62 protein-coding genes and 1 other annotated feature (2 of these 63 running past the window's edge) are annotated in these 55,476 nt (G+C 43.2%); of the genes, 44 read left to right on the plus strand and 18 right to left on the minus strand.

Annotated elements, in window-relative coordinates; all coding sequences use genetic code 11:
• From ilvB to IGJ15_RS04940, 7 genes are all read left to right on the plus strand, one after another.
• Nucleotides 1–178, plus strand: partial view of a biosynthetic-type acetolactate synthase large subunit gene (ilvB, locus tag IGJ15_RS04910; protein ID WP_430599319.1) — the end only. 1,523 nt of this gene lie to the left of the window's left edge; only the last 178 of its 1,701 coding nucleotides appear in the window; its start codon lies beyond the left edge, outside the window; its stop codon occupies nt 176–178.
• A 4-nt stretch (nt 179–182) separates the two neighbouring features.
• Nucleotides 183–659, plus strand: a complete 477-nt coding sequence (gene ilvN / locus IGJ15_RS04915) for an acetolactate synthase small subunit (protein ID WP_005229349.1) — start codon at nt 183–185, stop codon at nt 657–659.
• Nucleotides 660–709: 50 nt separating this feature from the next.
• Nucleotides 710–1,699, plus strand: a complete 990-nt coding sequence (gene ilvC / locus IGJ15_RS04920; protein WP_005229350.1) for a ketol-acid reductoisomerase — start codon at nt 710–712, stop codon at nt 1,697–1,699.
• An 11-nt stretch (nt 1,700–1,710) separates the two neighbouring features.
• Complete coding sequence (gene ilvA, locus IGJ15_RS04925) at nt 1,711–2,964, plus strand: threonine ammonia-lyase IlvA (protein WP_231473486.1); 1,254 nt, start codon at nt 1,711–1,713, stop codon at nt 2,962–2,964.
• Nucleotides 2,965–3,127: 163 nt separating this feature from the next.
• Nucleotides 3,128–4,177 carry a hypothetical protein gene (locus IGJ15_RS04930; protein ID WP_005229354.1) on the plus strand — a complete coding sequence of 350 codons (1,050 nt, stop codon included), beginning with the start codon at nt 3,128–3,130 and terminating at the stop codon, nt 4,175–4,177.
• On the plus strand, nt 4,178–5,437 hold the full coding sequence (locus tag IGJ15_RS04935; RefSeq protein ID WP_060792286.1) for a tetratricopeptide repeat protein: 1,260 nt from the start codon (nt 4,178–4,180) through the stop codon (nt 5,435–5,437).
• A 9-nt stretch (nt 5,438–5,446) separates the two neighbouring features.
• A complete protein-coding gene (locus tag IGJ15_RS04940) occupies nt 5,447–6,004 on the plus strand; it encodes a YpiB family protein (protein ID WP_005229358.1) in 558 nt (185 codons plus the stop codon).
• Nucleotides 6,005–6,048: 44 nt separating this feature from the next.
• Here the strand turns inward: IGJ15_RS04940 and IGJ15_RS04945 are convergent, their stop codons facing one another.
• The gene (locus tag IGJ15_RS04945; protein WP_060792285.1) at nt 6,049–6,954 is read right to left on the minus strand and encodes a YitT family protein; all 906 of its coding nucleotides are present in this window, start codon (nt 6,952–6,954) and stop codon (nt 6,049–6,051) included.
• Nucleotides 6,955–7,091: 137 nt separating this feature from the next.
• Between IGJ15_RS04945 and IGJ15_RS04950 the strand changes: the two genes are divergently transcribed.
• The 4 genes from IGJ15_RS04950 to IGJ15_RS04965 all read left to right on the plus strand — a co-directional run bounded on the left by IGJ15_RS04950 (nt 7,092) and on the right by IGJ15_RS04965 (nt 9,545).
• A complete protein-coding gene (locus IGJ15_RS04950) occupies nt 7,092–7,442 on the plus strand; it encodes a nucleotide pyrophosphohydrolase (protein ID WP_005231912.1) in 351 nt (116 codons plus the stop codon).
• Nucleotides 7,429–8,643 (plus strand): CCA tRNA nucleotidyltransferase, encoded by a 1,215-nt coding sequence (locus IGJ15_RS04955; RefSeq protein ID WP_005229364.1) that lies wholly within the window; start codon nt 7,429–7,431, stop codon nt 8,641–8,643. Before IGJ15_RS04950 ends, IGJ15_RS04955 begins: the two co-directional genes overlap by 14 nt.
• 7 nt (nt 8,644–8,650) lie before the next feature.
• Nucleotides 8,651–9,019 carry a thioesterase family protein gene (locus IGJ15_RS04960; protein ID WP_005229366.1) on the plus strand — a complete coding sequence of 123 codons (369 nt, stop codon included), beginning with the start codon at nt 8,651–8,653 and terminating at the stop codon, nt 9,017–9,019.
• Nucleotides 9,020–9,086: 67 nt separating this feature from the next.
• Complete coding sequence (locus IGJ15_RS04965) at nt 9,087–9,545, plus strand: hypothetical protein (RefSeq protein WP_005229368.1); 459 nt, start codon at nt 9,087–9,089, stop codon at nt 9,543–9,545.
• A 35-nt stretch (nt 9,546–9,580) separates the two neighbouring features.
• On the opposite strand, the gene IGJ15_RS04970 is transcribed toward IGJ15_RS04965, so the two are convergent.
• The 8 genes from IGJ15_RS04970 to IGJ15_RS05005 all read right to left on the minus strand — a co-directional run bounded on the left by IGJ15_RS04970 (nt 9,581) and on the right by IGJ15_RS05005 (nt 14,874).
• Nucleotides 9,581–9,856 carry a hypothetical protein gene (locus IGJ15_RS04970; RefSeq protein WP_005229370.1) on the minus strand — a complete coding sequence of 92 codons (276 nt, stop codon included), beginning with the start codon at nt 9,854–9,856 and terminating at the stop codon, nt 9,581–9,583.
• A gap of 143 nt (nt 9,857–9,999) precedes the next feature.
• A complete protein-coding gene (locus IGJ15_RS04975; RefSeq protein WP_060792284.1) occupies nt 10,000–11,394 on the minus strand; it encodes a Y-family DNA polymerase in 1,395 nt (464 codons plus the stop codon).
• 254 nt (nt 11,395–11,648) lie between these two features.
• The gene (locus IGJ15_RS04980; protein WP_086338038.1) at nt 11,649–12,035 is read right to left on the minus strand and encodes a VOC family protein; all 387 of its coding nucleotides are present in this window, start codon (nt 12,033–12,035) and stop codon (nt 11,649–11,651) included.
• A 64-nt stretch (nt 12,036–12,099) separates the two neighbouring features.
• The gene (fosX, locus tag IGJ15_RS04985) at nt 12,100–12,510 is read right to left on the minus strand and encodes a FosX/FosE/FosI family fosfomycin resistance hydrolase (protein ID WP_060792282.1); all 411 of its coding nucleotides are present in this window, start codon (nt 12,508–12,510) and stop codon (nt 12,100–12,102) included.
• Nucleotides 12,511–12,580: 70 nt separating this feature from the next.
• Nucleotides 12,581–12,832: a hypothetical protein gene (locus tag IGJ15_RS04990; RefSeq protein WP_005229381.1), complete on the minus strand. Its 252-nt coding sequence runs from the start codon at nt 12,830–12,832 to the stop codon at nt 12,581–12,583.
• A gap of 320 nt (nt 12,833–13,152) precedes the next feature.
• Nucleotides 13,153–13,356, minus strand: a complete 204-nt coding sequence (locus tag IGJ15_RS04995; RefSeq protein WP_060792281.1) for a hypothetical protein — start codon at nt 13,354–13,356, stop codon at nt 13,153–13,155.
• 271 nt (nt 13,357–13,627) lie between these two features.
• Nucleotides 13,628–13,777 carry a 50S ribosomal protein L33 gene (gene rpmG / locus IGJ15_RS05000; protein ID WP_005229384.1) on the minus strand — a complete coding sequence of 50 codons (150 nt, stop codon included), beginning with the start codon at nt 13,775–13,777 and terminating at the stop codon, nt 13,628–13,630.
• 137 nt (nt 13,778–13,914) lie between these two features.
• The gene (locus IGJ15_RS05005) at nt 13,915–14,874 is read right to left on the minus strand and encodes an ABC transporter substrate-binding protein (protein ID WP_060792280.1); all 960 of its coding nucleotides are present in this window, start codon (nt 14,872–14,874) and stop codon (nt 13,915–13,917) included.
• A gap of 202 nt (nt 14,875–15,076) precedes the next feature.
• Here IGJ15_RS05005 and IGJ15_RS05010 point away from each other — a divergent pair, with 202 nt between their 5' ends.
• The 9 genes from IGJ15_RS05010 to IGJ15_RS05050 all read left to right on the plus strand — a co-directional run bounded on the left by IGJ15_RS05010 (nt 15,077) and on the right by IGJ15_RS05050 (nt 21,334).
• Complete coding sequence (locus IGJ15_RS05010; RefSeq protein ID WP_060792279.1) at nt 15,077–15,868, plus strand: ABC transporter ATP-binding protein; 792 nt, start codon at nt 15,077–15,079, stop codon at nt 15,866–15,868.
• Nucleotides 15,865–16,845: a FecCD family ABC transporter permease gene (locus tag IGJ15_RS05015; RefSeq protein ID WP_060792278.1), complete on the plus strand. Its 981-nt coding sequence runs from the start codon at nt 15,865–15,867 to the stop codon at nt 16,843–16,845. The genes IGJ15_RS05010 and IGJ15_RS05015 overlap by 4 nt, the downstream gene beginning before the upstream one ends.
• Nucleotides 16,845–17,822 (plus strand): FecCD family ABC transporter permease, encoded by a 978-nt coding sequence (locus IGJ15_RS05020; RefSeq protein WP_060792277.1) that lies wholly within the window; start codon nt 16,845–16,847, stop codon nt 17,820–17,822. Before IGJ15_RS05015 ends, IGJ15_RS05020 begins: the two co-directional genes overlap by 1 nt.
• A 90-nt stretch (nt 17,823–17,912) precedes the next feature.
• Entirely contained in the window at nt 17,913–18,452 is a 540-nt protein-coding gene (locus IGJ15_RS05025) for a 5-formyltetrahydrofolate cyclo-ligase (protein ID WP_231435243.1), read from the plus strand.
• Between the two features lie 12 nt (nt 18,453–18,464).
• Nucleotides 18,465–19,133, plus strand: coding sequence for a rhomboid family intramembrane serine protease (locus tag IGJ15_RS05030; RefSeq protein WP_096742436.1), 669 nt, complete (start codon nt 18,465–18,467; stop codon nt 19,131–19,133).
• Nucleotides 19,134–19,163: 30 nt separating this feature from the next.
• A complete protein-coding gene (locus tag IGJ15_RS05035) occupies nt 19,164–19,373 on the plus strand; it encodes a YqgQ family protein (RefSeq protein WP_005229394.1) in 210 nt (69 codons plus the stop codon).
• The gene (locus IGJ15_RS05040) at nt 19,373–20,344 is read left to right on the plus strand and encodes an ROK family glucokinase (RefSeq protein WP_005229395.1); all 972 of its coding nucleotides are present in this window, start codon (nt 19,373–19,375) and stop codon (nt 20,342–20,344) included. The genes IGJ15_RS05035 and IGJ15_RS05040 overlap by 1 nt, the downstream gene beginning before the upstream one ends.
• 83 nt (nt 20,345–20,427) lie before the next feature.
• Nucleotides 20,428–20,829, plus strand: a complete 402-nt coding sequence (locus tag IGJ15_RS05045) for a rhodanese-like domain-containing protein (RefSeq protein ID WP_005229396.1) — start codon at nt 20,428–20,430, stop codon at nt 20,827–20,829.
• Nucleotides 20,830–20,977: 148 nt separating this feature from the next.
• Nucleotides 20,978–21,334, plus strand: a complete 357-nt coding sequence (locus IGJ15_RS05050; protein WP_016610725.1) for a DUF488 domain-containing protein — start codon at nt 20,978–20,980, stop codon at nt 21,332–21,334.
• Nucleotides 21,335–21,390: 56 nt separating this feature from the next.
• On the opposite strand, the gene IGJ15_RS05055 is transcribed toward IGJ15_RS05050, so the two are convergent.
• Nucleotides 21,391–21,558 carry a DUF3042 family protein gene (locus IGJ15_RS05055; RefSeq protein ID WP_017144401.1) on the minus strand — a complete coding sequence of 56 codons (168 nt, stop codon included), beginning with the start codon at nt 21,556–21,558 and terminating at the stop codon, nt 21,391–21,393.
• 150 nt (nt 21,559–21,708) lie between these two features.
• Here IGJ15_RS05055 and IGJ15_RS05060 point away from each other — a divergent pair, with 150 nt between their 5' ends.
• The 10 genes from IGJ15_RS05060 to argS all read left to right on the plus strand — a co-directional run bounded on the left by IGJ15_RS05060 (nt 21,709) and on the right by argS (nt 32,644).
• The gene (locus IGJ15_RS05060) at nt 21,709–22,866 is read left to right on the plus strand and encodes a galactokinase (protein ID WP_231435242.1); all 1,158 of its coding nucleotides are present in this window, start codon (nt 21,709–21,711) and stop codon (nt 22,864–22,866) included.
• A gap of 41 nt (nt 22,867–22,907) precedes the next feature.
• Nucleotides 22,908–23,906, plus strand: a complete 999-nt coding sequence (gene galE / locus IGJ15_RS05065; protein ID WP_231435241.1) for a UDP-glucose 4-epimerase GalE — start codon at nt 22,908–22,910, stop codon at nt 23,904–23,906.
• 3 nt (nt 23,907–23,909) lie between these two features.
• Entirely contained in the window at nt 23,910–25,394 is a 1,485-nt protein-coding gene (gene galT, locus IGJ15_RS05070) for a UDP-glucose--hexose-1-phosphate uridylyltransferase (protein WP_231435240.1), read from the plus strand.
• Between the two features lie 32 nt (nt 25,395–25,426).
• Nucleotides 25,427–26,407 (plus strand): LacI family DNA-binding transcriptional regulator, encoded by a 981-nt coding sequence (locus IGJ15_RS05075; RefSeq protein WP_005229404.1) that lies wholly within the window; start codon nt 25,427–25,429, stop codon nt 26,405–26,407.
• Between the two features lie 263 nt (nt 26,408–26,670).
• Nucleotides 26,671–27,396 carry a tRNA (adenosine(37)-N6)-threonylcarbamoyltransferase complex dimerization subunit type 1 TsaB gene (gene tsaB / locus IGJ15_RS05080; RefSeq protein ID WP_010749312.1) on the plus strand — a complete coding sequence of 242 codons (726 nt, stop codon included), beginning with the start codon at nt 26,671–26,673 and terminating at the stop codon, nt 27,394–27,396.
• The gene (gene rimI, locus IGJ15_RS05085; protein ID WP_430599322.1) at nt 27,380–27,922 is read left to right on the plus strand and encodes a ribosomal protein S18-alanine N-acetyltransferase; all 543 of its coding nucleotides are present in this window, start codon (nt 27,380–27,382) and stop codon (nt 27,920–27,922) included. The genes tsaB and rimI (IGJ15_RS05085) overlap by 17 nt, the downstream gene beginning before the upstream one ends.
• A complete protein-coding gene (rimI, locus tag IGJ15_RS05090; RefSeq protein WP_430599323.1) occupies nt 27,915–28,388 on the plus strand; it encodes a ribosomal protein S18-alanine N-acetyltransferase in 474 nt (157 codons plus the stop codon). Before rimI (IGJ15_RS05085) ends, rimI (IGJ15_RS05090) begins: the two co-directional genes overlap by 8 nt.
• Nucleotides 28,381–29,400 carry a tRNA (adenosine(37)-N6)-threonylcarbamoyltransferase complex transferase subunit TsaD gene (tsaD, locus tag IGJ15_RS05095; RefSeq protein WP_015510054.1) on the plus strand — a complete coding sequence of 340 codons (1,020 nt, stop codon included), beginning with the start codon at nt 28,381–28,383 and terminating at the stop codon, nt 29,398–29,400. Before rimI (IGJ15_RS05090) ends, tsaD begins: the two co-directional genes overlap by 8 nt.
• 137 nt (nt 29,401–29,537) lie before the next feature.
• Nucleotides 29,538–30,551 (plus strand): ornithine carbamoyltransferase, encoded by a 1,014-nt coding sequence (gene argF, locus IGJ15_RS05100; protein WP_231435238.1) that lies wholly within the window; start codon nt 29,538–29,540, stop codon nt 30,549–30,551.
• Between the two features lie 80 nt (nt 30,552–30,631).
• Nucleotides 30,632–30,825, plus strand: a binding site (T-box leader).
• A gap of 127 nt (nt 30,826–30,952) precedes the next feature.
• Complete coding sequence (gene argS, locus IGJ15_RS05105) at nt 30,953–32,644, plus strand: arginine--tRNA ligase (RefSeq protein ID WP_086338047.1); 1,692 nt, start codon at nt 30,953–30,955, stop codon at nt 32,642–32,644.
• A gap of 82 nt (nt 32,645–32,726) precedes the next feature.
• Here the strand turns inward: argS and IGJ15_RS05110 are convergent, their stop codons facing one another.
• Nucleotides 32,727–33,197, minus strand: a complete 471-nt coding sequence (locus IGJ15_RS05110; RefSeq protein ID WP_005229424.1) for an arginine repressor — start codon at nt 33,195–33,197, stop codon at nt 32,727–32,729.
• Nucleotides 33,198–33,499: 302 nt separating this feature from the next.
• On the opposite strand from IGJ15_RS05110, the gene rpsB reads away from it, so the two are divergent.
• From rpsB to IGJ15_RS05155, 9 genes are all read left to right on the plus strand, one after another.
• Nucleotides 33,500–34,288: a 30S ribosomal protein S2 gene (gene rpsB / locus IGJ15_RS05115; protein WP_005229426.1), complete on the plus strand. Its 789-nt coding sequence runs from the start codon at nt 33,500–33,502 to the stop codon at nt 34,286–34,288.
• 110 nt (nt 34,289–34,398) lie between these two features.
• Complete coding sequence (gene tsf, locus IGJ15_RS05120) at nt 34,399–35,280, plus strand: translation elongation factor Ts (protein WP_005229432.1); 882 nt, start codon at nt 34,399–34,401, stop codon at nt 35,278–35,280.
• A 147-nt stretch (nt 35,281–35,427) separates the two neighbouring features.
• Nucleotides 35,428–36,150 carry a UMP kinase gene (pyrH, locus tag IGJ15_RS05125; RefSeq protein WP_005229433.1) on the plus strand — a complete coding sequence of 241 codons (723 nt, stop codon included), beginning with the start codon at nt 35,428–35,430 and terminating at the stop codon, nt 36,148–36,150.
• 1 nt (nt 36,151) lies between these two features.
• Nucleotides 36,152–36,709 (plus strand): ribosome recycling factor, encoded by a 558-nt coding sequence (gene frr, locus IGJ15_RS05130; RefSeq protein ID WP_005229434.1) that lies wholly within the window; start codon nt 36,152–36,154, stop codon nt 36,707–36,709.
• Between the two features lie 191 nt (nt 36,710–36,900).
• Complete coding sequence (locus IGJ15_RS05135; protein ID WP_015510051.1) at nt 36,901–37,701, plus strand: isoprenyl transferase; 801 nt, start codon at nt 36,901–36,903, stop codon at nt 37,699–37,701.
• Nucleotides 37,698–38,504 carry a phosphatidate cytidylyltransferase gene (locus IGJ15_RS05140; RefSeq protein ID WP_010749318.1) on the plus strand — a complete coding sequence of 269 codons (807 nt, stop codon included), beginning with the start codon at nt 37,698–37,700 and terminating at the stop codon, nt 38,502–38,504. Before IGJ15_RS05135 ends, IGJ15_RS05140 begins: the two co-directional genes overlap by 4 nt.
• A gap of 149 nt (nt 38,505–38,653) precedes the next feature.
• Nucleotides 38,654–39,922, plus strand: a complete 1,269-nt coding sequence (gene rseP / locus IGJ15_RS05145) for an RIP metalloprotease RseP (RefSeq protein WP_231435236.1) — start codon at nt 38,654–38,656, stop codon at nt 39,920–39,922.
• Nucleotides 39,923–39,991: 69 nt separating this feature from the next.
• Nucleotides 39,992–41,701 (plus strand): proline--tRNA ligase, encoded by a 1,710-nt coding sequence (locus IGJ15_RS05150; RefSeq protein ID WP_430599325.1) that lies wholly within the window; start codon nt 39,992–39,994, stop codon nt 41,699–41,701.
• Between the two features lie 118 nt (nt 41,702–41,819).
• Nucleotides 41,820–46,169, plus strand: a complete 4,350-nt coding sequence (locus IGJ15_RS05155) for a PolC-type DNA polymerase III (RefSeq protein ID WP_231435235.1) — start codon at nt 41,820–41,822, stop codon at nt 46,167–46,169.
• 126 nt (nt 46,170–46,295) lie between these two features.
• On the opposite strand, the gene IGJ15_RS05160 is transcribed toward IGJ15_RS05155, so the two are convergent.
• Nucleotides 46,296–47,183 (minus strand): IS3 family transposase, encoded by an 888-nt coding sequence (locus tag IGJ15_RS05160; RefSeq protein WP_430599457.1) that lies wholly within the window; start codon nt 47,181–47,183, stop codon nt 46,296–46,298.
• Complete coding sequence (locus IGJ15_RS05165) at nt 47,141–47,707, minus strand: IS3 family transposase (RefSeq protein WP_016609770.1); 567 nt, start codon at nt 47,705–47,707, stop codon at nt 47,141–47,143. The genes IGJ15_RS05160 and IGJ15_RS05165 overlap by 43 nt, the downstream gene beginning before the upstream one ends.
• A 298-nt stretch (nt 47,708–48,005) precedes the next feature.
• Here IGJ15_RS05165 and IGJ15_RS05170 point away from each other — a divergent pair, with 298 nt between their 5' ends.
• Both IGJ15_RS05170 and IGJ15_RS05175 read left to right on the plus strand, forming a co-directional pair.
• Nucleotides 48,006–48,206, plus strand: a complete 201-nt coding sequence (locus tag IGJ15_RS05170; protein ID WP_231435407.1) for a helix-turn-helix transcriptional regulator — start codon at nt 48,006–48,008, stop codon at nt 48,204–48,206.
• Between the two features lie 17 nt (nt 48,207–48,223).
• The gene (locus tag IGJ15_RS05175) at nt 48,224–48,583 is read left to right on the plus strand and encodes a hypothetical protein (protein ID WP_333719338.1); all 360 of its coding nucleotides are present in this window, start codon (nt 48,224–48,226) and stop codon (nt 48,581–48,583) included.
• Nucleotides 48,584–48,709: 126 nt separating this feature from the next.
• On the opposite strand, the gene IGJ15_RS05180 is transcribed toward IGJ15_RS05175, so the two are convergent.
• From IGJ15_RS05180 to IGJ15_RS05190, 3 genes are all read right to left on the minus strand, one after another.
• Nucleotides 48,710–49,651, minus strand: a complete 942-nt coding sequence (locus IGJ15_RS05180; RefSeq protein WP_123834134.1) for an AEC family transporter — start codon at nt 49,649–49,651, stop codon at nt 48,710–48,712.
• Nucleotides 49,652–49,757: 106 nt separating this feature from the next.
• Nucleotides 49,758–50,687, minus strand: coding sequence for a membrane protein insertase YidC (yidC, locus tag IGJ15_RS05185; RefSeq protein WP_231435405.1), 930 nt, complete (start codon nt 50,685–50,687; stop codon nt 49,758–49,760).
• Nucleotides 50,688–50,811: 124 nt separating this feature from the next.
• Nucleotides 50,812–51,090, minus strand: coding sequence for an acylphosphatase (locus tag IGJ15_RS05190; protein WP_005236969.1), 279 nt, complete (start codon nt 51,088–51,090; stop codon nt 50,812–50,814).
• 95 nt (nt 51,091–51,185) lie between these two features.
• On the opposite strand from IGJ15_RS05190, the gene IGJ15_RS05195 reads away from it, so the two are divergent.
• The gene (locus IGJ15_RS05195) at nt 51,186–51,947 is read left to right on the plus strand and encodes a TrmH family RNA methyltransferase (protein ID WP_430599326.1); all 762 of its coding nucleotides are present in this window, start codon (nt 51,186–51,188) and stop codon (nt 51,945–51,947) included.
• Between the two features lie 123 nt (nt 51,948–52,070).
• Nucleotides 52,071–52,580 carry an HD domain-containing protein gene (locus tag IGJ15_RS05200; protein WP_005229452.1) on the plus strand — a complete coding sequence of 170 codons (510 nt, stop codon included), beginning with the start codon at nt 52,071–52,073 and terminating at the stop codon, nt 52,578–52,580.
• A 48-nt stretch (nt 52,581–52,628) separates the two neighbouring features.
• On the opposite strand, the gene IGJ15_RS05205 is transcribed toward IGJ15_RS05200, so the two are convergent.
• Complete coding sequence (locus tag IGJ15_RS05205) at nt 52,629–53,828, minus strand: YdcF family protein (RefSeq protein ID WP_016610745.1); 1,200 nt, start codon at nt 53,826–53,828, stop codon at nt 52,629–52,631.
• Between the two features lie 124 nt (nt 53,829–53,952).
• Here IGJ15_RS05205 and IGJ15_RS05210 point away from each other — a divergent pair, with 124 nt between their 5' ends.
• The gene (locus IGJ15_RS05210; protein ID WP_231435401.1) at nt 53,953–54,465 is read left to right on the plus strand and encodes a GyrI-like domain-containing protein; all 513 of its coding nucleotides are present in this window, start codon (nt 53,953–53,955) and stop codon (nt 54,463–54,465) included.
• 53 nt (nt 54,466–54,518) lie between these two features.
• Here the strand turns inward: IGJ15_RS05210 and IGJ15_RS05215 are convergent, their stop codons facing one another.
• Nucleotides 54,519–55,476: the 3' portion of a serine hydrolase gene (locus IGJ15_RS05215; protein WP_016610746.1), read on the minus strand. The gene runs 377 nt beyond the window's last position; only the last 958 of its 1,335 coding nucleotides appear in the window; the start codon falls outside the window, past its right edge; it ends in the stop codon at nt 54,519–54,521.

Genomic DNA, 55,476 nt, shown 5'->3' on the forward strand with positions numbered 1-55,476 from the left:
ACAGGCTTATGGCATTGAAGGCTGTCGGATCGATGCCCCAGAGCAACTGGCTGATCAATTGGCAGCAGCTTTTTCTCAAGCAGGGCCGCAGCTGATCGAAGTAATGGTCTCGCCATCTGAGCATGTGCTACCGATGATCCCACCGGGGAAAGCCAATCATGAAATGATGGGGGTCTAAGGGGATGAAACGGGTATTAGCAGCAATCGTCCATAATGAAGCAGGTGTTTTGAGCCGTATCACGAGTGTCTTAAACCGCCGGCAGGTCAATATCGAGAGTATCTCTGTCGGCACAACGGAACGGCCAGAATTTTCACGAATGACGATCATTGTCAACGTGAACGATTTGGCAGAAACAGAACAAGTGACTAAGCATTTGAACAAGCAGATCGATGTCTTGAAGGTTTCTGATATTACAGAAGTTCCTCATATCGAACGGGAGCTGGTGCTGATCAAAGTCAATGCGCCAACCACAAGCCGTTCGGAGATCCAAGCAGTGATCGATCCATTTCGAGCACACATTGTCGATGTGGCACTGAAAACGATCGTTGTGCAAGTTGCCGGCGATACGAAAAAGGTAGAAGCATGCATCGAAGTTTTACGTCCATACGGCATCAAACAATTGGCACGGACGGGTGTCACTGGCTTTACAAGAGGGTAAGTGCAATTTTGAATTGCTTAAAATAAAGAAAGAATTCGGAGGAAACAAGTATGGTAAAAGTATATTACAACGAGGAAGTTACAGATAATCTAGGAGACAAGAAGATTGCGATCGTCGGCTACGGCTCTCAAGGGCACGCTCATGCGCAAAATTTACGGGACACAGGTCATGAAGTCTTTATCGGCATTCGTGAAGGAAAATCAGCGGAAGCCGCAAGAAACGATGGATTTGAGGTTTTCCCAGTAGCCGAAGCCGTTCAAAAAGCGGATGTAGTCATGATCTTGGCACCCGATGAGATCCAAGGATCGTTGTATAAAAATGAGATCGAACCGAATCTTTCTGCGGGCAATGCATTAGCATTTGCTCATGGTTTCAATATTCATTTTGATGTGATCGCGCCACCAAAAGAGGTGGATGTTTTTCTAGTTGCGCCAAAAGGACCAGGTCATTTGGTGCGTCGAACCTTTACCGAAGGGTTTGCGGTACCAGCCTTGTTTGCAGTTTATCAAGATGCGACTGGTAACGCACAAGCAACGGCTTTATCCTATGCAAAAGGCATTGGTGCCACAAGGGTCGGCGTTTTGGAAACGACCTTTAAAGAAGAGACCGAAACCGATCTTTTCGGTGAGCAAGCCGTACTTTGTGGCGGTTTGACCAGTATGATCGAAGCGGGCTTTGAAACATTGGTAGAAGCGGGGTACCAACCGGAATTGGCTTATTTTGAAGTTTGTCATGAATTGAAACTGATCGTTGACTTGATTTATGAAGGAGGCTTCAAAAAAATGCGCCATTCGATCTCGAATACGGCTGAGTATGGTGACTACGTTTCTGGTGCTCGGGTGATCACTGCACAAGCCAAAGAAAACATGAAAGCCGTATTGACAGACATCCAAAACGGCCAATTTGCGAAAGGATTCATTGAAGACAATCAAAACGGCTTCCCTGAATTCCATAAAATGCGTGAGGAAAACGGCAATCATCAAATTGAAAAAGTCGGCAGCGAGTTACGGAAAATGATGCCGTTTGTTGCGAAAGATTAGGAGGGACGCGTTTGTTGGTGACAGTTTCTGCAATCGAACAAGCCTACGAGCGACTGCGGGGAGCAGTTAGTCATACGCCGCTGCAGTATGATCGCTTTTTATCTGAGAAGTATCAAGCGACGGTCTTGTTGAAGCGAGAGGACTTGCAAAAAGTCCGCTCCTTCAAATTACGCGGTGCCTACTATGCGATCACCCAGGCAGATCCTGAACTGACTCGTCGTGGCGTCGTCTGTGCCAGTGCCGGAAACCATGCGCAAGGTGTTGCTTATACCTGTCAAGAACAGCAGATCCGAGCGGTTATTTTCATGCCGACAACGACGCCACAGCAAAAAATCGCGCAAGTCCTCTTTTTCGGTGGAGATTATGTCAAAATCGAATTGGTGGGAGATACGTTTGATGCGGCAGCCCAAGCGGCTAAACACTTTGCAAAAGAACAGCAAATGGCCTTCATTGCTCCCTTTGACGATCCTAATATTATCGCAGGACAAGGAACCGTTGCTGTGGAGATGCTGGTGGATGCTGAAAAAAAACAAGTAACGATCGATCTGGTCGTGGCAGCGATTGGCGGGGGCGGCTTGATCAGCGGAACCGCAGCCTATTTGAAAGAAAAGCAACCGAAGATAAAAGTTGTTGGAGCAGAACCTGTAGGGGCCGCCTCGATGCAAGCCGCCTTTGATCATCAAGGACCAGTGGCGCTGGAGCATATTGAAACCTTTGTGGATGGTGCAGCGGTCAAACAAGTCGGAGCTCAAACCTATGCCCATGCCAAACGCTACGTGGATCAATTGGTAGCTGTGGAAGAAGGCGCAATCTGTCAAACGATTCTGGAATTGTACAGCAAGCAAGCGATCGTCGCTGAACCAGCTGGTGCCTTGAGTGTGGCAGCTTTGGATCTGATCAAAGAGCAAATCAAAGGCAAAACAGTCGTCTGTATTGTGAGTGGTGGTAACAATGATAGTTCCCGTATGGCAGAGATCGAAGAGAAATCACTGATCTATCAAGGATTGAAACATTATTTTATCGTCAATTTCCCACAACGTCCCGGTGCGTTGAAGGAATTTGTTAGCCATGTATTAGGTCCCGATGATGATATCACTAGGTTTGAATATACAAAAAAAATCAATCGTGGAACAGGACCAGTAATGCTGGGAATCTTGTTGAAACACAAAAAAGATCTCCCCGCATTACTGTCACGAATTGAACAGTTTGACCAAAACTATATCAACCTTCAGCAAAATCAATCACTCTACTCACTTTTGGTTTAAGAAAAAACATGATTTTCCTTTGGAAGAAGAGGAAATCATGTTTTTTGCTTTTTATCGGATCGTTCAACCAATCACAGGAAAATACTTCCTAATCATTAGCGATTTAGTAGGTGTTTAAGCGGCTTCTTGTTATAATAGAAAGTAGTAGCAAAGGAGTGAGCCGATGGAAGCTGTTTTTTTCCGAAATGAACAAGAAACCCAAATTTCTTATGGTGAAACACTAGCATCGGTCATGAGAGAACAGTCGATCGAGCCGCAGCAGGTGATCATTTTGACGAATCAGCGCTATTATGACCGCTTTTCAGAAAAATTGACCCGCCTGTTTTTGCCACGAGAGGTCAATTGGTATATTTGTACCAATCAAATGTATTGCAACAACTTTAGCGAGTTTAAAGCTGCAATGGATTTCTTCGGTCGCTTTTCAAAACAAGAGCCGCTGTTGATCGTCGGTTTTGGGAATGAAGGCGTGTTGGCATTGAGCAGTTTTATCCACGCGACGTCGGTTCTGACGACACAGCTTTGGCTGATTCCCGTTTCCTTGCGGGCCTTAGCTAAAAGTGTGAAAGAAACAGCGATCGTTGTGAAAAAGCCAGATATCCCGATGCTGGAAAATCCTAATACACCCGAATTTGTTATTTACGATCAGACGATCGCAGAAAAACAGATCGATGGGAAATTGGTCGATTTTTTGACTCTGATTCGTTGTGGCGTGCTTGCCGATAGTGAGTTTTTAAAAGAGCTTTATCGAACCTATCCCAGTCATCAGGCGTTGATGAGACATTCGTTGGCTGCGTATACCGATCGGTTGATCCAACTATACCAGCAATCAGGCAGCGAATTGGAAGAGTTTGGCCAACTCTTTGCCGATGCTGCTTATCGAACGGAAAATGGGCACTTGTTGTCTGATGCGATGAAATTATTCTTTGGCTTTTTGTTTCATTTTATGTGGACCGTCCAGCAGCAGCAATTGACTGTCGATCTGCCCGTGTTCTGCCAATGGCTTGCCCGATTGGGTTTTCCTATCGAATTGCCCGAGTCTTTTTCATTAAGCGAATATTTCAGTCATGTACTGGAATTGCAGCAAAAAGAAAAAAAACTGTTATTTTTGGCAAAAGTTGGTACAATAGGGGGCAGAACGAAAATCGAGGAAAAAGATCTCGTCCAGACGATGGAGACTTATCAGCGATTAATCAATGAGATTCGAGGGGTTTAAATGGAAACATATAGTGAAAAAATGTTAAAAGCATTAGCCGCGGAAGAACTGGCTGAAGCACAATTAAATTTTACCGAAGCTCTGCAAAAAGATGATGATGAGACATTAGGCGCTTTAGGTGATGAACTATTGCAGATCGGCTTTTTGGAAGAGGCGAAAACGTTGTTTGAAACCTTGCAGCAACGACATCCTGATAATGAAGCTTTGCTGCTTCCTTTAGCAGAAATTGCGATGGAAGAAGACCAGATCGAAACGGCTTTTGCCTATATTGATCAAATACCACCGACCAGTGAAGCGTATTTGCAAGCCTTGCTATTGAGTGCGGATCTTTACCAATTGATCGGTATCCCTGAAGTTAGTGAAGCCAAACTAAAAGAAGCGCAAAGCATTGTGCCAGATGAACCTTTGATACGGTTTGCCTTAGCTGAGTTAGCCTTTTCGACTGATCGCTATCAAGAAGCCGTTGACCTTTATCAAGGATTGCTGGAAGAAGAAATCACGGATATTTCGGGGATCTCGATCGTTGAACGGACTGGTACATCATTGAGTATGGCGGGCAAGTTTGAAGAGGCATTGGAATATTTTGAAGCAAGCCTAGAAGACGAACAGACCGATGAGCGTCTCTTTCAAACAGCTTTAGTCTATTTGCAGCTAAAAGAAAATGAACAAGCGATTCGCTACTTGCAGCAGTTGCGGGTCATGAATCCGCAATACCGTGCCTTGTATCTTTATCTTGCAGAAGCATTGCAAGAAGAAGAGCAGCTGGAAGAAGCGCAGCGTGTGATCGAAGAAGGGATTCATGAAGATCCATATCAAGTGGATTTCTATCATTTTGCTGCCGAGAATGCTTACCGACTTCATGACAGTGAAGCAGCAGAATCATTTTTACTGAAAGCACTGGAGACTGGTGACAAAGAAGATGATACGTTACTGACCTTAAGTAATTTATACTTGAATGAAGAGCGTTGGCAAGAAGCGATCTGGACCATCGAACGAATGGAAGACAATGAACAGCCGCATGCCCTTTGGAATTTGGCGCAAGCGTATAATGCGCTGGAAGATTTTGACAAAGCAGCAAACTATTACGAAGAAGCCAATGCTGATTTGCACCATGAGCCAGCATTTATGAAAGAATATGGCATTTTCTTACGTGAAGAAGGGCGTTTGCCTGAAGCACTTCATTTGCTGCAGCATTATTTGGCGCATGAGCCAGGTGATTTAGAAGTACAGTCGATCGTGGAGGACTTATTAGAAAGATAGGTGAGAGAAATGAACATCAATGTACAAGAAAAGAAAAAGTTTCTTAATTGGTTAGTTTCGACCGTTTCCTTCAGCCGCCGAGAAGTCTCTTGGGTGTTAAACTATCTGGCGAACCATGAAGCGATCTTGACCAATGTTCATTTTGTAGAAGGGGCAGCCGCAGCCAAACGGGGCTTGAGTGTCCGCAGTACAGAAATTGGGGGCGAACCGTTTGTCTTGAGCATCGAAGGGCAGACCTTTTATGACATTGATCAGATTTTTCATGAGATTCGCATGAATTGGAAACAACCTTTGTATCTTGAATGTCTCTTCCCAGATTCTTGGTCGCAATCCTTTTATTTAGCAGTTTTAGAAGACAATCCTTATGAACGTTGGAACGACCACTTGGATCAAGAAATGACCCAACATGTTACCCAGTATCTTGAAAAAGAAGAAACAAAAACCAAAATCGATACCTTGTATCGGCAAATCGATCTAGCCTTGGAAAATGGGGATCGTGATGCCTTCTTAGAACTTTCGGATGAAGTAAATAGACACTTGCTCCAGCAAAAAGAAGAAAGCCGTTAACAAGCAAAAAGCAGCCCTTTAACCGGGGCTGCTTTTTTCAGTCTCTATTTTGTTTTAGAAACAGCGGTTTTGCGCTGTAAGAACCGCGACTTAGGTCTTAAGTAGGTAAAGCCTTCACCTTCGACTTCATGGACATTAATGACAGAAACAAACGCTTGCGGATCAAAGTCATGAACGATGCGCTTGACTTCAGAAATCTCCCGCCCGCTGACCACCATATAAATGATTTGTTTCGACACTCTTGAGTAAGCCCCTTCGCCCTGTAAAAACGTGACGCCTCGTTCTAATTCATCCATTAAAACAGGAGCCATCTCTTCGCTGTGATTGCTGATCACTAAGATCCCTTTGGCTGAATAGCCGCCATCTAGGATCGAATCGATCACGCGCGTGAAGACATAAGAAAAAATCAAGGTATACATCATGCGGTTCAAATCTATATAAGTCAAAGAAAGCAACAGGACGAACACATCAAAGATCAAAAGGGAACGACCGATTGTCACCCCAAAGTTTTTCTCTAAAATACGTGCCAATACATCGACTCCACCAGTCGTTCCCCCGACTTTGTAGACGATCCCACTACCGATCCCTGCAATCAAACCAGCCAAGAGCGCAACGATCAGCAGATCGTGCTGCAGATCGATCAACAGGGGAACACTCTGCCAAAATGCCAACCAAAAAGACAAACCAAAAGTTCCTAAAATCGTATACACTAATGAGCGTCGACCAAGAATTTTGCCACCGATCAAAATGATCGGAATATTTAAGATCAGTGTACTGATGGCAGGATTGATTCCCCATAAGGCTCGCATGATCAAGGTGATCCCCGTCACACCGCCTTCTGCTAAGTCATTTGGGATATTTAGATAGACTAGACCGAAGCCATAGATACTTGTACCAAAAATAATCAAAACAATATCGCGAATCGTTCGCCATGAAAAAAATGCCCGCATCCTGTTTCCTCCGTTATTCAACTTCCACAAGTATCAATGTAGCACGAAATCATTGAATGCACAACAAATCCTGAAGGGGGATCTATCTAGGCAGGCAGCCATTCTTTTGGTAAGATAAACGAGAAAGGGTGGAGAAAATGACAGAAAAACGTTCTTTGGCATCGATGCAAGAAGAAGTCGATGCGTATATTCAGCAATTCAAAACTGGCTATTTCAGCCCCCTCGCCCAAATGGCTCGTTTGACCGAAGAAGTCGGCGAATTGGCGCGAGAAGTGAATCACTATTACGGGGAAAAAAATAAAAAAAGCGATGAAGTTGAAAAAACAGTGGCAGAAGAGCTCGGTGATGTACTCTTTGTGACGATGATCATGGCCAATTCACTAGACATCGACCTGACTGAAGTGTTTGAGGAAAATATGGCAAAATTCAATCAGCGGGATGCGTATCGTTTTGAAAGAAAAGATGGGAAAGTAAATGAAACTGACTAAACTACCAAAAGAATTTGCAGAAGCTGCACCGCTTTTAAAAAAAATCGAAGCCGCAGGCTATGAAGCATACTTTGTCGGCGGCAGCGTGCGAGACACGATCTTAGGCCAGCCGATTCATGATGTCGATATTGCTACCAGTGCATTTCCAGCCGAAATCAAGGCGCTTTTTCCTCGAACCATTGACATTGGCATCGAGCATGGAACGGTGTTGGTTTTGTGGGAGCAGGCGCAGTATGAGATCACTACGTTTCGAACGGAAGCAGCCTATCAAGATTACCGCAGACCCGACAAAGTGGATTTTGTCCGTTCCCTGAAAGAAGATCTAAAACGGCGGGACTTTACCATCAATGCGTTGGCACTTCAAGAAGATGGTGTCATCATTGATCTTTTCGATGGTCTGGCAGATATCGATAATCAAATCTTACGAGCAGTGGGTCACCCCCAGGAACGTTTCCATGAGGACGCCCTACGAATGATGCGGGGGCTGCGTTTTGTCAGTCAATTGGGCTTTGTTTTAGAAACAGAAACATTGGCTGCTATCCATGCGAATCATGCCTTGTTGGGAAAAATCTCTGTTGAACGGATCATGATTGAATTCGTGAAATTGCTGTTAGGCAATCATCGGAACCAAGCACTACGGGCGCTAGTAGAAACCGAATGCTATATCTATTGCCCAGGCTTGCGGGAATACGGTGAGGCGTTACTGCGGATGGCAGACCTGCCAGCGATCCCATTAGAAAACGAAACGGCGGCCTGGGTTTTGCTCATTGACCAAATGGGTTTAGCGCCAGAGGCAGTCCGCAGCTTTTTAAAAGCTTGGAAATGTTCCAATGACTGCATCCGCCAAGTACACACGGCTTATCAAGCACTGCTCGCGCGTCGAAATGGCGAATGGAATGACCTAGTGTTGTATCAGTTCGGTCTAGAAGCAACCTGTTTAGCCGAAGGATTATTGCGTTATGACAATCAGCCCAACGATCCAGCAAAAATCAGTCAGCGCTATCAGCAGCTGCCGATCCATTCACTGAAGGAGTTGGCGATCAATGGACGTGATTTACTACAAACGATCGATCGTTCTTCTGGTCCGTGGCTCAAAGAAGTCTTGACCGCTGCCGAAGCTGCAGTCATCACACGAAAAATCCCTAATGAAAAAGAAGCACTATTAGCGTTTGTCCAAGCGTATTTAGCAAAGGAGGGATAACTGAAAAATGGAAAGCAAAAAAGAATTTATCGTGGGACAGCAAGACACTGCGGCTGTTTTGGGTTCTGGGGGATTAGACGTTTTAGCAACCCCACGATTGGTAGCAATGGTGGAAAACACCTGTTGGGAAGCCCTTGAGCCTACTTTAGATAAAGGGTTTACTACCGTCGGTACAAAGTTTTCGATCAATCATTTGAAGCCTTCACCAGTTGGAGCGACAATCACAGTTCTTGTGCAGTGGGAAAAAGAACAGGGGCTCCAATTTCATTATCAGGTAATAGACGCGAAACAACAGATCATTGCCAATGGGACGCATCAACGAGCAGCAGTGGAAATCTCTCGGTTCATGAAAAAAGTCAACGAAAAACAAAGTTAATTTGTGTCCCGATGGCGACTATGTGTTAGAATTAAAGTGTATTACTAATAAAAAGGAGCGTTTTGTCATGGCTAGAGAAATGAAAGCTTTAAAATTTTATTTCCGTAATGGAGAAACATGGACGATTGAGCGCCGTTACATCGGTGACTTGTGGATCAAACAAATCACGACCAGTTTTGGCCGCATCCACGGAAGCGAATTTGTTGAGATTCATCCATGTGCTGGGTTCAAAATTGAAATCTTCCAAGAAGGCGATCATGTGGCAACGCATGACATCAACTTAGGTGGGCTTGAATTAGGGATGTTTGCCCGTGCGTTGAAATATGAAGATATCGAACGGATGGAAATTCTTTACCGTAACGGTACACCGGATCTTGTGTATTTCCCATATAAGGACAAAGATACGGAAGGATTGGATAACGTATACCAATCAACAAAAATCAGTGAGAAAACGAAGAGCCTTTATATCGTGATCGACCCGAACCAGACAGTCGATGATGTTTATAAAGAACATTTCGAAGAATAAGAAAAACGCAGAACCAGTTGGTTCTGCGTTTTTTTTTAGAATGATTCTTGGAACATATCCGTATACTTTTTTAATAAAAGATAATCTTCGGCATATTCATCTTTTAAAACGATCGTATCGCCAAAGAAACTCTTACGCGCATGTTGGATGATACGATGCTGAATATCTTTTTCTAAAAGGTAATCGATCTCAGACTGTTTCAGGTTTTGTGCAGCAGTCGCCCGATTCTTTTCTAAATATTGCAGCAAATCGTACTCAAGGTGTCCCGCACCGTTGATGACTCGTTTGTATTCGATTTTGTCAATTTTCATCTGCTCACACTCCTTGCTATTAAAGTACCTTAGAAAAGAACAAAGGGGGAGGTGGGCGAATCGAAATTACATAAATCTTTAAAAAATGGACCGTTTGTTAATGTTATCTTAAGATTTGTCAGCAAAAAGGAAAGAAAAACGAATCAAGTGCCAGTATTTTTCGAACCATCAGCAAACGGTTCTTTTTCCTTTTGCTGATGGACGGGTCCTATATTAGCGATCCCATCTAGACCACCGGCATGTCCGCCGACTAATTTGCTGCGAGCAATGGCGCGAGCGCCTTCCATTCGGCTTGTGGCATGAACGATCGAAGTGAAGCCATATTTCTCACGAATCTTATCGATGATCAAATCTAATTTACGCTGGCGCAACTGCGTTTCTGCTTGCTCAAAAAGATCCAACTGGACATTTTCTGTATAGAACAATTTTGAATAGGTAATACCAATGTGGCGAACGACTTGCCCCGTATAAAATTTTCGAAAGAGAAACAGGCAATGAGCCACAAGTTTGCGGGTATTGTCAGTTGGCGGGATCTTCATTTGTCGGGAAAAACCAGAGGCAGTTTCACCAAAGGCTACGCCGATGTAAACATTGATACAAGCGGTCTGACAATGATGACGGCGAATCCGAGCGGCAACTTGCTCCGCCATTTCCTTGATGACGATCTCGATTTCTTCTTGTAAATAATAATTGCGATGTAGGACTTGGCTATTGCCGTAGCTTTTTTCCATCACTTGTGGTGTCGGTTCAGATAAAATCGTGCGATCAATGCCATGGGCGTGATGATAGAGCTGCTCGCCAATGATCCCCATGCGACTGCGTAAAAGATCAGGACTGGCGTGAGCCAATTGCTCGATCGTTTCAATCCCCATCAAGTGAAGTCGTTTTTCTGTGCGCCGACCGATCCCCCAAAACTCTGTCATAGGGGCGATCTGCCAAACTTTTGTCGGTACATCGTCATAGGTCCATTCAGCGATCAAGGAACGATTGTGTTTGGATTCGTTATCTAAAGCTAGTTTTGCTAACAATGGATTGTCGCCAATGCCGATGGTGACATACAATTTCGTTGTTTCGTAAATGTCTTTTTGAATTTGCTGGGCAATCAACCAACGTTTTTCTTCGCGAGAGATCGTTTTATCGGGAATGAAAAGATCCAATGTACGGGTCAGATCCATCATCGTTTCGTCGATCGAATAGAGCAGCAAGTCGTCTTGTCCAACATATTTGCGAAAGACATTATTGACTTTGGTGTTTTCTTTGATATAAAAACTCATACGCGGCGATGCTTTGTACAAATCGGGATGTGTCGGCAGGTTGTCATTGCGAGTCACATTTGAAATCCCCAATACCGATTTTGCCTTTGGGGAAGCTGCTAAGACTAAGCCGTTACCAGTATTGTCAGAATGTGACATGACGACCAGCATCGCTTGGATAGGATCTAATCCACGAGAGATGCATTCGACAGAAGCATAAAAACTTTTGACATCAATAAATAAGATATCGCGTTTTGGCTCGAGCGCATAATTAAAACCACCCATTTTTATCACTCCTTACCGAAATTATACGAACGTTTGTTCTTTTTTGTCAAGCAAACAGGAGCGGATGAGGGGGATTTGTTTTTTTATAGAGAAGTTATTTTTGTTTTATAATGATGGGAAACGTTGGTTTATAAGGAATACATTCATTTCAGATTATCAGAATTCGATTGGACATAAATACGGGGTTTTGTCTTTTTACCCGAAAAACGGATAAAAAAACAGCCGCTCCATTGGACCGACTGTCGTAGCTTAAATCAATTTTCGGCAGGTAGGGTTGCAAACAAACTTAAGAGATTGCCGTCTATGTCTTTGACAATGGCATAGCGTTGCCCCCAAAAGGCAGACCAAGGTTCTTTGAAAGACTGATACCCAGCAGCAACGACTTTTGCATGAAGGGCATCAACTTCTTCAGGAGAATCACATAAAAAGGCTAATTCAATCGTATCACCCACAGTCATTGGTGCATGTCCGTAGATCCCAGCAACCATCTGGCGGCTATTCAAGGAGATACGAACCCCGTCGTTTGCTAATTCCATATAATCTTCTGAGTGCTGACCTAATGGCGTGAAGCCAAGTACTTGATAAAAAGCCAGTGCCTGTTCCATGTTTTTTGTGATAATACCGACCATATCTAGTTTCATTGTTTACTTCCTTTCATGTGGGCGTTCTTTACATAACAGTCAATGCAGCTGCTAGCAATGAAGATCACCTCGTTTCTGTCAGACGGTAATGGTGCAACCGTTCAGCCAACGTACCAGTATGCAATTCAAATAAATGGTTGTCATCGTCATAAAAATAAATAGAAGCACCTTCGCCTTTGATGCGGGAACGATCTTTTTCGATCTTCAATCCTAGTCCTTGGATGCGCGTAATCAAGGAATCGATTTGAGCTTGATCGATTTTAAAGGCAATATGGTTATACGTTTTCGGCAGCTTCTGGGAGGCATCCTCCATGACAGCAAGCCATAAGCCATCGATCAAAAAGAATTTTTCTGGGAAGTAAGAATGGGCCTGGTCTTGACTATCATAAACTTCCTCTGCATCAAACAATGTTTCCAGCATCGTTGTTGTCTTTGCTAAATTCTGTACGATCAACGTGATATGGGAAATCTCCATCGCATCAACACTCCTTTGTTATGACGAAATAGGGGAAAGAGAAACAATCAGTATCAAAAGAAGCATTATGTTAGTGATTGTGAAATACCAATAGGAAGAGCAGAACATAAAACAGTGCATCTGTTGCGCAAGGAATAAGTTTCTTCGTGTATTTTGTCCAAAAGAAGACATTTATTAAGAAGAGGACAATCACCGTCGGTAGGCTAAAGGTCCAAGCAGGGTGTTTGATGAAAATGAAAAGCATATTTCCAATAAGTGCAAAAAGAAAAGCGCCATAAAACAGACGATAGTTACTAGGTAGATACGCAAAATTGCCAAGCATGGGTTCACCTCCTATAGGCAGTATAGCATGAAAGGGTCGATCGGAGATCAAAGTATACAGAAAAGGTGGCAACGGGAGAGAGCGGCTTCATATTATGGTTATTGCCAAAATCATCTCGCGCATAATCGCGGGAGAGATACTGCAAAAAATTTCGGAAAATAAAGCTGCCGCTTAATCGCCCCTGAAATCTTTGTTGCTGCTCATGCGTTCTCCTGATGCTTATTCAAAAAAGCAGCAATACATTCACTAAGTGAATTTGGCTACTGCCTGCTCTTTTTTATGATGGACAAAGAGAGACAATAAAACGATGAAAAGAATAGTTACTCGAGGTGTTCCAGGAGAAGCTTTTCTGAGCAATTTAGGCAAAGGATCGGCGCGTTTATCAGTGCTAATTCTTTTCTGGGTTTTAGTTGGTAAGCAGAAGCTTTCGGCGGAAACGGCCATTTTGTCCAAACGACTTCCCCTGTGTCGATCACTTTTTTGCAATGGTTGCAACGAAACTCATTTCCTTCTTTGTTAAACATTTAATTTCTCCTTTTTTCTATACATTATACATTAAAATTTATTTTTGTGACTTTACAAAGAATTGGCTTAAAAGTCCAAAGAAGAGAAGTCAAGAAGCAGCTAAAACAAAGAGTAATCAAGGAGACGATGCAATTACTATCTAAGTTTGAAAGAACAAGGGCTAATAGAAGGGGAGTTCCATTCAAAACCATCACCTCAAAGCTAGTTTTTACAAAAAAAGAAGTTCGCAAACGCCTTGGTTATCAGCGTTTGCGAACTTCTTAAATAGCATTATTTTGTTTCGCGGTGTAAAGTAACTTTTCTTTCGCGTGGGCAATATTTTTTCTTTTCCAAACGATCAGGATTGTTACGTTTGTTTTTGTTTGATAAGTAGTTGCGTTCTTTACAAGAAGTGCACTCTAATGTGATGTTTACGCGCATGATTTTCCCCCCTAACGATACAAGAATCCTCTAAGAAATCTCTCAGACTAAAATATAATAGCATGTTTCGTGAGGGAATGCTAGCTTTTTCCTGAAATTTGTTAAGTAGTTTTACTTGACGAATTTCTTGAAACGCATTAGTCCAATTTGCTCTGGATATCTTCGATCATTTTGGTGTAGGCGATCGGACCGTTGTAGAGCCAGCTTGATTCAGGGCCGAATTCCCATAAATGATTGTTTTTGACTGCATCAAGATTTTGCCAGACTTGTTCACTGAAAAAATCAGCGCCTTTATCACTATTCACTAAAATCAGGTAATCGGCATCCAATTCTGCTAATTTTTCCAGAGAAACGGCAGACCAATCAGCAGTGGCACTTTCACTGATTTCCGAAACCAGTGCGGGAACTTCAAACCCGAGTTCGTGATACAGCAGCTGACCGCTTGATTTTGTTTCTGAAACCATGAAGACAGAGTTATTGACCACCCATAAAGCAGCGATCGACTTGCCTTGGATTTGATCAGCGTACGTTTCCTTGGTAGCAGCGACTAAGTCATCATAATCAGCTTCTACTTGGGCAGCTTGCTCTTCTTTGTGTAACACCTTTGCAATATCTGTCAGACGTTCCCGCCAGGTCACGTCTTCGCCATTTGTGACCACATAGGTCGGCGCGATTTTACTGTATTGATCATATTTGTCACCTTCCACCATGGAATTGCTATCCATCAGTAGCAGGTCTGGCTCAAAGCTCAAGACATCTTCAAAGGGCAGATCGTAGTTGATCCTTGGAACCTCCGCCAGTTTGTCTTGCAAGTATGCTTGATCACTGTCATTGCCGACGGTCCATTGAGCAACCGGTGTTACCTCTAAAGCGACCAAATAATCTTCCAAATAACTACCAATCACCCGCTGTGGGTTTTCGGGAACAGTGACTTCATTTCCCATCGCATCGGTAAAGGTTGTTGCTATTTCTGAAGAAGTAGTGGCTGATCCACTGCTATCCGTTGAGTCATTATTCGTGCTGCAAGCACCCAGTAGGGTAAGAGAGCAGGCAGCTAGCAGGGTAAGCCAAGTACTTCTTTTTGACCATTGTTTCATAAAAACACTTCCTCCTTTGTTACATGTTGAGCACTTATTGTTTTAATTGAGAATAGTTCTCATTTGCTGATAGCTATTATCACGAAGAAACGCTTCTTTGTCAATCTTATTTTTTTATTTCCTTTTTTTAGAACTATTGACGAATAGTAGGATTACATTCATAATTGATAAGCATTATCAATCATTTATTTTGGGGACGAATATGGCGAAATTACGAACAGTTGACTTGAGTGTCGGCTATCAAAAACAAAAAATTGTGCAAAATCTAACAATTGAGATGCCAGAAGGGAAAATCATCGGCTTGATTGGTCCGAACGGCAGTGGGAAATCGACGTTTTTAAAGGCACTTGCCCGAATTTTACAGCCATTGTCTGGTGAGGTCCTCTTAGATGCACAAAACCTGCAAAACATCAAAACCAAAGAAGTGGCGAAAAAGATTGCGCTGCTCTCACAAGTTAGCGATTCATCGATTGGCTTGACGATTCGCGAAATTGTTTCTTATGGTCGTTTTCCCTATCAAAAAGGACTAAATAGTTTATCGGAACAAGATCTTGCGGCGATCGAATGGTCTTTGCAGGCAACGGGTTTGACGGCACTAGCAGATGAAACGATCAGCACGCTGTCAGGGGGACAAAAACAGCGCGTTTGGATCGCCATGGCACTTGCGCAAGATACGGATATCGTGATTTTAGATGAACCAACGACCTTTTTAGATCCAGCGCATCAATTAGAAATTTTGCTCTTATTACAGCAAATCAATAAAACCTACGGAAAAACGATCATTATGTCGATTCATGACCTGAATCATGCCTCTCGTTTTTCTGATTATATTTATGCATTAAAAGGTGGAGAACTGTTGGTCTCTGGTACACCAGAAACAGTGCTGACCAAAGAGTGGCTACAGCGTTTGTTTGAGATCGACGCCATGTTAGGAACCTTTCCTAATAGCACAAAGCCATTGGTCTTGACCTATGAGTTAGGAGCCCAAGCATGAAAAAGTTTTCTTGGTTGCTGCTGCTTTTTAGCGGCTGCTTTATTATCTGTTTCTTTTTGGCGATCACCCAAGGCGCTGCAGACCTTTCCTTTGAAACGATCTGGAATGCTATCTTTGCTTTTGATTATGAGAATCAGCTGCATCAAGTCTTGCGCAATATTCGATTGCCCCGTGTGTTGGCTGCTTTTCTAGTAGGAAGTTGTTTTGCTGTTACGGGAGCTATCATGCAGGGAATTACGAAAAACGCTCTGGCAGATGGCGGTCTTTTAGGTGTCAACAGTGGGGCTGCGATGGGATTAGCGATCGCATTTATCCTATTTCCTAGTATTCAACCGAGTCAAGCGGCGCTATTTTCGTTTTTTGGTGCCTTTGCGGCAACTGCGCTGCTTTTTTTATTGACTCGCTATGCCAAATTGGGTATGTCACCTACAGGTTTGATTTTGGCTGGTGTGGCACTAAGTTCTTTTTTCTCAGCCATCAGTCAGACCCTGTCACTGCAATTTGATTTAAATCAAGAGTTAGCCTTTTGGTTTATCGGTGGTGCCGCAAATGTGACTTGGCAGCAACTGCGTTTTGTGGGCCCCATCTATCTGATTGCCATCGTTTTTGTGCTACGTCTAGGAAAAGCGTTGAATCTGTTAGCGCTAGGAGATGACACCGTCATTTCATTAGGCAAGCACCCGCATCTGATTCGGGCATCTGCCTTACTGTTAGTCGTAGTTTTGGCGGGAATGGCAGTTTCGCTTGTTGGACCGGTCAGTTTTGTCGGCTTAATGGTTCCTCATGTCGTGCGGGGAATGGTGGGCAAAAACTATCAACTGATTTTGCCTTTGACGATCCTTGGAGGGGGAACACTGGTGATGGCCGCTGATCTGGCTGGCCGCCTGATCAATCCGCCCTTTGAGACACCCTTTGGGATACTGATGGCATTGATTGGTGTGCCTTTTCTATTGATCAAGATACGGAGGGAAGGCTGATGAAAAAAACACTCTCTGTTTTTTTCCTACTGCTGATGGTCGCTTTTTTAGGAAGTGTCATGGTGGGAAAAACAATTTTATCCTTTCAGACATTAGGGGCAATCTTTCAAGGAACGGCATCTTCGAGTCAAGTACTGACTTTTACTGAGTTTCGACTACCACGGGCTTGTCTAGCGCTGATCGCTGGTGGTGCCTTTGGTTTTTCTGGGTTTGTCTTGCAAGGAGTAACGAGAAATGAGTTGGCTGATGCAAGTATCGTAGGAATCAACAATGGGGCAGGGCTCTTTGTGTTGATCTACTTAGGTTTTTATACCCAAGGATCGCAGCTTTTGCCTGTCGTTGGGATCATCGGTGGTTTATTAGCTGCTGTACTGGTCTATTTGATTGCCTATAAGCACCGCCAATTGTTATCGATGGAGCGAGTACTGCTGGCGGGAATCGCCGTCAATGCAGGGCTGGCGGCGGCTACCTTACTCTTTACGGTGGAATTATCAAAAGACCGCTATCGCTTTGTAACAGCGTGGCTTTCTGGTTCGATTTGGGGAACTTCTTGGCAGCAAATCACCAGTCTGCTTCCTTGGGTCATCGTATTGTCTGCCGCAGCTTTCTGGACCGTACCAAGGTTTAACTTACTTGGCTTTGGCGAGGAGCAGGCAATTAGCTTAGGGGTTTCTTTGACCCGTTTGCGGACGTGGTTTTTAGTGATCGCGGTTGGTTTGGCTGCCAGTACGGTTGGCTATACTGGTAATTTAGCCTTTGTGGGCTTATTGGCGCCTCATATCGCTAAGGGACTCATCGGCAGAGAATCTCGCAGTGCCTTTTTCTTAGCGGGAATGATCGGCAGTCTGCTAGTCTTAGTCAGTGATACGATCGGTCGTTTGCTATTGACAAGCGGCGAGATCCCAGCTGGTATCATCATTTCTATCGTGGGGGCACCGTACTTTGTCTTTTTGCTGATCCGACGTAAAGAAGAATGAGCAACTAGTCATGATCTTGCCAAGAAATCTGCGATTCTAGTTTGCTATTTGGACACAGTTTTTGGTACTATTTCTGAGAGGAGTGATCCAATGGAAAAACCAGTCATTAGAGAGCACATGATCCAAACATTAAAACAAATGCCAATCAAACAAAAGCAGCAGAAAGAAACGCTGATTTTGCAGTTGCTGTTTTCTTCTCAGATTTGGCAAACAGCTGAGTCAGTAGGTGTGATCCGTTCGTTGCCATTTGAATTTGATACAGCGGCTATTTTTGCTAAAGGATTTGAACAAAACAAACGAATCGCAGTGCCGAAAGCACAACAGAAAAAATTGCAGTTTTATCATGTGGAGCCGACAACACGTTATGAAGCGTCGGCATTTGGAGTTGAAGAGCCGATCTGTGAGCAAGAAGCCCATCACTTGGATTTGCTGATTGTTCCCGGTTTGGCGTTTTCTAAAAACGGCTATCGCATCGGCTTTGGCGGTGGCTATTATGATCGTTTCTTGTCAGCTTTCGATGGCAAGACCGTTTCTTTGGTCTTCGGAGAGCAATTCAACGATCAATGGACACCAGATGTATTCGACATCCCAATCGATAAAATCTATACGGATTCTCTTATTCGCACGTAAAGGAGCACGTCAATGAATTCTCAAATGAAAAGATGGCTGAATCAGCCGGTCTTCACGTATCTGTTTTTAGCTATCCAAACAATTGTGTTTATCTTAGGTTATTTTAGTCCCTCTATTCAATCAGGCGGGGTGATGTTTGGTCCGTTTGTCGTTTATTTAAATGAATATTGGCGTTTCGTTACCCCGATCTTTCTACATTTCGGTTTGGCTCATTTTGCGATCAATTCTGTGATTCTGTATTATATGGGGCAGCAAGTAGAAGCCATCTATGGTCATAGCCGTTTTTTTGCCTTGTATTTGCTAAGCGGCATCATGGGCAATACCATGAGTTTTGCCTTCAACCAAATAGGGATTCAATCAGCAGGCGCTAGTACTTCTTTATTCGGACTTTTCGGGGCATTTTTGATTTTAGGTTGGCATTTTAGAAATGATTACCGCATCCAAGCAATGGTACGGCAATTTGCCCTATTCGTTGGATTGAACCTGGTTTTTGGTGTGTTTGATCAAACGATCGATATGTGGGGACACATTGGGGGGATCCTCGGTGGGTTATTACTAGGGAATCTTTTGGCATTGCCAAAGAACTACGGAAAATATTCGATCCACACCAGAATCCTCTCTGGCGTACTCTTTGTTTTCTTATTGGCTATTTTTGTGATATATGGTTTTAAAAAATATTAATTACTTGTATAATAAGCAGGAAGTGGTTAAATGGAAACGTTATATGACGTACAACAATTACTGAAACAATTTGGTGTTTACGTATATGTCGGCAAGCGGATCTACGATATAGAACTGATGCAAATCGAGCTGAAAAACTTTTATGACAGTCGCTTGATAGATCGGGATGTATATCTGACTGCCCGGCGAATTCTTACGCGGGAGCATCGAATTGAAGAAAGCCGGGAGGAAAACAAGTGATGGACAAAAAAATCATCGGAATTGATTTAGGCGGAACAACGGTGAAATTCGCTATTTTAACGAGCGAAGGCGAGATTCAGCAAAAATGGAGTATTGACACCAATATTCTTGATGAAGGCTCACATATTGTGCCAGAAATCGTGGCATCGATCAATCATCGCCTAGAATTATATGGCTTACAGCCAGAAGCATTTATCGGTATTGGTATGGGGACACCAGGAAGTGTCGATCGTGACAAAGGAACCGTCATCGGTGCCTACAATCTGAACTGGAAAACACTTCAGCCAGTCAAAGAACTGATTGAAAAAGGCACAAAAATCCCCTTTGCCATCGATAACGATGCCAATGTAGCAGCTTTAGGTGAGCGCTGGAAAGGGGCAGGGGATAACAATCCTGATGTCATCTTTATCACACTAGGTACAGGTGTTGGCGGCGGTATCATCATGGAAGGGCAATTGCTTCATGGGGTTGCTGGTTGTGCTGGAGAAATCGGTCATATCACTGTTGATCCTGAAGGGTTTGAATGTACTTGCGGCAAACGTGGTTGTTTAGAAACGGTTTCTAGTGCGACGGGTGTTGTGCGAGTTGCTCGACAGTTGGCAGAAGAATATGCTGGCGATTCGGCATTGAAACAGCAGCTGGACAATGGGGAAGATGTTTCAAGTAAAGATATTTTTGAAGCGGCTCAAGCAAACGATCCATTTGGCTTGATGGTCGTTGATAAAGTGTGCTTCTACCTTGGGTTGGCATGCGGAAACTTAGGAAACACATTAAATCCATCGAGTATCGTTTTAGGTGGAGGCGTATCAGCAGCCGGTGAATTTTTACGTGAACGGGTTGCTGCCTACTTTGCTCAGTTTACCTTCCCACAGGTAACGGAAAGTACCGAAATCAAATTGGCAGAACTTGGGAATGATGCCGGTGTGATCGGGGCAGCATCATTAGCTTTGCAATTTGCAGCAAAAGCTTAGATGCCAAGCTGCTAGGCAATGATACATTCAAGCAGCATAAATCAAAAAAAGAATGATTGTTACAATAGAGAGGAATAGAAGAAATGACACCAATTATGTGGCTAAACTTGGTTTTGGGATTAATCATCTTAGCAATCGCTTTGAACTGGGCGTATTTTCAAATCATGGGACGCCGTTCAGCAACGATCATCTCAGAAGATGAATTCAAAGCAGGAATGAAGAAAGCCCAAGTGATCGATGTTCGGGAAAAAAATGAGTTTGACAGTGGACATATTTTAGGGGCGCGTAATATTCCTTTTACTGTTTTAACCAATTCCTTCAGCGCATTTCGTAAAGATCAACCGATCTACTTATATGACACGCGTAAATCGTTGAGTATTCGCGCAGCGAATAAATTACGTAAAGAAGGCTTTACCAATGTCTATATCCTAAAAGAAGGATATGAAGGCTGGAGCGGCAAGACGAAAAAGAAAAATAGTTTATAAAACAGAGAACTCAAGGCAAAAGAACACAAGCAAATTTGAATGAGTGACGAAACACCAAACGGAGTGTTTCAAGTAAGTCATTGTTCAATTTACATTGTGGGCTTTTGCCTTTATTTGAACTTAGGTCTATCAATAAGGAGAGTGTGCGTTGATCAAGCGAAAAAGAATTTATGAAGCGGCGGAAACGACAGATGGCTATCGGGTATTGGTGGATCGCATCTGGCCTAGAGGGATGAAAAAGGAAACAGCTCAGATCGATCTATGGCTCAAAGCAGTCGCACCAAGTACTGAATTGCGCAAATGGTTTGGGCATGATCCTGAACGTTTTGATGCGTTTAAAGACCGCTATCTACAAGAATTAGAGAAAGCGCCCGCAAAAGTTGCCCTGGCACAGTTAAACGCGTTGGTTGCTGAACAAGAGACCGTTACCTTACTATACGGAGCGAAAAATGAAGAACAAAATCAAGCCGTGATTTTGCAGGACTTACTGGAGAAGGAAGAATGATTACCTAAAAGAGCCGCCAGCCTATTGAAGGCTGACGGCTCTTTTGTAGCAAATGATTAACGGGCAACGCTTTTACGCATCGCACGTTTCCGTTTTTCATCATGATCCGCTTGTTGTTCATCAATTGGATCAATCACTTGTTTCTTGACCGTCATAACAACACTTGCAGCTGCAGCAACCGTTGCGACTGTTCCTACTAAAAATCCTGAAAGAAATCGTTTCATCATTAAACACCTCGCCTTTAGTTATAGGTTCATTATGAATGAAAACGGAAAAAATATCAAAAAAAATCACTTTTGGGATTGAAAACGCTTGAAATAATTTAGTAAATATTTTACAATAAGTTTACTAAAAAGAAAGTGGGAGTGAGAGAAATGGAGCAATTGCAACAGATATTTATTGATAAATTTGGAACAGAAGGCACAGGCATGTATTTTGCACCAGGGAGAATCAACTTGATCGGTGAACACACGGATTACAATGGCGGTTATGTTTTCCCGGCGGCGATCACATTAGGGACGTATGCAGTAGCGCGAAAACGTGAAGACCAGTTGATCCAACTCTATTCAGAGAACTTTCCAGAAAAAGGCGTGATCTCCTTTTCGTTAGATGAGCTGGATTACCGAAAAGAAGATGATTGGACAAACTATCCGAAAGGAGTCGTTCGTTTCCTAAAAGAAGCGGGGCAAGTGATCGATCGAGGCTTTGACATCGCTTTTTATGGCAACATTCCGAATGGCGCAGGTCTTTCTTCTTCGGCATCGATTGAATTGCTGACGGGGGTTTGTCTAAAAGATCTCTTTGATTTAACCCTGACGACCTTGGACTTAGTTAAAATTGGCAAAAAAGTCGAAAATGAGTTTATTGGCGTTAACTCAGGGATCATGGATCAATTTGCGATCGGAATGGGTCAAAAAGACCATGCACTGCTTTTAGATACGAACACGTTAAATTATGAAGTCGTACCAGCGGCATTTGGCGATTATGTCGTAGCGATCATGAATACCAATAAGCGACGCGAATTGGCTGATTCTAAATACAATGAACGACGTGCAGAATGTGAAGAAGCATTGGCTCGTTTGCAAAAATCATTAGCCATTGATTCATTGGGCGCATTAGACGAAGCAACCTTTTTTGCAAATACAGCATTGATCGATGATCCACGCTTGATCAAACGGGCGAAACATGCGGTGACGGAAAACCAACGGACATTGAAAGCAAAAGCTGCTTTGACTGCTGGTGATCTTGAAAAATTCGGCCAGTTATTAAATGCCTCCCATGCTTCATTGCGAGATGATTATGAAGTGACAGGGCATGAACTAGATACACTAGTCGCAGCCGCTCAAGCGCACCCTGCTGTTCTAGGTGCGCGGATGACTGGTGCGGGCTTTGGCGGTTGCGGGATCGCATTGGTCAAAGCAAGTGAATGGGCTGATTTCGAAGCGTCAGTCAAAGCAGCCTATTTAGCAGAAATCGGCTACGCAACCGACATTTATCAAGCAAGTATTGATGATGGTGCACGAAAACTGTAGAATAAGAAACGATGAAGGAATGAAGAAAGAAGGCTGAAAATATGGCGATTTTAGTATTAGGAGGAGCCGGCTATATCGGTTCTCATGCAGTCGATCAATTGATCGAACAAGGAAAACAAGTCGTTGTCGTTGACAATTTGCTGACAGGACATCGCCAAGCGATCCATCCAGCAGCAACCTTTTATGAAGGAGATATTCGCGACAAAGCATTTTTACAATCGGTATTTGAAAAAGAAACGATCGATGGCGTGATTCACTTTGCTGCCAGTTCTTTGGTGGGAGAATCTGTGGAAAAACCATTGAAGTATTTCAACAATAATGTGTATGGGATGCAGATCCTCTTAGAAGTGATGAAGGAACATCAAGTGAAACATATCGTCTTTTCCTCTACAGCAGCAACTTATGGGGAACCTGACCATAGTCCAATCACGGAAGAAATCCCAACAAATCCTAAAAATCCATATGGCGAAAGCAAGTTGATCATGGAAAAAATGATGCGTTGGTGCGATGAAGCCTATGGAATGAAGTATGTCGCATTGCGTTATTTCAATGTGGCTGGCGCGAAGTCGGATGCTTCGATTGGTGAAGACCATGATCCAGAAACACACTTAGTACCGATCATCTTGCAAGCTGCTTTAGGACAACGCAAAGAGGTAGCGATTTTTGGGGAGGATTACGATACTCCAGATGGTACTTGTGTTCGCGATTATGTCCATGTCGAAGATCTGATCGCTGCTCACCTGTTGGCATTAGAATATTTACAAAAAGGCAATGAGAGCAATGTTTTCAATTTAGGCAGCAATCATGGGTACTCTGTGAAAGAAATGGTGGAAGCTGCTCGCAATGTAACGAAAAAAGAGATCCCAGCCAGAGTGGCGCCTCGCCGTGCCGGTGATCCAAGTACCTTAGTGGCATCGAGTGAAAAAGCACGAAAGGTTTTAGGCTGGAAACCAGTCTATACCGACGTCGAAGCAATCATCGAGACTGCTTGGAATTGGCATGTCAGCCATCCAAATGGGTATCAAGGGCAGGAGGAATAACCAATGACGATCAGCCAAACAATCAGCGATTTCGTCACTTTAGCAATCAAGGCTGGCGGCTGGATGGAAATGGATCGTATTTATTTGCAAAACCGAGTACTAGCCATGATCGGGGAAGCTGTTTTTGAGCCCAGCGAAATTCGTTCTGTCGATCGTTCCTCCATTGATTTGATGGACGAGCTGGTGGCATGCGCTTTGAGCAATCAGCAAATTGGCGATTCTCACGCAGAAAGAGAAATCTTTGAAGCCCAGTTGATGGACTTTTTGACGCCACCGCCTTCAGTAGTCAATGCTTTTTTTGCGCAGCATTATGCCAATGATCCTAAAGAAGCGACGGATTATTTCTTTGAGCTGTGCCGTCAAAATGATTACATCAAGACTCGGGCCATCGCAAAGAATATCGTGTTCCCAGTTGATACCGAATATGGGGAGATCGAGATCACGATCAATTTATCAAAACCTGAAAAAGATCCCAAGCAAATAGCGAAAGAAGGAGCTGCTGCTTCTGTAGATTATCCGAAATGTATGTTGTGTTTGGAAAATGAAGGCTACCAAGGACGAGTCAATTATCCAGCGCGGACCAACCATCGGATCATCCGTATGAATTTGGATAATGAAGCATGGGGCTTTCAATATTCGCCCTATGCCTACTACAATGAGCATTCGATTTTTCTCTCTTTAGACCATCGTCCTATGAAAATCAATTTGCAAACCTTCGCTCGCTTGTTGCAGATCATTGAAGTGATGCCGCATTATTTTGTCGGGTCCAATGCCGATCTGCCGATCGTTGGGGGTTCGATCTTGTCTCATGACCATTATCAAGGGGGACGGCACACGTTTGCCATGGCAAAAGCGCCGATCGAGCAACACTTTTCTTTAACTGGTTTTCCTGATGTCGCTGCGGGGATCGTGAAGTGGCCAATGTCGGTGATACGACTACAAGCGAAAAACAAACAAAAATTAGCCGCCGCTTGCCAATATGTGTTAGCCCAATGGCAACAGTACTCAGATCCAAGTGTTTCGATCAATGCCTTTTCAGAAGATGGAACGCCTCATCATACGGTGACACCGATCGCACGCAAGCAAGGAGAGCTGTTTGAAATGGACTTAGTCTTGCGGGATAATAATGTTTCCAAAGAACATCCTGACGGCATTTTTCATCCGCATCAAGAAGTGCAGCATATCAAAAAAGAAAATATCGGATTGATTGAAGTCATGGGCTTGGCAGTTCTCCCGCCGCGTTTAGCTCCGGAACTAGAAGAAGTGACTGCTTATCTATTGGATCAGCCCAATCAAATCGCGGCATACCATATTCCTTGGGCAGATGCGATCAAAGCCCAGCACCCAGAATGCAATGCCGATAACGTGTCGCAGATTTTGCGTAATGCATTAGGGGAAGTCTTTACGCAAGTATTGACGCATGCAGGCGTCTTCAAGCGAGACCAGACAGGGCAAGCGGCCTTTGCTCGCTTTATAACTACTTTATAAAAAAGTTCCCCGCAAAAAAAGGAGGCTGGAAGATGGCAACGATCAAAGATATTGCACAACAGGCTGGCGTCTCGCCAGCCACTGTATCACGGGTGCTGAATTACGATTCAGAATTATCGGTCAGTTCTGAAACCAAAGAGAAAATTTTTAAAGCCGCAGAAGCACTCAATTACACAAAACATAAAAAAAAGAGTCAGCCAGAAACCAGTAGTATGCGCTTGATCCAATGGTTTGATACCGAGGAAGAATTAGCAGATCTTTACTATTTAGCGATCCGTATCGGGATTGAAAACAAAACCGAAGAATTAGGGATTCGTTTGCTGAAAGAACCCTACGAAGGATTGACTGATACCGCAGTCGATGGAACGATTGCACTAGGGAAATTTGATGATCACCAGATTCGACAATTGAAAAAAAGCCAAGCCAATTTGTTGATGGTCGATTTTGACGCATTGGCTCAGGGCGTCAATTCTCTGGTGGTGGACTTTCAACAAGCGGTGGATTTAGTGATCGATGACTTTATTGCAAAAGGCCACCAAAGGATCGGCTTGTTATCAGGCGTTGAGTTTACCAAGGATCATCACCAAGAAATCGAAGACCCTCGGCGCCGAATTTTTGAGGAACGGCTCCGTCGGTTGAAGCTGCACCACCCGCAATATCACCTCAGCGCACCGTTTACAGTAGAGGGCGGTTATGAGGCGATGAAAGAGTATTTGCAGCAAAACAAAGAGTTGCCAAGTGCTTTATTTGCTTCCAGTGATGCCTTAGCGATTGGCGCTATGCGTGCTTTGCAAGAAAAAAACATCAAGATTCCTGAGGAGATCGCAATTATCGGCTTCAACGATGTCAGTGTTGCAAAGTACGTCTTTCCGACGCTGTCAACCATCAAAGTTCATACGGAATGGTTGGGGGAGCTGGCAGTGACGACCTTGCTGGATATCATTACGAATGCAGCACCCGTTCCTCGCAAAGTTACGATCGCAACGGAACTGATCACGCGCCAATCCTCCTAGCAACCAGTTGAATCACCGAAGGATGTCGTTACACACGTCAACTGAGTTTTAATGGAATAACAAAAAATGACTATCGTCTTACCCGAACCTTTAAACAGCCTCGTCGGTTTGCAGCTGCAGCCGTGCTTGCTTTTTTCAAAGGTTCGGGTATTGTTGTCCTATTGCTTTTTTTCTAAACGCAGGCATCTTTTTGGAGACTTGGTTGGGCATTTGATTAGAATATGGTAGAATATGAGAGAGTTTTTTGAATGGGGAGAAGATAGATGAAAACATTAGCGATTGATACCTCAAACCAGACACTGGCGGTTGCGGTGGTCGATGGTCAAGAAGTGTTGGGACAAAGCCAGACGATGGCGATCAAAAACCACAGCACAGCATTGATGCCTGCCATTGATGGATTGATGCAAGCGGTGGGGATGGCACCTAAAGAGCTGGAGCAAATCGTTGTTGCGAAAGGTCCTGGTTCGTATACAGGTTTGCGAATCGGCGTCACAACAGCAAAAACGCTGGCGCAAACATTGAACATCCCGCTGATTGGTGTTTCTAGTTTGAAAGCAGTCGCTGCCAATTGTGTGGGCGTATCGCAAGTGATCGTGCCGTTGTTTGACGCTCGCCGTCAAAATGTCTACGCAGGTGCCTACCAATGGCATAATGGGACCTTAGAAACAAGGATCAAAGACCAGCATATCTCACTGTCTGAATTATTGACCCAGTTAAAAGCAGTCGATGGTCAAGAAGTGCTATTTGTCGGCGCCGATACCATCAAATTTAAAGACATGATCGAGGCGGAACTGCCGACAGCCCATATCAATCAAGTATCGTTATGGAATTACCCGAATGGCGTTGTTTTAGCTGCTATTGCGAAAGAAGAAGCGCCGGTCGCTTCGATCCATGATTTTGTACCAGACTATTTAAAATTAGTTGAAGCCGAAGAAAAATGGTTAGCCTCGCATGAACCGGGAGTGGATGCCTATGTTGAAAAAATTTAAAACGATGACGGGAAAGCTGGCCCTTTTCCGTCAGATTCAATACCCAGAGCGTAAAAAAGAGATACGAGGGGAAATGTACGTTGTTCGTGAATTAGTCGGAGATGACATTAAAGAGCTGCTGCAGGTGGAGCGTCTCGTGTATGCGGGGGAACTGCCTTGGACCAAGAGCGCCTTTTTGTCAGAACTTTATTCACGGGTCAAACATCTTTATTTGGGCATCTTGCATAATGAGCGGATGATTGGGTTTATCGGGGTGCGGATTTTAGGCGCTGATGCCCATATCACCAATATCGCGATCATTCCTGATTATCAAGGAAAAGGGATCGGTTCTTTCTTGCTAGGAGAAATCGAACGTTATGCACGGAAAAACAAATGCGACCGTTTGACATTAGAAGTTCGCCTGGGCAATCGTGATGCGCAACGTTTGTATCGGACCCTCGGGTTTGTTTCACAGGCGATCAAAACGGCGTACTACACCGAAGGCAATGAAGACGCATTGGATATGGTGAAATTTTTAAATGTCTAACGAACAAGCAGATCAAACGATCCCGACACCGCAAATGCTCTGGTCATTGGCAGATCAGAGCTATCCCTTTGGCTCGCCTTGGAATGTGCAGCAATTTCAACAAGATTTGCAAAACAGCAACAGTCGCTATTTGTTCCGTTATGGAAAAACCAATCAAGAGCTAATGGGGTTTCTCTGTTTTCAGCAAGTGCTGGATGAAGCAGAGTTGTTTAATGTAGCGGTTTTACCAGCGTATCAAGGTCGTGGTTTGGCGAAAGAATTGTTGAAGCAAATGGAATCGCTCGTGGAACAAACCGATGGTCGGCGCATCTATCTTGAAGTGCGTGTGTCGAATTTGCAAGCACAAGCTCTTTATTTACGTATGGGCTATACAGTCATCGGTCGTAGAAAAAAATATTACAGTCATCCAGAAGAGGATGCGTTGATTATGGAAAAGAAAGTAGGCGGACAAAAATCAAATGAATGAATTGATTTTAGCCATTGAAAGCAGTTGTGATGAAACCAGTGTGGCAGTGATTAAAAACGGCGACACCATTTTAAGTAACATTGTTGCTTCGCAGATCAAGAGCCACCAGCGCTTCGGCGGTGTCGTACCAGAAGTCGCTAGTCGTCACCATGTCGAACAGATTACTTTATGTATCGAAGAAGCATTGACACAGGCCGACACCCAACCTGAAGAGTTGTCAGCTGTTGCTGTTACCTATGGTCCAGGGTTGGTTGGGGCACTGTTGATTGGGCTTTCTGCAGCAAAAGCCTTTGCGTGGGCCCACAGCTTACCGCTGATTCCGGTCAATCACATGGCAGGACATATTTATGCAGCTCGCCTAGTGAAGCCATTGGTTTTTCCTTTAATGGCGTTATTGGTCAGTGGTGGCCACACCGAATTGGTGTATATGGCAGAAGATGGCTCTTTTGAGATCATCGGTGAAACGAGAGATGATGCCGCTGGTGAAGCCTATGACAAAGTCGGTCGTGTTCTAGGTTTGCCTTATCCTAGTGGGAAAGAAATTGATCGCCTTGCGCATCTAGGCAGTGATACGTATCACTTTCCTCGAGCAATGATACAAGAAGATAATTTTGATTTTAGTTTCAGCGGCTTAAAGAGTTCCTTTATCAATTTTGTGCATAATGCACAGCAAAGAGAGGAAGCTTTGTCAGTAGAAAATCTAGCAGCTAGTTTCCAAGCCAGCGTTGTCGAAGTATTGGTTCACAAAACGTTGCGGGCATGCCAAGCTTATCCTGTAAACCAGCTGATCGTTGCTGGGGGAGTCGCGGCGAATCAAGGCTTGCGTGACGCTTTACAAAAAGCGATGCAGGAATTGCCGGAAGTGGAATTGTTGATTCCACCGTTGCGTCTTTGCGGAGATAATGCGGCCATGATTGGAGCTTATGCCCATGTTGCGTTGAAAAAGCAGCGCTTAGCAGATCTTTCATTGAATGCTGATCCAAGTGTCAGCTTTGCCCATACGATTTCTTAAGATGATTGCACCTAAGATCCGTTCTTAGGTGTTTTTTTTTGGTTTCTTTATGAGCAAATAGAAGATTTTGTTGTATTTTATTTCATAATTTGATATTATCGTGTATAATTATTAGTTAATTGAAGGGCGGGTATGCAATGACATCGGTTTTTAAAGGACGCAGTTTTTTAGCAGAAAAGGATTTTACAAAAGAAGAACTACAATATTTGATTGATTTTTCCCAGCACTTGAAAGGGATGAAGGCCAACAATCAACCACATCGCTACTTAGAAGGAAAAAATATTGCACTTTTGTTTGAAAAGAATTCGACACGGACGCGAGCAGCCTTTACGGTTGCAGCGGTGGATCTGGGGGCACATCCGGAATTTTTAGGGGCCAATGATATTCAGTTGGGGTCTAAAGAATCCGTTGAAGATACCGCCAAAGTATTCGGCCGTATGTTTGACGGGATCGAGTTTCGCGGCTTTAGCCAACAGGTTGTCGAAGATCTGGCCAACTATTCAGGCGTACCTGTTTGGAATGGTTTAACGGATGAATGGCATCCAACGCAAATGATCGCTGACTTTTTAACCATTCAAGAAAACTTCGGTGAGCTGACTGGCTTGACCATCGCATACTGTGGGGATGGGCGCAACAATGTCGCTAATTCTTTATTAGTGACCAGTGCGATTTTAGGGGTCAATATTCATGTCGTCACTCCGAAAGTCTTGCAGCCAGAAGCAACCATCATCGCACAGGCACAAGCCTATGCCAAGCAATCGGGCGCAAAGATTTTGGTGACTGATGATGTGGATCAAGGTGTTTTAGGCGCTGATGTCGTGTATACCGATGTTTGGGTATCAATGGGTGAAGAAGAAAAATTCCAAGAGCGGATTGAACAGCTGCTGCCGTATCAAGTCAACCAATCGTTGATGAAAAAAACACAAAACGATCAAGTGATTTTTATGCATTGTTTGCCAGCATTTCATGATGATCAGACCACGTATGGCAAAAAAGCAGCGCAGGCGTATGGAATTTCTGAGATGGAAGTCACTGATGAGGTCTTTCGTAGCAAGTATGCCCGTCAATTTGATCAAGCCGAAAATCGTTTGCACTCAATCAAAGCGATCATGGCAGTGACTGCTGGAGATCTATTTATTCCTAAAGTATAAAATAATTTTTTTTTGAAAATGCCAAAATCTCGCTAGCCAAACAAACATTTCTTTGCTATACTTTCTGGGAAGTAAATAGCCTTGATTTGATGAAACAAGAGAAGTAGCGATTCGAGTATCAGTTAGCGAGTTCGGGGTGGTGGAAGCCGAATTGATCAGATTGTGAAACGCACTTGTGAGAATTTGCCAAGCAAACGGAATTCTGCCGTTATCAGAAAAAAGTAGGTCCGAAAAGGACAATCAGAGTGGTACCGCGGGAAATCTCGTCTCTAGTGCATGTTATGCGCTAGAGGCTTTTTTGTTTTTATCAATAATTTCTTGCATGAAAAACATACAACTGTTTGCTTGCTTCAAACAACTTTTCATCAAAACATGGGCTCAGTCATTATAGGAGGGATACTATGAATAACAAAGAAATCGTCGCACAAGCCATCCATCAAGTAGTAAAAGAAGATCTATCGATCGAACAAGTTCAGCAATTACTGGAAAATCCAAAGTCAGCTGACCATGGGGATGTGGCATTCCCAGCCTTCTCGCTAGCAAAAGTCTATCGGAAAGCGCCGCAGCAAATTGCCGCAGACTTAGCAGAAAAAATCGATCAAGCGTCTTTTGAAAAAATTGAAGTGGTCGGTCCATATTTAAACTTCTTTATGGATAAAAAAGCAATCTCTGCCCACGTCTTAGAGATGGTTCTCAAAGAAAAAAATCATTTTGGCGATCAAACCATCGGCAATCAGCAAGCAGTACCCATCGATATGTCTTCACCAAATATTGCCAAACCCATCTCAATGGGGCATTTGCGTTCCACTGTGATCGGTAACTCAATCGGCTTTATTTTAGAAAAAATCGGTTACCAGCCAATTCGCATCAACCATTTAGGCGACTGGGGCACACAATTTGGGAAATTGATCGTGGCCTATAAAAAATGGGGGTCAGAAGAAGCGGTCAAAGCGGAACCAATCAACGAACTGTTGCGTTTGTATGTTGATTTTCACGAAGCTGCCGAGACAGATAAACAATTAGAAGATGATGCGAGAGCTTGGTTCAAGAAACTAGAAGATGGTGACCAAGAAGCAATGGATTTGTGGCAATGGTTCCGTGATGAATCATTAAAAGAATTCAATAAAATCTATGATATGTTGGAAGTTTCCTTTGATTCATTGAATGGCGAAGCTTTCTATAATGATAAAATGACAGAAGTCGTGGAATTATTAGAGGAAAAACACTTGTTGAAAGAAGACCAAGGGGCAGAGATCGTTGATTTGGCTGCGTATGACTTAAATCCAGCCTTGATCCGCAAATCCGATGGTGCGACTCTTTACATCACACGGGACATGGCCGCAGCGCTGTACCGCAAACGGACCTACAATTTTGCCAAATCATTGTACGTGGTAGGAAATGAGCAAAGTTATCACTTCAAGCAATTAAAAGCTGTTTTGAAGGAAATGGGCTTTGAGTGGGCAGATGATATGACCCACGTACCATTTGGATTGATCACCAAAGATGGGAAAAAATTATCTACGAGAAAAGGGAAGATCGTTCTTTTAGAAGAAGTATTGAATGAAGCGATCGATTCGGCGAAAGAACAAATCACTGAAAAGAACCCAACGCTTGAAAACAAAGAAGAAGTTGCAAAACAAGTCGGTGTCGGGGCAGTCGTTTTCCACGACTTGAAAAATGACCGTTTGAATAATTTCGACTTTACGCTAGAAGAAGTTGTCCGTTTTGAAGGAGAGACCGGACCCTATGTGCAATATTCTCATGCCCGTGCCATGAGCATTCTTGAAAAAGCCGACTTTGATCCTGCTGTTGTCAGCAGTTTGTCATTGGCAGATACTGAGAGCTGGGAAGTCATCAAATTGATTCAGCGCTACCCAGAAACCGTGCTGCAAGCAGCAGAAAAATATGAACCATCCGTCATTGCTAAACATGCCATCAAATTGGCACAGGCCTTTAATAAGTATTACGCCAATGTGAAAATCTTGGCTGAAGATGCGGAAAAAGACGCACGTCTGGCTCTAGTTTATGCAGTAACGACCTTATTAAAAGAAGATTTACGGTTGCTTGGTTTACATGCACCCGACAAAATGTAACAAAAAAAGCTGTGTCCTTGTTTCGACAAAGACACAGCTTTTTTGTAGTAAAAATACAGATAGGTCACATTTGTTCGGTGTCTTATAAGACCGCGTGGTTTCTGATAAATTGATAAAAAGTTTCAGCATCTTCGTCGCTGCGGGAAATCACCGCTACTGTATCAAAGCCCGCCAACGAGCAAACTTTTTCTGGCATAGTCACTTCATCGATCGCAGCCGAAAGCAAAGGCGCATTGTCCGCAACGGTATGGATCAACGTCATAAATTGCACACGATCTACTTTAGTGACAACGTCTTCGATCATCTGTATCAAACGCTGCTCTTCTTCTTTTTCATCTTCTGACGATTGCATTCCTTGAAAAATGACAAACTTCGTCTGACCTGTTTCATCGGGCACTTTCACGATTTTCAAATCACGAATATCGCGAGAGATGGTCGCTTGCGTGGCGGAGACGCCTTGGGCTTCCAATTGCTGCAATAATTCTTCTTGCGTGCGTACAGTATGTTCAGTAATGATTTGTCTAATAAGTAAATGGCGATCAGCTTTTCGCATAGGTAAACTCCTTTAAGCATGATTGATTAAGTCAGCCTTATCATAGCAGATAAAGCCGAAAAAACCTAGATATAATAAGAAAAGAATTAGAACGTTAAAAAAAAGCTGGACCACGAATCGTAGTTTTTCATTTGAATCAGTTGCATTTCTTTTTTAGCTACTGTATACTGTTTAAGGCGTGAGTTTTTCACGTCAATCCCACATCTTGTTCCATCTGCGAAGCGGTGCTGATCGATTCAGTTCTTCAAGGAGTAAAAGAGCAAGAGAGGAAAACAAAAAAACCAAATTGGAGGAAACACAACATGGCAGTAATCTCAATGAAACAATTACTAGAAGCCGGCGTACACTTTGGTCACCAAACTCGTCGCTGGAACCCAAAAATGAAGAAATATATCTTCACAGAAAGAAACGGCATCTACATCATTGATTTGCAAAAAACAGTGAAATTAGTAGACGCAGCTTACGACTACATGAAAAATGTTGCTGAAGAAGGCGGCGTTGCATTGTTCGTAGGTACTAAAAAACAAGCACAAGAAGCAATCAAAGAAGAAGCAATCCGTTCAGGTCAATACTATGTTAACCATCGTTGGTTAGGTGGAACTTTGACAAACTGGGAAACAATCCAAAAACGTGTTGCTCGTTTGAAACAAATCAACAAAATGGAAGAAGATGGCACATTTGCTGTTCTTCCTAAAAAAGAAGTCGTTGGCTTGAACAAAGAGCGCGAACGTCTTGAAAAATTCTTAGGCGGTATCGCTGATATGCCAAGAATTCCAGATGTAATGTACGTTGTTGACCCACGTAAAGAACGTATCGCGATCCAAGAAGCACGCAAATTAAATATCCCGATCGTAGCGATGGTCGATACAAACTGTGATCCAGACGAAATCGATGTTGTTATCCCATCAAATGATGACGCTATTCGTGCCGTTAAATTGATCACTGCGAAAATGGCAGATGCTTTCATCGAAGGTAACCAAGGCGAAGACCAAGTAGCAGAAGAAGATTTTGCTGCTGAATCAACAGAAAACGCAACTTCAATCGAAGAAATCGTTGATGTTGTCGAAGGCGACAACGCATCAGCTGAATAATAAATGATGGAGCTGTTTCAAAGGCTAGGCGCCAAGCCTCACTCTCCTTTGAAACAGCTTTTTTTAAAGACAAGCAATCTTGTTTAAAAACATTTAGGAGGAAACAAAAAATGGCAGAAGTAACAGCTAAATTAGTAAAAGAATTACGCGATATGACTGGTGTAGGAATGATGGACGCAAAACGTGCATTAGTTGAAGTAGAAGGCGACATCGAAAAAGCCGTAGACTTATTACGTGAAAAAGGTATGGCAAAAGCTGCGAAGAAAAACGACCGTATTGCTGCTGAAGGTTTAGCATCTGTGGCGATCAACGGCAACACAGCAGCAATCGTTGAAGTGAACTCAGAAACTGACTTCGTTTCTAAAAACGAAATGTTCCAAGACTTAGTAAAAGAAATCGCTGAAGTAATCGCAGCAAACAAACCAGCTGATATGGATGCTGCTTTAAAATTAGAAACTTCTAAAGGCACAATGGATGCTGCGTTGATCGAAGCAACACAAGTAATCGGAGAAAAAATCAGCTTCCGTCGTTTTGAAGTTGTTGAAAAAGATGACAATGCTGCTTTCGGCGGTTACCTACACATGGGCGGACGTATTGCTGTATTGACTGTTCTTGAAGGAACAACTGACGAATCAGTTGCGAAAGATGTTGCAATGCACGTTGCAGCGATCAACCCTCGCTACGTGAACGAAGCACAAATCTCTCAAGAAGAATTGGATCATGAAAAACAAGTCTTGACAGAACAAGCATTGAACGAAGGCAAACCAGCGAACATCGTTGAAAAAATGGTTGAAGGACGCTTGAAGAAATTTAAAGCAGAAATCGCTTTGGTTGACCAACCATTCGTTAAAGACCCAGATATGACAGTTGAAAAATATGTTGCATCAAAAGGCGCAACTGTGAAATCTTTTGTCCGCTTTGAAGTCGGCGAAGGTATCGAAAAACGCGAAGACAACTTCGTTGAAGAAGTAATGAGCCAAGTGAAAAAATAATTCTGTTCCTCGAACAGATGGGAACGCATGGAAGTGCGCTCCCTTTTTTTAAGCAAAAACGGTTTTTGAAGAAATAGTGTAGATAATTTTCAACGAAAGAGCACCAATATGCTACAATAGAATTGGAGAATGTACGGAGGAATCATGATGGGCAAACCAAAATATCAACGTGTTGTATTAAAATTAAGTGGTGAAGCATTAGCGGGTGACGAAGGCTTTGGGATCAAACCACCGACGATCCAAGAGATCGTTAAAGAGATCAAGGAAGTCCACGAATTAGGCGTACAGATGGCGATCGTGGTCGGCGGCGGAAACATTTGGCGTGGACAAATCGGCGCGCAAATGGGGATGGAAAGAGCACAAGCTGATTACATGGGCATGTTAGCGACTGTGATGAATGCTTTAGCATTACAAGACACACTAGAAAACGCTGGTGTACCAACGCGTGTCCAAACTTCGATCGAAATGCGTCAAATCGCAGAGCCTTATATTCGTCGCAGAGCAGAACGTCACTTAGAAAAAGGGCGGGTCGTCATTTTTGCAGGCGGAACCGGCAACCCTTATTTCTCAACTGATACGACCGCAGCCTTACGGGCAGCTGAAATCAACGCTGATGTCATTTTGATGGCGAAAAACAATGTTGATGGCGTCTACTCAGCAGATCCTAAAACGGACCAAAGTGCTGTGAAATTTGAAGAATTGACCCATTTAGAAGTCATTTCTAAAGGATTGCAAGTAATGGATTCAACCGCAAGTTCATTAAGTATGGACAACGATATTCCATTAGTCGTATTCAACTTGAATGAGCATGGAAACATTCGCCGCGCCATTTTAGGTGAACATATTGGAACGACAGTAAGGGGGAAATAACATGGCTGACAAAATTTTAACAGAAGCAAAAGACAAAATGAAAAAAGCAGCAGAAAACTTGCAGCGGGAATTAGGACAAATCCGTGCTGGCCGCGCGAATGCGAGCATCTTAGACCGCGTAATGGTTACTTACTATGGTGTACCAACACCCTTGAACCAAATGGCTTCAATTACGATTCCAGAAGCAAGAATTTTGATGATCACACCTTTTGACAAAACAATGATCCAAGAAGTAGAAAAAGCTATCATGCAAAGTGATATTGGTATCACGCCTGCCAATGACGGAACAGTCATTCGTTTGGTGATTCCTCAATTAACGGAAGAACGTCGTAAAGAATTAGCCAAAGACGTGAAAAAAGAAGCTGAAAATGCGAAAATCGCGGTCCGTAACATTCGCCGTGATGCGATGGAAGCTTACAAGAAACAAGAAAAAGCTGGCGATATCACAGAAGATGATTTGCGTGAATCTGAAAAAGAAGTGCAAACTGCTACAGATAACAGCATCAAAGAAATCGATGCGATCGCAGCTGAAAAAGAGCAAGAGCTACTTGAGGTTTAAAAGGAATGACGAAGAGTCGCTTCAGCGGCTCTTTTTTTATGGTCGAAAGTGCCGTATGTACTTGAATATCACGACTGTTTTTTTGTTTTTTCTTAATATGGAAATCTTTTCTTGGTTTTCATAGGCAAGAAATCTGATTATTGTTATAATGTAAAAGATGAATTTCAAGAATTGGAAGAGGAGCGAATACGATGCTGCGTTTTTTTCCACAAAAAGACAAATATATCAAAGAAGCGGCTGAACATGAATTTGATCCATCACTGCCGATTCCCCAACACATCGCGATCATTATGGATGGCAATGGCAGATGGGCGCAAAACCGGCGCTTGCCAAGAGTAGCTGGTCACAAAGAAGGCATGGAGACGGTAAAAAAGATCACGAAACATGCTTCACACCTTGGTGTGAAAGTATTGACTCTTTATGCGTTTTCAACAGAGAATTGGAAACGGCCAAACGAAGAAGTGGACTTTTTGATGCAACTGCCCGTCGACTTTTTCGACACGTTTGTTCCTGAGCTGATCAAAGAAAATGTTCAAGTCAAAGTGATGGGGTTCACGGAATCTTTACCCGAACACACACAAGAAGCGGTCAAGCGAGCTATTGACCAAACCAAAGATAATACTGGGATGATCTTGAATTTTGCTTTAAATTACGGCAGCCGCGCAGAAATTTTGACTGCGGTCCAAGCCCTTTATGAAGAGCTTGCAGCTTCGGAGGAAGCCCTGCCCAAGCTCACGGAAGACATGCTGGCGACACATTTGATGACTGGTTTTTTGCCAAACGCGTTACGTGATCCTGAATTGGTGATTCGCACGAGTGGCGAAGAACGTATCAGCAACTTCTTGTTATGGCAGATTGCTTACAGCGAATTATTCTTTACGAAAGCGCTCTGGCCTGATTTCGATGCTGCTTTACTAGAAGATGCGATCGGGAGCTTTCAACAACGAAACCGGCGTTTTGGCGGTTTGAAAACGAAGGAGGAAGAAGAGTGAGACAACGTGTAATCACTGCGGTCGTCGCATTAGCCTTTTTCCTGCCAATTATTTACGTTGGCGGCATTGCCGTCGAATTGCTGGCAGCAGCGATGGCAGGGATTGGTGTTTATGAATTATTTCGGATGAAAGGACTAGCTGTTTTCAGTTTTGAAGGAATTCTTTCAATCATCGGTGCGGTGATTTTAGTTTTACCTCAAGAACGCTGGTTTTTCTTTTTGCCAGAGGGCACAGATAAAAGTGCCTTGTATTATGTAATCGTCCTTTTATTACTAGGGATCGCGGTTATTTCTAAAAATACGTATACTATCGATGAAGCTGGTTTTCCAGTGATCGTCAGCTTATATACGGGTGTCGGGTTTGAACGTTTCTTGACGGCACGTTCAGCAACAGATGGCTTAGTCGTTTTAGTTTTCGGTCTGTTTATCGTGTGGGCAACGGATATTGGGGCTTACATGGTGGGACGGCGTTACGGACAACGAAAATTATGGCCAGAGATTTCCCCTAATAAAACGATCGAAGGGGCCCTAGGCGGGATTGCTGCTGCGGTGGTCGTAGCCGGTCTGTATCTGCTAGCATTTCCAGGGAAAGATTATTTTGGACATGGTAGTGCCATCATGATCTTATTGACGGTCCTCTTTTCGATCGCTGGTCAATTCGGGGATTTAGTGGAATCGGCAATTAAACGTCATTATGGCGTGAAGGATTCAGGCAATCTTTTGCCAGGACATGGCGGGATCTTGGATCGCTTCGATAGCATGCTGTTTGTGTTTCCAATCATGTATTTATTCGGTGTTTTTTAGAAATTATTTAGAAGTGCAGGCTTGGCTTGCGCTTCTTTTTTTAAATTCTTGTTACAACGGGAATGTGAGTTCCTCAACGGGAATCGGTGTGATAAAATAAGGAAAGGCTGCCCTGAATGAGAGGGATGCTGTGAAAGAGAGGAACGAGCATGAAAACGATACTTGTATTTATCATTATCTTTTCCGTAGTGGTAGTGATTCACGAGTTTGGACACTACTTCTTTGCAAAACGGGCAGGTATTTTAGTAAGAGAGTTTGCCATCGGTATGGGGCCTAAATTGTTCGCGCATCAAGCGAAAGATGGGACGACCTACACGATTCGGATGCTGCCATTAGGCGGGTATGTCCAAATGGCGGGCTGGGGTGAAGATGAAACAGAATTAACACCAGGTATGCCAGTCTCCTTGGTTCAAGATGCAACTGGCAAAGTTATCAAAATCAATACGAGCAAAAAGATCCAATTGCCGCAAGCGATCCCTATGGAAGTGACCGACTTTGACTTGGAGGAGAAGTTGACGATCACAGGGTTCATCAATGGCAATGAACAAGAAGCGATTACGTACGCTGTGGATCATGATGCAACGATCATCCATGAAGATGGCGTTGAAGTTCGGATCGCACCTAAAGACGTTCAATTCCAGTCCGCAAAGCTTTGGCAGCGAATGCTGACGAATTTTGCTGGACCGATGAACAACTTTATTTTATCCTTGGTCTTATTCACTGGGTTGGTGTTTGCACAAGGTGGTGATGCGAATCAAGATGCAACCATCGTGACAGGAATCGAAGCAGGAACACCGGCAGCTGAAGCAGGGCTGCAAAATGGCGATGAAATCTTAGCTGTCGAAGGTGTCGATGTTTCTAACTGGTCAGAATTAACGACTGAGATCCAAAAGTACCCAGATACTCAGATTGCTCTAGCAGTCAAACGAGGATCAGAAACACTTGATTTGACGGCAACTCCTGCGAGTCAAGAATCAGGGGAGACCACGATTGGTTTCTTAGGGATCACCGCTTCCTTAAAAACTGGGATCGGAGATATCTTACTGGGCGGCTTGCAAACGACCATTGACAATTCACTGGTGATTTTTAGAGCAGTCGGCAACTTGATTGCCCAACCAGATATCAATAAATTGGGTGGACCGGTAGCGATTTTCCAACTGTCTTCTCAAGCTGCATCGCAAGGGGTAACAACGGTGATCGCGATGATGGCGATGATTTCTATCAACTTGGGGATCTTTAATTTATTACCGATTCCTGGATTGGATGGCGGTAAGCTGGTTTTAAATATTTTAGAAGGTTTGCGAGGCAAGCCAATCAGCCAAGAAAAAGAAGGCATCATTACTCTGATTGGGTTTGGGTTTTTGATGCTGCTGATGGTTCTCGTTACCTGGAATGATATCCAACGTTTCTTCTTTTAAAAATAAGACGCACAAGCAAATCAATTGTTGATCGGGTGAACATGATTTTTTGTAGCAAAGGAGAAAAAAATGAAACAGTCAAAATGTTTGATTCCGACATTGCGGGAAACCCCCAGCGATGCGGAGACGTTAAGTCATCAACTGTTAGTTAGGGCAGGGTATATTCGACAAGTGGCGGCAGGCATTTATGTTTACTTGCCGCTAGCACAAAGGGTGTTAGAAAAGATCAAGCGGGTCATCCGTGAAGAATTGGCACAAATCGATGCCGTAGAGATGGCGATGCCTTCTTTGCTTCCGTATGAGCCATGGAAGGAGTCAGGACGTGCCTCATTGTATGGTGAATCCTTGTATCGATTAACAGATCGAAACGAACGAGAGATCGTTTTAGGACCTACTCATGAAGAGCCGTTTACGACATTGATCAAAAACGAGATCACGTCTTATAAACGGCTGCCATTGAGCTTGTATCAGATCCAAACGAAATATCGGGACGAACAGCGGCCGCGCTTTGGATTGATCCGCAGCCGCGAATTTATCATGCAAGATGGCTATTCCTTTCATGCCGATGAAGCCAGCTTAGATCAAACCTATAATCGTTACGAAATGGCTTATCATGCAATATTGAAACGCTGTGGGATCGAGTATCGGGCAGTGGTCGGGGACAATGGCTTGATGGGTGGCAGAGATTCGAAAGAATTTTTGGCATTGTCGGGGATCGGCGAAGAGCTGATCTGCTACTCGACCGAAAGCGATTATGTCGCCAATTGGAAATTAGCAACCAGTCAATACATCGCCAAAAAATCTCACGAGACCTATTTAGAATTACAAAAAGTTGTTCAGGATGAGCCTTTAACGTTAGAGGAGCTGGCGCAGGCATACGAAACAGACTTGCAAAAAATCGTTCAAGTATCTTTATTACTCGTTGACGAGCAAGTCATTATGGTGTTATTACGAGGCGATCACAGCCTCAATGAAACAAAGGTCAAGCATTACTTAGCCGCTGATCAAGTGAAGGTGCTGACTGTTGAGGAAGCGGAGTCTTATCTGACGAGTGAGACGCAGCTGCGCAGTCCCATTGCGCTTGCTAATTCGATCCAGTTGTACGCCGATCAGCATGTCCAAGATATGGCGAATCTGATCGTTCCAGCGGCAGAAAAACAAAGCTATTATCTCAATGCGAATGTGGGGCGTGATTTTCAACCATTAGCCTTTGCCGATTTTCGCTTGGTTCAAGAAGGTGATCCTTCCCCAGATGGAAAAGGAACCTTAACCTTTACGCGAGGAATCGAAGTTGGGCATATCTTCAAGTTAGGAACCAAGTACAGTGAGGCGCAAGAAGCGACGGTTGTCGATGAAAACGGCGATGAGCAGCCAATCATCATGGGCTGTTATGGGCTGGGGGTTTCTCGGCTGCTTTCAACGATCGTCGAACAATACGGCAATGAATTTGGGATCGATTGGCCCCAAGAAATTGCCCCATTTGATGTGCATATCATTCAAACGTCGATTGAAGATAGCTATCAAAATGCCTTAAGTGAAGAAGTAGAAGAAATGATGAACCAAGTCGGCTATCAAGTGCTGGTAGATGACCGCAATGAACGTGCAGGGGTCAAATTTGCAGATGCCGATTTGATTGGCTGTCCGATTCGCTTGACTATCGGTAAAAAAGCCGTAGAAGGCATCGTGGAGATCAAAATCAAGCATACTGGTGCGACCGTTGAAGTGAGAAAAGAAGAAGTCGCTTCGACCTTGACGATTTTGTTAGCCAATCAGGAATAAACAGGAACGAACAAGAATGAATAACAGATCGAGAGAGGAAATCCTTTCTCGATTTTTTAATGAAAATGAGGGCAAAAAGAGGTATACTAGTGAGTACTGAGAAAAGGAGGATCTTCAATTGTCAAAAGAAAGAGAGACCTTTGAGATATTATTAGACCAAATTGCAGCTGCCCCAAATCTTCGGCAGCATCCGTTGATGCAGACTGCCCAAATCAAACAAGTGACCGTGCATCGACAATCAAAAGCGTGGACGTTTTATTTCCAATTTGAACGTTTATTACCGGTGATGGTGTATCAGTCCTTTAAACAACATATTGAATTGGCGTTTAAAGAGATTGCGGAAGTTCGTATCATCATTGAAGCTCAAGATGGTTCCTTTGATGAGCAATTCATTCAAGAATATTGGCCATTAGCGTTAGCCAATCAAAATTGTGATCGACCACTGGTTCATCAAGTGATCAAAAACCAAATGCCTGTGCTGCAAGAGAACAAAGTGATTTTGCCAGTCAACAATGATGCGGTCATCACGATTTTGCAGCAGCAGTACTTGCCGATCATTGAGGAAAATTATAGTACCTTCGGCTTTCAAAAATTTCGGATCTTGCCGCAGCTAGACCAAGAGCAAGCGGAGGCGGCCTTAAAAGAACTTGAAGCACGCAAGGAAGAGCAAACAGCAGCGTTCCAACAACAAGCTGCTGAGAACTTAATGGCGCACGAGCAACGCAAAAAAGAAGTCAAAACAGTCGAATTTGACGGACCAATCGCCTTGGGACGTAATATTCCTGCCGATGAACCTGTGACACCGATGATCAATATCATCGAGGAAGAACGCCGAGTTACGATCCAAGGGTATGTCTTTGATAAAGAAGTCCGCGAATTGCGTTCAAAACGGAAGATTTTGATTTTGAAAATCACCGACTATACGTCATCGTTTAGTGTGAAAAAATTCTCCAACAATGAAAAAGATGAACAAGTTTTTGATGCCATCGCCAAAGGTAGTTGGGTCAAAGTACGCGGTAGCGTCCAAGAAGATACCTTCATGCGAGATCTCGTTATGAATGCGCAAGATTTGCTGGAAGTCAAACACGAAGCCCGCAAAGACTATGCACCTGAAGGCGAGAAACGGGTCGAACTCCACCTGCATTCCAATATGAGTACGATGGATGCCACCAACAACGTGGCGGATTTTGTCGCTCAAGCAGGCAAATGGGGCCATAAGGCGATTGCGATCACCGATCATGGTGGCGCACAAGGGTTTCCTGATGCCCATCATGCAGGAGAAAAGGCTGGTGTTAAAATTCTTTACGGTGTGGAAGCCAATATCGTGGATGACGGCGTAGCGGTTGCCTACAATCCTCAGCCTGTTCCACTGACCGATGCTACTTATATCGTGTTTGACGTGGAGACCACTGGGTTGTCTGCAGTATACGACACCATTATTGAGTTGGCTGCTGTGCGGATGCATAAAGGCAACGTGGAGGCATCCTTTGATGAATTTATCGATCCCGGTCATCCGTTATCGCGAACGACCGTAGAACTGACGGGAATCACCGATGAAATGGTTCGCGGGTCAAAATCAGAAGAAGAAGTCTTACGTTTGTTTCGTGAGTTTTCTGAAGGAGCCATTTTAGTTGCCCACAATGCGTCATTTGATATGGGCTTCTTAAATACCAGTTATCGAAAATACGGTATTCCAGAAGCGGAAAATCCGGTCATTGATACATTGGAACTCGCTCGTTATTTGTATCCAGAGTTTAAGCGATTCGGTTTAGGTGTCCTTTCCAAAAAATTCGGCGTCAGCTTAGAACAACATCACCGAGCGATCTACGATGCCGAGGCAACCGGTCATTTAGCATGGATCTTTGTCAAAGAAGCGATGGAAAAACATGACATGCTACTGCACGAAGAGTTGAACCGACACGTGGGGGGTGAGAACTCCTATAAAGCAGCTCGGCCTTTCCATGCCACGATTTTAGCCCGAACACAGGCGGGATTGAAGAATTTATTCAAGCTAATCTCGATGTCGAATGTGAAGTACTTCCATGATAAAGTTCCGCGGATCCCGCGCTCAGAATTGGTGAAATTGCGGGAAGGATTGTTAGTCGGAACCGCTTGTGATAAAGGAGAAGTCTTTGTCGCAATGATGCAAAAAGGGGTCGATGCAGCACGAGAACTTGCCAAGTTTTATGACTATATCGAAGTCATGCCCAAAGCAGTTTATGCCCATCTTCTGGAAACGGAGCTCGTGAAAAGCGAAAAAGACCTAGAAGACATCATTCGGAATCTGGTAAAGATGGGGGAAGAGTTAGGGAAAATCGTTGTGGCTACTGGGAATGCCCATTACCTGAACGAAGAAGATGCCATTTATCGTAAGGTCTTGATCAATTCGATGGGGGGCGCCAATCCCTTGAATCGACATAGTTTACCGGATGTACATTTCCGAACAACCGATGAGATGCTGACCGCTTTTCAGTTTTTAGGTCCAGAAGTAGCGAAAGAAATTGTAGTGACGAACCCGAATAAAATCGCTGATCTCTGTGAAAAAGTCATTCCGGTAAAAGATGATCTGTATACACCAAAGATTCCCGGATCTGAACAAGAGATCACCGACTTGAGTTACAACCGTGCCAAAGAGCTATACGGTGATCCATTACCAGAAATTGTGGAAAAACGTTTGAAAAAAGAGCTTGATTCGATCATTGGGAATGGGTTTTCCGTGATCTATTTGATCTCACAAAAACTGGTTCATAAAAGCAATGAAGACGGCTACTTAGTAGGGTCGCGGGGATCAGTCGGTTCTAGTTTTGTCGCAACTATGACCGGGATCACTGAGGTCAATCCATTAGCTCCTCATTATTATTGTCCCGATTGCCAGTATTCTGAGTTTTATGAAGACGGCTCGTATGGTTCTGGTTATGATATGCCAGAGAAAAAGTGTCCAAAATGCGGCACTCGTCTGAACAAAGATGGCCATGATATTCCTTTTGAAACATTTCTTGGCTTCCATGGCGACAAAGTCCCCGATATCGATTTGAACTTCTCAGGGGAATATCAGCCAGAAGCCCATAACTATACGAAAGTACTCTTCGGTGAAGAATACGTCTATCGTGCAGGAACGATCGGTACCGTAGCCGATAAAACAGCCTTTGGTTTCGTAAAAGGCTTTGAGCGCGATCATAATCTTCATTATCGAGCAGCCGAAGTCGATCGCCTGGCAAAAGGCGCCACTGGCGTCAAACGGACGACTGGTCAGCACCCGGGGGGGATTATCGTTATTCCCGACTATATGGATGTTTATGATTTCACCCCGATCCAATACCCAGCGGATGATCAAAATGCGGAGTGGAAAACGACCCACTTTGATTTCCATTCGATTCATGACAATATCTTGAAGCTGGATATCCTCGGACACGATGATCCGACAGTCATTCGGATGCTGCAGGATCTATCAGGTATCGATCCTAAAACGATCCCTACCGATGATCCAGAAGTGATGCGTATTTTTGGCGGCACGGATGTGTTAGGCGTGACCGAAGATCAGATTTATTCGAAAACCGGCACATTAGGCATCCCAGAATTTGGTACCCGCTTTGTGCGGGGGATGCTGGATCAAACCCATCCATCGACCTTTGCTGAACTCCTGCAGATCTCTGGTCTTTCCCATGGTACCGATGTATGGTTGGGCAATGCGGAAGAATTGATCCGTCGCGGAGATGCCAGCCTAGCGGAAGTAATCGGCTGTCGGGATGATATCATGGTGTATTTGATCCATGCTGGTTTAGATGACGGGATGGCCTTTAAAATCATGGAGACGGTCCGTAAAGGACAATGGAACAAGATCCCTGACGACTTGCGAGATACTTACTTGCAAGCGATGCGGGAGAACAATGTCCCAGAATGGTATATCGATTCTTGTTCGAAGATCAAGTACATGTTCCCGAAAGCCCATGCGGCGGCGTATGTCTTGATGGCGTTGCGGGTGGCTTACTTTAAAGTGTACTTCCCAATTCTCTATTACTGTGCTTATTTCTCTGTCCGAGCAGATGACTTTGATTTGATTGCTATGTCAAAAGGAAAAGATGCCGTAAAAGAACGGATGCAAGAAATCAATGACAAGGGAATGGATGCGTCAACGAAAGAAAAAAATCTGTTGACGGTTCTAGAATTAGCCAATGAAATGCTGGAGCGCGGCTATGAATTCGGGATGATCGATCTGTATAAATCCGATGCAGAAAATTTCGTGATCGATGGGAAAAAATTGATCGCACCGTTCCGAGCAGTACCGAGTTTAGGGCTGAACGTAGCGAAACAAATCGTGGAAGCACGAAAAGATGGTCCCTTCTTATCGAAAGAAGACCTCGCCAATCGCGGGAAAGTTTCTAAGACATTGATTGAATACATGACGGATAACGGTGTTCTAAAAGATCTACCAGATGAAAATCAGTTGTCGTTGTTCGATATGTTGTAAGCCAACGGCTGTTCACATAAAAAAAAAAGCCCATCATTGCAGCATCTAGTATTGTAGTGACCCCAAAAAGTTAGACTTTTATGGAGTGGAGAAATCCACTCCTTTTTTGTACGATAAGATTAACTGTTAGACAGCTGTTTTTACAGCTTCTCGAAACTGAACCGGACTTCGCCAATTTAATTTCTTTTTGATGCGTTTATGGTTGTAATAATAGATATATTGGTCAATTTTTGTTTTCAATTCATCTAAACTCCGATAGACTTCTCCATGAAAAATCTCTTGTTTTAATAAACCAAAGAAGTTTTCCATAGGTGAGTTATCTAAACAATTCCCTTTACGAGACATACTCTGGAAGATTTTATGCTGCTTCAATTTATTCTTATAAGCATTCATTTGATAGGCCCATCCTTGATCTGAATGGAAGGTTCTACGAAATGGACAATCATTTGTCATCTGGATTGCTTCTTCTAATCCTTCCATTATGGCTAGTGCGTTTGGTTTTTCAGAAATCCGATAAGATAGAATTTCACTATTGTAGAAATCCATGAAAGGATCTAAATACAGCTTTTTCTGACGAACGACACCTGTGGTGTCTACTTCATAATACTTAAACTCTGTGGTATCAGTTGTAATTTTTTGGTGACAGATATTTGTATAAAACCGACGATGAATACGATTTTTGGCGACAGTGCCAACCTTCCCACGATAAGAATTGTACCGTCGAGATTTTCGAGTGTAAGACTTTACTTCGATACCTAGTTTTTTTATCAGACGTTGAATCTTCTTTTTATTGACATGAATCCCTTGATTCTCTAATTCTTTTTTTAGTCGCAGACAACCATAATCTTTATGCTCTTTGCGAATTTCAAGCATTTTTTCTTCAATTTCTTGGTCTGGGTTTGGTCTGTCAAACCGTTTCTGCCAATACATATAGGTTGCTTTAGGAAATTTCAATGTTTCAAGAAGCTCAACTAGTTTGAATGATTCTCGGAGGCTGGCGATGATTCGTGCGATTGATTCTTGCGTCTTTGCTGGGCTTCCTGTTTTCGCAGCTTCCTCAACTCTTTTAAAAAGGCATTCTCAATTTGAAGGGATCGGACTTGCTTTTCTAATGCCTTGATACGATCGCGTTCTTCAGTTGTTGTATTTTCTTTTTTGTTTTCTTTTTTTCTAGTCAAAGTAAGTGGTCGCCCTTTCTCTTTTGAGAGCCCCTCAATACCTGCTTCTCTGAAATTACGCATCCAATTGGCAATAAGCGCAGGGTTGTTCATTTCTAAAGTGCTAGCAACTTTTCGATAGGACATCTCACTTGTTTGATATAACTCTAGCGCATTTAACTTAAATTGAACAGAATATTTCTGATTTTGATGTTTTCTCAATAGACCTTCCTCTCCGTATTCACGATAGGCATTCACCCAATTACTTACTTGAGACTTGCTTGAAATACCGTATTTGTTGGCAAGATACCGATATCCGCCCACGCCACTAAGATATTCTTTAACGATTTTTAGTTTTAATTCAAAAGGATATTTTGCCATACAAATAACGACCCCCAAAAGTTAGATTTTTTGGTCTAACTTTTGGGGGTCGCTTCATATAGCTAGTTTCTGCATGATGGGCTTTTTTTGTCTTGTGTATGAAAGGGGTGAACAAAGAAGGTAACTATTTTTACAGGCTTTAGGCAGTTATCAAGGATGTCACGAAATGTGGCAATCGTCAATGCTTCATTTTCACAACAAAAGAGAAGGGATTTTGTGTTTTAATATAAGAAAAGATCAGAAGGAGGAAAAAATGGTATTCCATCAGATGATAAAAGAAAGAAGAAAATAATTAGGAATGACGCAAGAAGAGTTAGCGAAAGAATTGAATGTCAGTCGCTCAGCGATTTCAAACTGGGAGATTGGAAGAAATTACCCGGATATCACTACATTGATCGAGCTAGCTCAAATGTATCAAGTTTCTTTGGATGAATTGTTTTATGATGATATCGATCTAGTAAATAAATTCGCTGAAGACAACAAGAAGAAAGAGCGCTAAAGAAAGTCAATAAGCTTTTGGTCTTCTTGTTACTTATCGGCGTCAGTTCGATCATCTATTTATTTTTGACGAGGAAACCTGAAATTGTTTTTGCCCACGAAAACGTCGCTAATCATTTCCCGATGACAAATTTCAAAGAAGAGGAAGTAAAGCGAGTAGAGGTAAAAAAGGACAAACTTTATCTCACAGTAGATCATCCACAAAACATCGCCTATTATATCGAATCCAATAAGGATGAATTGCAGGTTAATCTGTATCAAAGTAAGCAATCAAAAATCGACGAACGCATTTCCATTGAAGGACGGATTGAAATCGACCTAAGCAGTCACAATCTGGCGAAAATCAGAAAAATCGTAGTCTATAGTGACAAATCATAAGGGGAGTTACCGCTTGGACAGCGAATCAATCGAACCTTTACCATACAAAGAGAAGAAATATACTCGTTACCGAAAGAAGCGAATGCCTTTGGTAACGAGTATTTTTCGACAAAATTCGTTAACTAGCTAAAAAAAGAAAAAAAGCAAAACAGGCAGATACACCATGTACAGTAAGACGGAATAGCCTAGACAAGAAGTTGCAAATTCTTCATCCCCTTGATAGTTTCGCACAAGAATTGGGACAGAGTTTTGGACGGGCATGGAGGCTTGGATAATAAACACAGAAAGCATCAATTCAGGAACAGGGATGATTCTGCTTAATAGCCATACAACGAGGGGCGAAAGAATGAAGCGACCAAACAGGACACCAGCAATGTCTTTGGTCATTCGCAAGTTCTTGAGCCCGCCAAAGTACACGATGATCCCGATAATAAACATTGATAGAGGCGTCGTTAAATCTGCTAGGTAGCTTCCAAGGCCATCAACAAAGGAGGGCAGTGGGAATGTGAACAGCATCCAGATCAAGCCGATAATGAAACCAATCAAGGCTGGCGAAAAAATCTTTTTTAGCATGACCAATGGATGAAAGGAAATGCGGGCTTCGCCGAAATCGGGGTTATCTTTTGCTAACTCAAAAATACCGATGGTCCAAAATAATGTCGTATTTACGATGTAGTACAACAACACATAGGGAACGGCTTTTTCACCAAAAATGGCTAAATTGATCGGTAAGCCGATGAAGATCGTATTGGAAAAGGTAAACATGGCGGAAAATGCCCCTTGGTGTTTGGTTTCAACTTGCGCGAAACGGCGCCATAAATAACCGGCGAAGTAAGTGATCATCATGGAAAGCAAAGGGATGATCATCCCGGAAACTAATGAGAGAAACTCGTCTTTCGTAAAGTTTTTAATGATCGTCAAAAACATATTGGCGGGTAATGAGACATTTAACACCAGTTTTGAAAACGTATCGGCGGTTCGATTAGAAAACCATTGTTTGTAAGACAACCAATAACCGATAAACATGAGACTGAAAATGACAAAAATATTGATATATGCTTGAAACATGCGCTCACCTCTCATTTACTATAGCGAAAGGCAATAGAAGAAGCAACTGAATCCCATTTGAAAACAACAAAAAACCAAACCGCCCAATGAGCGATTTGGTCAAGAATTACTTCCGTTGCTGCTTGCCAGCGTTACGACCTTTTCCGTTAGGCTTTGTCGTGTTCAACGCTTTTTTGACAGCTTCTGTTTTTTCAGGCGTTACGTCTTTACGAGGCATAACTACCGTTTTAGGCGGATTTGCTTTCATTTCCGCTTCGACTTGGGCACGAATTTTTGGTTTCATGATGACATTCGTGATAAACGTTTGGATACAACTGAAGACCCCACCGACTACCCAATAAAGTGTCACACCAGCTGGTGCACTCATTGACATGAAAACGATCATCAATGGAGAAACGATCAACATGGTTTTCATCGTTTTTTTCTGTTCTTCCGGAATCCCAATGGTTGAGATGTATCCTTGTGCCAAGTAGGAAAGACCAGCAATCGCCACAAAGAGGATGCTTGGGTCACCTAATGATACGCCAAAGAACTCAGAGTTTTGGATTCCTTGTGTGTAACGGGCTGTGAAGTAAAGGGCAGAGAAAATCGGCATCTGAATCAGTAAAGGCAAACAACCGATACCGCCAAACATACTGACGTTGTTTTCAGAATAGATTTTTTGCATCTCCGCTTGGGCTTGCATTTGTTCTTCCCGAGTGGTTGCTTTCTTCAAATTGGCTTGCGCAATATCCACTTGAGGTTTCAGAAACTGCATTTTTTCACTTTGAATCATCGTTTTTCGAGACTGATGGATCCCTAATGGTAAGATAATGACGCGGACAACGATCGTTACGGCGATGATCGCCCAGCCGTAAGACCAGTTGAAGTTTTCAACGAGCATCGTGATCATATCACCTAAAGGTTTCACCAAAAAGCGATAAATCATTCCTGTTTCTTTCGGCGTACCATCAGCATTGGTACTGACACAGCCTGATAATGCTAATAACAGGCCAAATAATCCTGATGAAAGCAGCCATTTATTCATTTTAGACATTCTATTCTTCCTCTTCACAATAAATTTAGACAAAAATAACTATACTAAAAAAGACCGACTATTTCAATGTACAAAGAGAAATTCATTGAAAAATCAATCTTTCGACTTAGAAAACATTCAATTATCAATAATAGACTACATCAAAGCTAGTACGTTCTTTAATGGTATCGTCTGGTTGGATGTCGATTTGGTTCACTTTTCCAGCGGGAGAAGGAGAATCTTTCACTCCGGCAACAAAGGCATCGATGATTTTTTCATCTCCCATCGCTTCAATCGAAACAGAACCATCTGCCTCATTTTTTACAGATCCTGTGACCCCTAATTGATCGGCAAGCATTTTTGTGGTATAACGAAAGCCGACACCTTGGACACGCCCTTGAACATGGATTCGTAGTTTCTTCATGGACAATCCCTCCTCTGCTTTATATGATAGCGTTTTTTCAGTAAAAGAACAAGTTAGATCGATTGACTCATGCTATAATGAATCGAGGTGACAAGATGAAAGAAATTCAATCGAAAAAAAATACCTTTATCAAGGAAATCAAAAAACTAACACAAAAAAAACATCGGACACAAACCAATACCTATTTGATCGATGGCTGGCATTTGGTGCAAGAAGCATTGCATGCACAAGTACCCATCAAAGCATTGTTGGTGACCCCGCGAGGGTTAAGTGAAGCCAACGGGCAACTCGATGATTATCAGGAAGAAAGCTATTTGATCACAGAGGAGATCGCAGCGATGCTTTCTGATTTGCCAACACCACAAGGGATTTTTGCCGTGGTGGAAAAGCAAGAACAAGACTTACAGACACTGACGGGCAATTGGCTGATTTTAGATAATGTGCAAGATCCTGGAAACGTTGGCACCATGATTCGAACAGCGGATGCCGCTGGATTCAGCGGGGTTTTTCTCGGCGAAGGAACAGCCGATCTCTACAGTACCAAAGTCTTGCGCAGCATGCAAGGGAGCAACTATCATCTGCCGATCGTAGAAGGAGCGATCCCACCATTTTTAAAGCAGCTGCAGGCAGCTGGTGTGGCGATTTATGGCACCGAGTTAAACAAAGAAGCAGTCCCTTATACCGAGCTTCCTAAAGGACAAGCGGTTGCCTTCATTTTAGGCAACGAGGGGCAAGGGGTCAATCAGGAACTGTTGGCATTGACCGATAAAAATCTATATATTCCTATCTATGGTCAGGCGGAATCATTGAACGTCGCCATTGCGGCAGGTATTTTGATGTATTTTGCTGTCAACTAGATTTTTAAGGAACTGTTAAACTATTTGAATCTATTGCACCTCACCTAGAAACTTGCAGGAATAGGTGCTATACTTTGTCTTGTAACAATCAAGCAGATCAAAAAAGGTGGCAGACAAAAATTTATGACAGAAAAATGGCAAGAAGATAGCGAATATATGTCTTACGTGGCTGACCTGTTAGAAACAGAAGCTGTAAAAAAATTAGCCAACTTTGTGCAGCATATGAACTCCACACGTTTGGAACATTCGATCAGCGTCTCTTATTATAGTTACAAATTGGCCAAGAAATGGGGCGGCGATGCTCGTGCAACAGCTCGTGCAGGACTCCTTCATGATTTATTTTATTACGATTGGCGTACTACAAAGTTTGACGAAGGTACCCATGCGTACATGCATCCACGAATCGCAGTAAAAAATGCCGAAAAAATCACTGAACTTAGTGATCTAGAAAAAGATATCATCTTGAAACATATGTGGGGAGCAACGATTGCACCGCCACGCTATAAAGAAAGCTATATCGTCACGATGGTGGACAAATATTGTGCGATCAAAGAAGCATCAGAACCCCTTACAGACAGCATGAAAGAAAAATGGCAACAACGCTTCTGGAAGAAACATCGCACGATTCAATAAGAAAAAAGTTCTTCGAACCAACTGGTTCAAAGAACTTTTTTTGTTTGTTTAGCCAAAAATAAGTTGGAGGATCGCTGCTCCTGCATAGAGAATCAGTAAGGTGATCAATACCGTTAAATGTCGTCTTTTATGCATAAAAAGGATTGCCACAAATTCTCTTAAAAAGGCATTCGGTAAATAGTAAAAGGCAGTAGGTGCTCCGATACCATCCGCTTTAAGTTGGGCTTGATCTGCATAGAGACCAGCACGAAAAATATGGTAATTGTTTGAGGCAAAGATTGCTTTGTAGCCGTTTGGCTTAAGCGAATCCATGATTTCTTTCGAAAATTTCATGTTTTCATAAGTAGTCGTGGAATTTGTTTCCACTAAAATCTCACCTTCTGGTACGCCTTGGGCAATCGCATATTCTTTCATAGCAACAGCTTCCGGCAGCTGCTCATCGCTTCCTTGTCCGCCTGACATCAGTAATCGAGGCGCGGTTTTTTTCGCTTTGAATTGCGATTCGTAGAACGAGATCGCTGTATTGATGCGTTTTGCCAATAAAGGGGAGACCGTGGTGCCATTCAAAAGGCCTGCACCTAAGACGATGATAAAGTCCTGATTATAGCGAGGATGGTTGAACTGATAAATGACTGAAATGGATAAAAAGTTCAAAAAGACTACAAACAGATACAAAAGACTTAGGGGAACAATGCCGAATAAGGTTCGGATCCAATCTGGGAAAAAGTGCAAAAGGGTATCTGAAAATAGTAAAACGGTCAAAACCACCGCTAAGATCAGGGTTAACAAATTGGCGATCGATCGCGATTCTCTTCGTAGTACGATAATGGAATTCCAGTAAAGAAAGACCACGAGTGTTGCCAAACCGAATAATAGTACAGCAACGAAGATTGCCAGTAATACAGCGAGTAAACCACCTACGAGTATGTCTTGGGTTCGGTATAAATTAATGACTAAGTAGCCGCCAAAAGCCAGCACGAACAAATTAAAAAGTAAGCCATTTACAAGTTGGTGCTTGTTGCGCCGATAAGAAAATAAAAAAAGGCCGGCGAAGGCGACGGGTATCAGAATAAAGAAACTACCTGTCCGTAATTCTGAGACAGCTAAATAAATTAGCAGGGCTAGAATCGTCCAACAACATTCAAAAAAGAAAATATCCGGATCATCTTTTTTCTTGCGCCATTTTTGAACGACGATCACGCCCGACACATAGCTGATGGCAAAAATCAGCAATTGCGTAAAATCCATGTTTTTCACTCCTTTAACGATACACTTAGTATACCGAAAAATGGCAGAAATTGCTTGTTGCTAAGGTCAAAGTTGCTGAATTTCTTGCAATTCGCTAAAATGAAGGAAAGAAGGAGGAAGGAACATGCAATTAGGTGAAGTGATTCGCGTCGAACGACCCGCTTTTTATGTGATTGGAAAAGAGGGCAAGGGGTTAGCAGAAGAAGGTGCTTCTTGGGTACCAGCGCTCTGGGAACTTGCAAAAAAGGATTTTGAAGAGATCGAATTTCTCGTAAGTGATCAAAAGGCAGAAGAACTGGAGTTTTGGGGCTTGATGAGTGATGGCACCAATTGGTTAGAGCCTTGGCAAGAAACCGGTCGCTACTTGGCAGGCGTTCAAGTCCAGACAGAAAATTTTCCTCCTGTCGGTTGGGTCCGTTGGGAAATGCCCGCAATGACCTATCTCGTTGTAAAAACGGATGAAAAAAACTTAACGATGATGACTGAAAAAATGCTGATGGAAGTTTTACCAGAAAACAACGTCCAGTTGTCAGCAGCCATCCAAGAAAGGTATCTTCCTCATTTTAAGGAGGGGGAAGTTGAATTGTTTTTCCCTGTGGAGCCATTGGCAACAGCAACGGTGGAAACAGTAGAATAAAAAAAATCTGTCCGAGAAGCAGTTTTTGCTTCGGACAGATTTTTTCGTTTAGGTTAAAAAAGATTACTGAAAAAGTTGGATACGCCGCGCCAAGCACGAACAAAGATGTTGGCTTTTTCCACCGTTTGTGTTGTGATCAATCCTGCAGTCTCGTCATGATCGGAATCATCAATATAACCAAGCGTATCAGCTGGAATCGAAGCACTTACGGTACCGACTTCTGTGCCCTCAGTCAATGGCGCTTGCAGGGCAGAATCACGATAATGCTCATTAAAGTCAATGGTTGTTTCAAAGGCTGTGGCATCCATATCCCCACGCACCCATAAGGTCAAACCTTGATTTAAGGCAACGGGCACACTCAATTCTTTCCCATCTTTGACTGCAACCGTCTGGGTATCTTCTAGTTGCGCATTTTCTGGTAAAATCTCTACTTGTTCCCAAGCGTCAAACGAGTAATCCATCAAACGGCCTGTTTCAATAAAACGAACACTAGGATTTTCTGCATGACCATTGACGTTTAGCACCACGGTGATGATTCGTTGGCCATCTTTAACGGCGGTTCCGACAAAGCAGGCGCCTGCCATATCTGTCGTACCAGTCTTCAGACCGTCGACACCATCTTTCGTATTCGTAAAACCTGGAAGCATCCAGTTCCAATTGACCATCTCGACAGGCGAATAGGAACCTTCACCAAATTGTTTTGTTGAAAGGCTGGTTACTTCCAAAACATCTGGAAAGTCTTGTAACAAATGACGGGCAATCAATGCCACATCTTTTGCGGATAGTTCGTTTTCATCAGTTGAAGTTGATCCTGGGTAAATATTTTCCCCAAGATAAGCATTGTTTAAGCCAGAAGCATTGACGATCTTTGCATCGGTGATGCCCCATGATTGCACTTTTTCTTGCATTAAATCCACAAAGGCACTTTCAGACCCAGCAATCAGCTCCGCGAGCGCGACGATTGCAGCATTTGCAGATTGGATATAACTGGCATCATACAGATCTTTTACA

Origin of the sequence: Enterococcus sp. AZ079, assembly GCF_050547255.1 — a bacterium.
Classification (GTDB): Bacteria; Bacillota; Bacilli; order Lactobacillales; family Enterococcaceae; genus Enterococcus_D; species Enterococcus_D casseliflavus.

Bases quoted from the DNA above. Each gene is read 5' to 3' on its own strand.
- ilvN (WP_005229349.1), top strand. From the start codon at position 183: ATGAAACGGGTATTAGCAGCAATCGTCCATAATGAAGCAGGTGTTTTG.
- ilvC (WP_005229350.1), top strand. From the start codon at position 710: ATGGTAAAAGTATATTACAACGAGGAAGTTACAGATAATCTAGGAGAC.
- IGJ15_RS04930 (WP_005229354.1), top strand. From the start codon at position 3,128: ATGGAAGCTGTTTTTTTCCGAAATGAACAAGAAACCCAAATTTCTTAT.
- IGJ15_RS04935 (WP_060792286.1), top strand. From the start codon at position 4,178: ATGGAAACATATAGTGAAAAAATGTTAAAAGCATTAGCCGCGGAAGAA.
- IGJ15_RS04940 (WP_005229358.1), top strand. From the start codon at position 5,447: ATGAACATCAATGTACAAGAAAAGAAAAAGTTTCTTAATTGGTTAGTT.
- IGJ15_RS04945 (WP_060792285.1), bottom strand. From the start codon at position 6,954: ATGCGGGCATTTTTTTCATGGCGAACGATTCGCGATATTGTTTTGATT.
- IGJ15_RS04950 (WP_005231912.1), top strand. From the start codon at position 7,092: ATGACAGAAAAACGTTCTTTGGCATCGATGCAAGAAGAAGTCGATGCG.
- IGJ15_RS04955 (WP_005229364.1), top strand. From the start codon at position 7,429: ATGAAACTGACTAAACTACCAAAAGAATTTGCAGAAGCTGCACCGCTT.
- IGJ15_RS04960 (WP_005229366.1), top strand. From the start codon at position 8,651: ATGGAAAGCAAAAAAGAATTTATCGTGGGACAGCAAGACACTGCGGCT.
- IGJ15_RS04965 (WP_005229368.1), top strand. From the start codon at position 9,087: ATGGCTAGAGAAATGAAAGCTTTAAAATTTTATTTCCGTAATGGAGAA.
- IGJ15_RS04970 (WP_005229370.1), bottom strand. From the start codon at position 9,856: ATGAAAATTGACAAAATCGAATACAAACGAGTCATCAACGGTGCGGGA.
- IGJ15_RS04975 (WP_060792284.1), bottom strand. From the start codon at position 11,394: ATGGGTGGTTTTAATTATGCGCTCGAGCCAAAACGCGATATCTTATTT.
- IGJ15_RS04980 (WP_086338038.1), bottom strand. From the start codon at position 12,035: ATGAAACTAGATATGGTCGGTATTATCACAAAAAACATGGAACAGGCA.
- fosX (WP_060792282.1), bottom strand. From the start codon at position 12,510: ATGGAGATTTCCCATATCACGTTGATCGTACAGAATTTAGCAAAGACA.
- IGJ15_RS04990 (WP_005229381.1), bottom strand. From the start codon at position 12,832: ATGCTTGGCAATTTTGCGTATCTACCTAGTAACTATCGTCTGTTTTAT.
- IGJ15_RS04995 (WP_060792281.1), bottom strand. From the start codon at position 13,356: ATGTTTAACAAAGAAGGAAATGAGTTTCGTTGCAACCATTGCAAAAAA.
- rpmG (WP_005229384.1), bottom strand. From the start codon at position 13,777: ATGCGCGTAAACATCACATTAGAGTGCACTTCTTGTAAAGAACGCAAC.
- IGJ15_RS05005 (WP_060792280.1), bottom strand. From the start codon at position 14,874: ATGAAACAATGGTCAAAAAGAAGTACTTGGCTTACCCTGCTAGCTGCC.
- IGJ15_RS05010 (WP_060792279.1), top strand. From the start codon at position 15,077: ATGGCGAAATTACGAACAGTTGACTTGAGTGTCGGCTATCAAAAACAA.
- IGJ15_RS05015 (WP_060792278.1), top strand. From the start codon at position 15,865: ATGAAAAAGTTTTCTTGGTTGCTGCTGCTTTTTAGCGGCTGCTTTATT.
- IGJ15_RS05020 (WP_060792277.1), top strand. From the start codon at position 16,845: ATGAAAAAAACACTCTCTGTTTTTTTCCTACTGCTGATGGTCGCTTTT.
- IGJ15_RS05025 (WP_231435243.1), top strand. From the start codon at position 17,913: ATGGAAAAACCAGTCATTAGAGAGCACATGATCCAAACATTAAAACAA.
- IGJ15_RS05030 (WP_096742436.1), top strand. From the start codon at position 18,465: ATGAATTCTCAAATGAAAAGATGGCTGAATCAGCCGGTCTTCACGTAT.
- IGJ15_RS05035 (WP_005229394.1), top strand. From the start codon at position 19,164: ATGGAAACGTTATATGACGTACAACAATTACTGAAACAATTTGGTGTT.
- IGJ15_RS05040 (WP_005229395.1), top strand. From the start codon at position 19,373: ATGGACAAAAAAATCATCGGAATTGATTTAGGCGGAACAACGGTGAAA.
- IGJ15_RS05045 (WP_005229396.1), top strand. From the start codon at position 20,428: ATGACACCAATTATGTGGCTAAACTTGGTTTTGGGATTAATCATCTTA.
- IGJ15_RS05055 (WP_017144401.1), bottom strand. From the start codon at position 21,558: ATGAAACGATTTCTTTCAGGATTTTTAGTAGGAACAGTCGCAACGGTT.
- IGJ15_RS05060 (WP_231435242.1), top strand. From the start codon at position 21,709: ATGGAGCAATTGCAACAGATATTTATTGATAAATTTGGAACAGAAGGC.
- galE (WP_231435241.1), top strand. From the start codon at position 22,908: ATGGCGATTTTAGTATTAGGAGGAGCCGGCTATATCGGTTCTCATGCA.
- galT (WP_231435240.1), top strand. From the start codon at position 23,910: ATGACGATCAGCCAAACAATCAGCGATTTCGTCACTTTAGCAATCAAG.
- IGJ15_RS05075 (WP_005229404.1), top strand. From the start codon at position 25,427: ATGGCAACGATCAAAGATATTGCACAACAGGCTGGCGTCTCGCCAGCC.
- tsaB (WP_010749312.1), top strand. From the start codon at position 26,671: ATGAAAACATTAGCGATTGATACCTCAAACCAGACACTGGCGGTTGCG.
- rimI (WP_430599322.1), top strand. From the start codon at position 27,380: ATGTTGAAAAAATTTAAAACGATGACGGGAAAGCTGGCCCTTTTCCGT.
- rimI (WP_430599323.1), top strand. From the start codon at position 27,915: ATGTCTAACGAACAAGCAGATCAAACGATCCCGACACCGCAAATGCTC.
- tsaD (WP_015510054.1), top strand. From the start codon at position 28,381: ATGAATGAATTGATTTTAGCCATTGAAAGCAGTTGTGATGAAACCAGT.
- argF (WP_231435238.1), top strand. From the start codon at position 29,538: ATGACATCGGTTTTTAAAGGACGCAGTTTTTTAGCAGAAAAGGATTTT.
- argS (WP_086338047.1), top strand. From the start codon at position 30,953: ATGAATAACAAAGAAATCGTCGCACAAGCCATCCATCAAGTAGTAAAA.
- IGJ15_RS05110 (WP_005229424.1), bottom strand. From the start codon at position 33,197: ATGCGAAAAGCTGATCGCCATTTACTTATTAGACAAATCATTACTGAA.
- rpsB (WP_005229426.1), top strand. From the start codon at position 33,500: ATGGCAGTAATCTCAATGAAACAATTACTAGAAGCCGGCGTACACTTT.
- tsf (WP_005229432.1), top strand. From the start codon at position 34,399: ATGGCAGAAGTAACAGCTAAATTAGTAAAAGAATTACGCGATATGACT.
- pyrH (WP_005229433.1), top strand. From the start codon at position 35,428: ATGGGCAAACCAAAATATCAACGTGTTGTATTAAAATTAAGTGGTGAA.
- frr (WP_005229434.1), top strand. From the start codon at position 36,152: ATGGCTGACAAAATTTTAACAGAAGCAAAAGACAAAATGAAAAAAGCA.
- IGJ15_RS05135 (WP_015510051.1), top strand. From the start codon at position 36,901: ATGCTGCGTTTTTTTCCACAAAAAGACAAATATATCAAAGAAGCGGCT.
- rseP (WP_231435236.1), top strand. From the start codon at position 38,654: ATGAAAACGATACTTGTATTTATCATTATCTTTTCCGTAGTGGTAGTG.
- IGJ15_RS05150 (WP_430599325.1), top strand. From the start codon at position 39,992: ATGAAACAGTCAAAATGTTTGATTCCGACATTGCGGGAAACCCCCAGC.
- IGJ15_RS05165 (WP_016609770.1), bottom strand. From the start codon at position 47,707: ATGGCAAAATATCCTTTTGAATTAAAACTAAAAATCGTTAAAGAATAT.
- IGJ15_RS05170 (WP_231435407.1), top strand. From the start codon at position 48,006: ATGACGCAAGAAGAGTTAGCGAAAGAATTGAATGTCAGTCGCTCAGCG.
- IGJ15_RS05180 (WP_123834134.1), bottom strand. From the start codon at position 49,651: ATGTTTCAAGCATATATCAATATTTTTGTCATTTTCAGTCTCATGTTT.
- yidC (WP_231435405.1), bottom strand. From the start codon at position 50,687: ATGTCTAAAATGAATAAATGGCTGCTTTCATCAGGATTATTTGGCCTG.
- IGJ15_RS05190 (WP_005236969.1), bottom strand. From the start codon at position 51,090: ATGAAGAAACTACGAATCCATGTTCAAGGGCGTGTCCAAGGTGTCGGC.
- IGJ15_RS05195 (WP_430599326.1), top strand. From the start codon at position 51,186: ATGAAAGAAATTCAATCGAAAAAAAATACCTTTATCAAGGAAATCAAA.
- IGJ15_RS05200 (WP_005229452.1), top strand. From the start codon at position 52,071: ATGACAGAAAAATGGCAAGAAGATAGCGAATATATGTCTTACGTGGCT.
- IGJ15_RS05205 (WP_016610745.1), bottom strand. From the start codon at position 53,828: ATGGATTTTACGCAATTGCTGATTTTTGCCATCAGCTATGTGTCGGGC.
- IGJ15_RS05210 (WP_231435401.1), top strand. From the start codon at position 53,953: ATGCAATTAGGTGAAGTGATTCGCGTCGAACGACCCGCTTTTTATGTG.